54 protein-coding genes (2 of these 54 running past the window's edge) are annotated in these 56547 nt (G+C 66.6%); 33 read left to right on the plus strand and 21 right to left on the minus strand.

Translation table 11 applies throughout. The features are described from left to right. The 5 genes from rplJ to yidD form a co-directional block, all read left to right on the plus strand. A protein-coding gene (gene rplJ, locus AC6IW9_RS12640) for a 50S ribosomal protein L10 (RefSeq protein ID WP_497764068.1) crosses the window boundary here: on the plus strand, positions 1–429 show its 3' portion. The gene continues 93 nt to the left of window position 1, outside the view; the window shows 429 of its 522 coding nt (coding positions 94–522); the start codon falls outside the window, past its left edge; the stop codon is at positions 427–429. Between the two features lie 49 nt (positions 430–478). After that, entirely contained in the window at positions 479–859 is a 381-nt protein-coding gene (rplL, locus tag AC6IW9_RS12645) for a 50S ribosomal protein L7/L12 (RefSeq protein WP_497764069.1), read from the plus strand. Between the two features lie 155 nt (positions 860–1014). After that, complete coding sequence (gene rpoB / locus AC6IW9_RS12650) at positions 1015–5160, plus strand: DNA-directed RNA polymerase subunit beta (protein ID WP_497764070.1); 4146 nt, start codon at positions 1015–1017, stop codon at positions 5158–5160. A gap of 214 nt (positions 5161–5374) precedes the next feature. After that, positions 5375–9562 (plus strand): DNA-directed RNA polymerase subunit beta', encoded by a 4188-nt coding sequence (gene rpoC / locus AC6IW9_RS12655; RefSeq protein WP_497764071.1) that lies wholly within the window; start codon positions 5375–5377, stop codon positions 9560–9562. 91 nt (positions 9563–9653) lie between these two features. After that, the gene (yidD, locus tag AC6IW9_RS12660; RefSeq protein ID WP_497764072.1) at positions 9654–10031 is read left to right on the plus strand and encodes a membrane protein insertion efficiency factor YidD; all 378 of its coding nucleotides are present in this window, start codon (positions 9654–9656) and stop codon (positions 10029–10031) included. Here the strand turns inward: yidD and AC6IW9_RS12665 are convergent. Next, positions 9947–10759 (minus strand): hypothetical protein, encoded by an 813-nt coding sequence (locus AC6IW9_RS12665; protein ID WP_497764073.1) that lies wholly within the window; start codon positions 10757–10759, stop codon positions 9947–9949. The genes yidD and AC6IW9_RS12665 overlap by 85 nt on opposite strands. Before the next feature lie 104 nt (positions 10760–10863). After that, on the minus strand, positions 10864–11214 hold the full coding sequence (locus AC6IW9_RS12670; RefSeq protein WP_497764074.1) for a hypothetical protein: 351 nt from the start codon (positions 11212–11214) through the stop codon (positions 10864–10866). A 135-nt stretch (positions 11215–11349) separates the two neighbouring features. Here AC6IW9_RS12670 and AC6IW9_RS12675 point away from each other — a divergent pair, with 135 nt between their 5' ends. Both AC6IW9_RS12675 and AC6IW9_RS12680 read left to right on the plus strand, forming a co-directional pair. Next, complete coding sequence (locus AC6IW9_RS12675) at positions 11350–11721, plus strand: helix-turn-helix domain-containing protein (protein WP_497764075.1); 372 nt, start codon at positions 11350–11352, stop codon at positions 11719–11721. Continuing rightward, entirely contained in the window at positions 11718–12563 is an 846-nt protein-coding gene (locus AC6IW9_RS12680; RefSeq protein WP_497764076.1) for a DUF6456 domain-containing protein, read from the plus strand. Before AC6IW9_RS12675 ends, AC6IW9_RS12680 begins: the two co-directional genes overlap by 4 nt. Positions 12564–12590: 27 nt before the next feature. On the opposite strand, the gene AC6IW9_RS12685 is transcribed toward AC6IW9_RS12680, so the two are convergent. From AC6IW9_RS12685 to AC6IW9_RS12695, 3 genes are read right to left on the minus strand one after another with little or no spacing between them, the layout of a single operon-like run. Continuing rightward, the gene (locus tag AC6IW9_RS12685) at positions 12591–13334 is read right to left on the minus strand and encodes a TadE/TadG family type IV pilus assembly protein (protein WP_497764077.1); all 744 of its coding nucleotides are present in this window, start codon (positions 13332–13334) and stop codon (positions 12591–12593) included. Between the two features lie 2 nt (positions 13335–13336). Continuing rightward, a complete protein-coding gene (locus AC6IW9_RS12690; protein WP_497764078.1) occupies positions 13337–13954 on the minus strand; it encodes a TadE/TadG family type IV pilus assembly protein in 618 nt (205 codons plus the stop codon). A 12-nt stretch (positions 13955–13966) separates the two neighbouring features. Next, entirely contained in the window at positions 13967–14434 is a 468-nt protein-coding gene (locus AC6IW9_RS12695) for a pilus assembly protein N-terminal domain-containing protein (RefSeq protein ID WP_497764079.1), read from the minus strand. Between the two features lie 228 nt (positions 14435–14662). On the opposite strand from AC6IW9_RS12695, the gene AC6IW9_RS12700 reads away from it, so the two are divergent. The 11 genes from AC6IW9_RS12700 to AC6IW9_RS12750 all read left to right on the plus strand — a co-directional run bounded on the left by AC6IW9_RS12700 (position 14663) and on the right by AC6IW9_RS12750 (position 25617). Then, complete coding sequence (locus AC6IW9_RS12700) at positions 14663–14827, plus strand: Flp family type IVb pilin (protein WP_497764080.1); 165 nt, start codon at positions 14663–14665, stop codon at positions 14825–14827. Positions 14828–14978: 151 nt separating this feature from the next. Then, positions 14979–15143: a Flp family type IVb pilin gene (locus tag AC6IW9_RS12705; protein WP_497764081.1), complete on the plus strand. Its 165-nt coding sequence runs from the start codon at positions 14979–14981 to the stop codon at positions 15141–15143. 178 nt (positions 15144–15321) lie between these two features. After that, complete coding sequence (locus tag AC6IW9_RS12710; protein WP_497764082.1) at positions 15322–15825, plus strand: A24 family peptidase; 504 nt, start codon at positions 15322–15324, stop codon at positions 15823–15825. Then, a complete protein-coding gene (locus AC6IW9_RS12715; protein WP_497764083.1) occupies positions 15822–17774 on the plus strand; it encodes a hypothetical protein in 1953 nt (650 codons plus the stop codon). Before AC6IW9_RS12710 ends, AC6IW9_RS12715 begins: the two co-directional genes overlap by 4 nt. A gap of 71 nt (positions 17775–17845) precedes the next feature. Continuing rightward, a complete protein-coding gene (gene cpaB, locus AC6IW9_RS12720; RefSeq protein WP_497764084.1) occupies positions 17846–18637 on the plus strand; it encodes a Flp pilus assembly protein CpaB in 792 nt (263 codons plus the stop codon). A gap of 58 nt (positions 18638–18695) precedes the next feature. Then, positions 18696–20144 (plus strand): type II and III secretion system protein family protein, encoded by a 1449-nt coding sequence (locus AC6IW9_RS12725; RefSeq protein ID WP_497764085.1) that lies wholly within the window; start codon positions 18696–18698, stop codon positions 20142–20144. A 23-nt stretch (positions 20145–20167) separates the two neighbouring features. Further along, positions 20168–20908, plus strand: a complete 741-nt coding sequence (locus AC6IW9_RS12730; RefSeq protein WP_497764086.1) for a CpaD family pilus assembly protein — start codon at positions 20168–20170, stop codon at positions 20906–20908. Beyond that, on the plus strand, positions 20908–22161 hold the full coding sequence (locus tag AC6IW9_RS12735; RefSeq protein WP_497764087.1) for a CpaE/TadZ family protein: 1254 nt from the start codon (positions 20908–20910) through the stop codon (positions 22159–22161). The genes AC6IW9_RS12730 and AC6IW9_RS12735 overlap by 1 nt, the downstream gene beginning before the upstream one ends. Positions 22162–22185: 24 nt before the next feature. Next, on the plus strand, positions 22186–23607 hold the full coding sequence (locus AC6IW9_RS12740) for a TadA family conjugal transfer-associated ATPase (protein WP_497764088.1): 1422 nt from the start codon (positions 22186–22188) through the stop codon (positions 23605–23607). Positions 23608–23621: 14 nt separating this feature from the next. After that, positions 23622–24593 carry a type II secretion system F family protein gene (locus AC6IW9_RS12745; RefSeq protein ID WP_497764089.1) on the plus strand — a complete coding sequence of 324 codons (972 nt, stop codon included), beginning with the start codon at positions 23622–23624 and terminating at the stop codon, positions 24591–24593. A gap of 34 nt (positions 24594–24627) precedes the next feature. Next, positions 24628–25617 carry a type II secretion system F family protein gene (locus AC6IW9_RS12750; protein ID WP_497764090.1) on the plus strand — a complete coding sequence of 330 codons (990 nt, stop codon included), beginning with the start codon at positions 24628–24630 and terminating at the stop codon, positions 25615–25617. Here the strand turns inward: AC6IW9_RS12750 and AC6IW9_RS12755 are convergent. From AC6IW9_RS12755 to mgtA, 3 genes are all read right to left on the minus strand, one after another. Next, positions 25605–26441, minus strand: coding sequence for a tetratricopeptide repeat protein (locus tag AC6IW9_RS12755; RefSeq protein ID WP_497764091.1), 837 nt, complete (start codon positions 26439–26441; stop codon positions 25605–25607). The two genes, AC6IW9_RS12750 and AC6IW9_RS12755, sit on opposite strands and share 13 nt — an antisense overlap. Positions 26442–26510: 69 nt before the next feature. Continuing rightward, entirely contained in the window at positions 26511–27608 is a 1098-nt protein-coding gene (locus AC6IW9_RS12760) for an FUSC family protein (protein WP_497764092.1), read from the minus strand. Positions 27609–27670: 62 nt separating this feature from the next. Beyond that, positions 27671–30280 carry a magnesium-translocating P-type ATPase gene (mgtA, locus tag AC6IW9_RS12765; RefSeq protein ID WP_497764093.1) on the minus strand — a complete coding sequence of 870 codons (2610 nt, stop codon included), beginning with the start codon at positions 30278–30280 and terminating at the stop codon, positions 27671–27673. 174 nt (positions 30281–30454) lie between these two features. Here mgtA and AC6IW9_RS12770 point away from each other — a divergent pair, with 174 nt between their 5' ends. After that, positions 30455–31723, plus strand: a complete 1269-nt coding sequence (locus AC6IW9_RS12770) for an O-antigen ligase family protein (protein ID WP_497764094.1) — start codon at positions 30455–30457, stop codon at positions 31721–31723. Between the two features lie 69 nt (positions 31724–31792). After that, positions 31793–32977, plus strand: coding sequence for an acyltransferase family protein (locus tag AC6IW9_RS12775; protein WP_497764095.1), 1185 nt, complete (start codon positions 31793–31795; stop codon positions 32975–32977). A gap of 151 nt (positions 32978–33128) precedes the next feature. Here the strand turns inward: AC6IW9_RS12775 and AC6IW9_RS12780 are convergent, their stop codons facing one another. Both AC6IW9_RS12780 and AC6IW9_RS12785 read right to left on the minus strand, forming a co-directional pair. After that, positions 33129–34817 carry an outer membrane beta-barrel protein gene (locus tag AC6IW9_RS12780; protein ID WP_497764096.1) on the minus strand — a complete coding sequence of 563 codons (1689 nt, stop codon included), beginning with the start codon at positions 34815–34817 and terminating at the stop codon, positions 33129–33131. A gap of 88 nt (positions 34818–34905) precedes the next feature. Further along, the gene (locus AC6IW9_RS12785; RefSeq protein WP_497764097.1) at positions 34906–35145 is read right to left on the minus strand and encodes a DUF2312 domain-containing protein; all 240 of its coding nucleotides are present in this window, start codon (positions 35143–35145) and stop codon (positions 34906–34908) included. A 230-nt stretch (positions 35146–35375) separates the two neighbouring features. On the opposite strand from AC6IW9_RS12785, the gene AC6IW9_RS12790 reads away from it, so the two are divergent. Both AC6IW9_RS12790 and AC6IW9_RS12795 read left to right on the plus strand, forming a co-directional pair. After that, positions 35376–35837 carry an RDD family protein gene (locus AC6IW9_RS12790; protein ID WP_497764098.1) on the plus strand — a complete coding sequence of 154 codons (462 nt, stop codon included), beginning with the start codon at positions 35376–35378 and terminating at the stop codon, positions 35835–35837. Positions 35838–35970: 133 nt separating this feature from the next. Continuing rightward, entirely contained in the window at positions 35971–36702 is a 732-nt protein-coding gene (locus tag AC6IW9_RS12795; RefSeq protein ID WP_497764099.1) for an arginyltransferase, read from the plus strand. 20 nt (positions 36703–36722) lie between these two features. On the opposite strand, the gene AC6IW9_RS12800 is transcribed toward AC6IW9_RS12795, so the two are convergent. Continuing rightward, entirely contained in the window at positions 36723–37112 is a 390-nt protein-coding gene (locus tag AC6IW9_RS12800) for a type II toxin-antitoxin system VapC family toxin (protein ID WP_497764100.1), read from the minus strand. 18 nt (positions 37113–37130) lie between these two features. Beyond that, positions 37131–37394 (minus strand): type II toxin-antitoxin system Phd/YefM family antitoxin, encoded by a 264-nt coding sequence (locus AC6IW9_RS12805; RefSeq protein WP_497764101.1) that lies wholly within the window; start codon positions 37392–37394, stop codon positions 37131–37133. 178 nt (positions 37395–37572) lie between these two features. On the opposite strand from AC6IW9_RS12805, the gene AC6IW9_RS12810 reads away from it, so the two are divergent. Beyond that, on the plus strand, positions 37573–38925 hold the full coding sequence (locus AC6IW9_RS12810) for a L,D-transpeptidase family protein (RefSeq protein WP_497764102.1): 1353 nt from the start codon (positions 37573–37575) through the stop codon (positions 38923–38925). A 247-nt stretch (positions 38926–39172) separates the two neighbouring features. Here AC6IW9_RS12810 and AC6IW9_RS12815 read toward each other — a convergent pair whose 3' ends face one another. After that, a complete protein-coding gene (locus AC6IW9_RS12815) occupies positions 39173–39604 on the minus strand; it encodes a hypothetical protein (protein WP_497764103.1) in 432 nt (143 codons plus the stop codon). After that, positions 39601–41484, minus strand: coding sequence for a methylmalonyl-CoA mutase family protein (locus AC6IW9_RS12820; RefSeq protein ID WP_497764104.1), 1884 nt, complete (start codon positions 41482–41484; stop codon positions 39601–39603). The genes AC6IW9_RS12815 and AC6IW9_RS12820 overlap by 4 nt, the downstream gene beginning before the upstream one ends. A gap of 191 nt (positions 41485–41675) precedes the next feature. On the opposite strand from AC6IW9_RS12820, the gene AC6IW9_RS12825 reads away from it, so the two are divergent. The 8 genes from AC6IW9_RS12825 to AC6IW9_RS12860 all read left to right on the plus strand — a co-directional run bounded on the left by AC6IW9_RS12825 (position 41676) and on the right by AC6IW9_RS12860 (position 48113). Continuing rightward, positions 41676–41951, plus strand: a complete 276-nt coding sequence (locus AC6IW9_RS12825; protein ID WP_497764105.1) for an acyl carrier protein — start codon at positions 41676–41678, stop codon at positions 41949–41951. Further along, entirely contained in the window at positions 41952–43205 is a 1254-nt protein-coding gene (locus AC6IW9_RS12830; protein WP_497764106.1) for a beta-ketoacyl-[acyl-carrier-protein] synthase family protein, read from the plus strand. Beyond that, positions 43195–43611 (plus strand): hypothetical protein, encoded by a 417-nt coding sequence (locus AC6IW9_RS12835; protein WP_497764107.1) that lies wholly within the window; start codon positions 43195–43197, stop codon positions 43609–43611. The genes AC6IW9_RS12830 and AC6IW9_RS12835 overlap by 11 nt, the downstream gene beginning before the upstream one ends. Continuing rightward, the gene (locus tag AC6IW9_RS12840) at positions 43608–44030 is read left to right on the plus strand and encodes a MaoC family dehydratase (protein WP_497764108.1); all 423 of its coding nucleotides are present in this window, start codon (positions 43608–43610) and stop codon (positions 44028–44030) included. Before AC6IW9_RS12835 ends, AC6IW9_RS12840 begins: the two co-directional genes overlap by 4 nt. Next, complete coding sequence (locus AC6IW9_RS12845; RefSeq protein ID WP_497764109.1) at positions 44027–44818, plus strand: SDR family NAD(P)-dependent oxidoreductase; 792 nt, start codon at positions 44027–44029, stop codon at positions 44816–44818. Before AC6IW9_RS12840 ends, AC6IW9_RS12845 begins: the two co-directional genes overlap by 4 nt. Further along, complete coding sequence (locus AC6IW9_RS12850) at positions 44815–45999, plus strand: glycosyltransferase (RefSeq protein WP_497764110.1); 1185 nt, start codon at positions 44815–44817, stop codon at positions 45997–45999. The genes AC6IW9_RS12845 and AC6IW9_RS12850 overlap by 4 nt, the downstream gene beginning before the upstream one ends. Before the next feature lie 5 nt (positions 46000–46004). Further along, positions 46005–47306, plus strand: a complete 1302-nt coding sequence (locus tag AC6IW9_RS12855; RefSeq protein WP_497764111.1) for a glycosyltransferase family 2 protein — start codon at positions 46005–46007, stop codon at positions 47304–47306. Positions 47307–47465: 159 nt separating this feature from the next. Beyond that, complete coding sequence (locus AC6IW9_RS12860; RefSeq protein ID WP_497764112.1) at positions 47466–48113, plus strand: class I SAM-dependent methyltransferase; 648 nt, start codon at positions 47466–47468, stop codon at positions 48111–48113. Positions 48114–48173: 60 nt separating this feature from the next. Here AC6IW9_RS12860 and AC6IW9_RS12865 read toward each other — a convergent pair whose 3' ends face one another. Genes AC6IW9_RS12865 through AC6IW9_RS12875 form a run of 3 tightly spaced genes read right to left on the minus strand, consistent with a single transcriptional unit; the run spans position 48174 to position 50757 of the window. After that, the gene (locus AC6IW9_RS12865) at positions 48174–48959 is read right to left on the minus strand and encodes an ABC transporter permease (protein ID WP_497764113.1); all 786 of its coding nucleotides are present in this window, start codon (positions 48957–48959) and stop codon (positions 48174–48176) included. Then, positions 48956–49735: an ABC transporter ATP-binding protein gene (locus AC6IW9_RS12870; RefSeq protein WP_497764114.1), complete on the minus strand. Its 780-nt coding sequence runs from the start codon at positions 49733–49735 to the stop codon at positions 48956–48958. The genes AC6IW9_RS12865 and AC6IW9_RS12870 overlap by 4 nt, the downstream gene beginning before the upstream one ends. Then, positions 49732–50757 carry an ABC transporter substrate-binding protein gene (locus tag AC6IW9_RS12875; RefSeq protein ID WP_497764115.1) on the minus strand — a complete coding sequence of 342 codons (1026 nt, stop codon included), beginning with the start codon at positions 50755–50757 and terminating at the stop codon, positions 49732–49734. The genes AC6IW9_RS12870 and AC6IW9_RS12875 overlap by 4 nt, the downstream gene beginning before the upstream one ends. 655 nt (positions 50758–51412) lie before the next feature. Between AC6IW9_RS12875 and hemC the strand changes: the two genes are divergently transcribed. Continuing rightward, positions 51413–52336, plus strand: a complete 924-nt coding sequence (gene hemC, locus AC6IW9_RS12880) for a hydroxymethylbilane synthase (protein ID WP_497764116.1) — start codon at positions 51413–51415, stop codon at positions 52334–52336. Next, on the plus strand, positions 52333–53082 hold the full coding sequence (locus AC6IW9_RS12885; protein WP_497764117.1) for a uroporphyrinogen-III synthase: 750 nt from the start codon (positions 52333–52335) through the stop codon (positions 53080–53082). The genes hemC and AC6IW9_RS12885 overlap by 4 nt, the downstream gene beginning before the upstream one ends. Positions 53083–53469: 387 nt before the next feature. Here the strand turns inward: AC6IW9_RS12885 and tnpC are convergent, their stop codons facing one another. From tnpC to AC6IW9_RS12905, 4 genes are all read right to left on the minus strand, one after another. After that, on the minus strand, positions 53470–55107 hold the full coding sequence (gene tnpC, locus AC6IW9_RS12890; protein ID WP_497763766.1) for an IS66 family transposase: 1638 nt from the start codon (positions 55105–55107) through the stop codon (positions 53470–53472). 49 nt (positions 55108–55156) lie between these two features. After that, positions 55157–55510, minus strand: coding sequence for an IS66 family insertion sequence element accessory protein TnpB (gene tnpB, locus AC6IW9_RS12895; protein ID WP_497763765.1), 354 nt, complete (start codon positions 55508–55510; stop codon positions 55157–55159). After that, positions 55507–55914: an IS66-like element accessory protein TnpA gene (gene tnpA / locus AC6IW9_RS12900; protein WP_497763764.1), complete on the minus strand. Its 408-nt coding sequence runs from the start codon at positions 55912–55914 to the stop codon at positions 55507–55509. Before tnpA ends, tnpB begins: the two co-directional genes overlap by 4 nt. A gap of 109 nt (positions 55915–56023) precedes the next feature. Next, positions 56024–56547, minus strand: the final stretch of a protein-coding gene (locus AC6IW9_RS12905) for a TonB-dependent siderophore receptor (RefSeq protein WP_497764118.1). The gene runs 1630 nt beyond the window's last position; the window shows 524 of its 2154 coding nt (coding positions 1631–2154); its start codon lies off the right edge, out of view; the stop codon is at positions 56024–56026.

The following is a 56547-nucleotide window of genomic DNA, read 5'->3' on the forward strand; positions in this document are numbered from 1 at the left end:
ACCGTCGCCCAGATGCAGAAGCTGCGCAGGCAAGCGCGCGAAGCCGGGGCCGGCGTTCAGGTCGCCAAGAACCGCCTCGCCAAAATCGCTCTCGACGGCACGAGCGTCGCCTCCATCGGCTCCCTTCTGAAGGGACCGACCCTGATCGCCTATTCGGACGATCCGGTGGCGGCGCCCAAGGTCGCCGCGGCCTTCGCCAAGGATCACGACAAATTCGTCATCCTCGGCGGCGCGCTCGGCGCCACCGCGCTCGACGTGGACGGTGTGAAGTCGCTCGCGACTCTTCCGTCGCTCGACGAGCTGCGCGGCAAGCTCGTGGGCCTCATCCAGGCGCCCGCGACGAAGCTCGCCCAGCTCACGACGGCTCCGGCCGGAAAGCTCGCGCGCGTGGTCCAGGCCTATGCCGACAGAGACGCGAATGCGGCCTGACAGGCGGACCGCATCAACCATCCAACCAAATTCGAAGGACTGAACGCCAATGGCCAATCTGGAAAAGATCGTCGAGGAGCTGTCGGCTCTGACCGTGCTCGAGGCCGCCGAGCTCGCGAAGCTGCTCGAGGAGAAGTGGGGCGTCTCCGCCGCTGCGGCGGTCGCCGTCGCCGCGGCTCCGGGCGCGGGAGCCGCGGCCGCGGCTCCCGTCGAGGAGAAGACCGAGTTCAATGTCATCCTCGCCGCCGCCGGCGACAAGAAGATCGAGGTCATCAAGGAGGTCCGCGCGATCACCGGCCTCGGCCTCAAGGAGGCCAAGGACTTGGTCGAGGGCGCGCCCAAGCCGGTCAAGGAAGGCGTCTCCAAGGAGGAGGCCGAGAAGATCAAGGCCACCCTCGAGAAGGTCGGCGCCAAGGTCGAGCTCAAGTAAGACGAGACGCGCCCTCTTCCGCATGCCGCGGGAGAGGGCTTTCGAGACGGTTGATCAGGAGCGGAGGGCGAATGGCGAATAGCGAATAGGAGAGTCCCTCTATTCGCTATTCGCAACTCGCTGTTCGCTTTCACCAGAGAGGATCGAGAGGCGACATGGCTCAGACGTCGGCGCACATATTCTCCGGTCGCAAGCGTGTCCGCAAATTCTTCGGGCACATCCGCGAAGCCGCGGAGATGCCCAATCTGATCGAAGTTCAAAAAGCCTCCTATGACCAGTTCCTCCTCGTCGACGAGCCGCCGGGCGGGCGCCCGGACGAGGGGCTGCAGTCGGTGTTCAAATCCGTCTTCCCGATCTCCGACTTCTCGCAAGTGTCGCTGCTCGAATTCGTGCGCTACGAATTCGAGCCGCCGAAATACGACGTCGACGAATGCCGCCAGCGCGGCATGACCTTCGCCGCGCCGCTGAAGGTGACGCTGCGCCTCATCGTGTTCGACGTCGACCCCGACACGCAGGCGAAGTCGGTCAAGGACATCAAGGAGCAGGACGTTTATATGGGCGACATGCCCTTCATGACGGCGAACGGCACCTTCATCGTCAACGGCACCGAGCGCGTCATCGTCTCGCAGATGCACCGCTCGCCGGGCGTGTTCTTCGACCACGACAAGGGCAAGAGCCATTCCTCCGGCAAGCTCCTGTTCGCGGCGCGCATCATTCCCTATCGCGGCTCCTGGCTCGACATCGAGTTCGACGCCAAGGACATCGTCTATGCGCGCATCGACCGCCGCCGCAAGATTCCGGTGACGTCGCTGCTCTTCGCGCTCGGCATGGACGGCGAGGAGATTCTGTCGACCTTCTACAAGACCGTCGCCTACAAGGCCGCGGGCGACAGCTGGCGCCAGCCCTTCGATCCGGAGCGCCTGAAGGGCGTGAAGGCGGTCAACGACATCGTCGACGCCGATACGGGCGAAGTGCTGGTCGAGGCCGGCAAGAAGCTCACCGTGCGCGCCGCGCGCCAGCTCGCCGAGAAGGGCGTGAAGGCGATCAAGGTCCAGTCCGAGGATCTCTACGGCCAATATCTGGCCCAGGATCTCTATGATCCGTCGACGGGCGAGATCTTCGCCGAGGCCGGCGACGAGATCACGGTGAAGACGCTGCCCATGCTGATCGAGAAGGGCTTCGACGAGTTGCCCGTGCTCGATATCGACCACATCAACATCGGCCCCTATATCCGCAACACGCTGGCGATCGACAAGAACTCGTCGCGCGAGGACGCGCTCTTCGACATCTACCGCGTGATGCGTCCGGGCGAGCCGCCGACCATGGATACGGCGGAGGCGATGTTCTTTTCGCTGTTCTTCGACGCCGAACGCTATGATCTCTCGGCGGTCGGCCGCGTGAAGATGAACATGCGCCTCGATCTCGACGCGCCCGACACGATGCGCGTGCTGCGCAAGGACGATATCGTCGCAGTGGTGCGCGCGCTCGTCGATCTGCGCGACGGCCGCGGCGAGATCGACGACATCGATCATCTCGGCAACCGCCGCGTGCGCAGCGTCGGCGAGCTGATGGAGAATCAGTATCGTCTCGGCCTGCTGCGCATGGAGCGCGCGATCAAGGAGCGCATGTCCTCGGTCGATATCGACACGGTGATGCCGCAGGATTTGATCAACGCCAAGCCGGCGGCGGCGGCGGTGCGCGAGTTCTTCGGCTCGTCGCAGCTGTCGCAGTTCATGGACCAGACCAATCCGCTGTCGGAGATCACCCACAAGCGCCGTCTCTCGGCGCTGGGGCCGGGCGGCCTGACGCGCGAGCGCGCGGGCTTCGAGGTGCGCGACGTGCATCCGACGCATTACGGCCGCATCTGCCCGATCGAGACGCCGGAAGGTCCGAACATCGGCCTCATCAACTCGCTCGCGACTTTTGCGCGCGTGAACAAATATGGCTTCATCGAGGGGCCCTATCGCCGCGTGCGCGACGGCAAGGTGACCGACGAGGTCGCTTATCTCTCGGCGATGGAAGAGCAGAAATACCACGTCGCGCAGGCCAATGCGCCGATCGACGCGGAAGGCAATCTCACCGAAGATCTGGTGCTCTGCCGTCACGCCGGCGATGTCGTGCTCGTTCCGCGCGAGCGCGTCGATGCGATGGACGTGTCGCCCAAGCAGCTCGTCTCGGTCGCCGCGGCGCTCATTCCGTTTCTCGAGAACGACGACGCCAACCGCGCGCTGATGGGCTCCAACATGCAGCGTCAGGCCGTGCCGCTGGTGAAGGCCGACGCGCCTTTCGTCGGCACCGGCATGGAGCCGATCGTCGCCGCCGACTCGGGCGCGGCCATAGCGGCGCGCCGCACCGGAATCGTCGATCAGATCGACGCGACCCGTATCGTCATCCGGGCGACCGAGGAGCAAGACCCGGCGAAGCCCGGCGTCGACATCTACCGGCTGATGAAGTTCCAGCGGTCGAACCAGTCGACGTGCATCAATCAGAAGCCGCTGGTGAAGGTCGGAGATCATGTGAGGAAGGGCGACATCATCGCCGACGGTCCGTCGACCGATATGGGCGATCTCGCGCTCGGCCGCAATGTGCTCGTCGCCTTCATGCCCTGGAACGGCTACAACTTCGAGGATTCGATCCTCTTGAACGAGCGCATCGTGAAGGAGGACGTGTTCACCTCCATTCACATCGACGAATTCGAGGTGATGGCGCGCGACACCAAGCTCGGCCCGGAAGAGATCACCCGCGATATTCCGAATGTCTCGGAAGAAACGCTGAAGAACCTCGACGAGGCGGGCATCGTCTACATCGGCGCGGAAGTGCAGGCGGGCGATATTCTCGTCGGCAAGATCACGCCCAAGGGCGAGAGCCCGATGACGCCGGAGGAGAAGCTCCTGCGCGCCATCTTCGGCGAGAAGGCGTCCGACGTGCGCGACACCTCGCTGCGCGTGCCGCCGGGCGTGCAGGGCACCATCGTCGAGGTGCGCGTGTTCAACCGCCACGGCGTCGAGAAGGACGAGCGCGCCCAGGCGATCGAGCGCGAGGAGATCGAGCGTCTCGCCAAGGACCGCGACGACGAGCTCGCCATTCTCGACCGCAACGTCTACGCTCGTCTTCAGGAGATGCTGTTCGGCAAGGTCGCAATCGCCGGGCCGAAGAGCTTCAAGAAGGGCGAGACGCTGACGCAGTCGATCCTCGACGAATATCCGCGCTCGCAATGGTGGACCTTCGTCGTCGAGGACGACAATCTGATGGCCGGCATCGAGGCCGTGCGCAAGCAATACGACGAGTCGAAGAAGGGTCTCGAGAATCGCTTCCTCGACAAGGTCGAGAAGCTGCAGCGCGGCGACGAGCTGCCGCCCGGCGTGATGAAGATGGTCAAGGTCTTCGTCGCGGTGAAGCGCAAGATCCAGCCCGGCGACAAAATGGCCGGCCGCCACGGCAACAAGGGCGTGGTCTCGCGCATCGTGCCGCAGGAGGACATGCCCTTCCTCGAGGACGGAACGCCGGTCGACATCGTGCTGAACCCGCTCGGCGTGCCGAGCCGCATGAATGTCGGCCAGATTCTCGAGACGCATCTCGGCTGGGCCTGCGCCGGCCTCGGCAAGCAGGTCAGCGCCGCGGTCGACGCCTATCTACGCAGCAGGAATCCGGCGCCGCTGAAGGAAAAGCTCGTCGAGATCTATGGCCCGAACGAGTCGCTCGAACGGCTCGACGAGCCGACGCTGCTCGAAGTCGGCAAGAATCTGCGCCGCGGCGTGCCGATCGCGACGCCTGTCTTCGACGGCGCGCGAGAGAAGGACATTTGCGACATGCTCACGCGGGCGGGACTCTCGCCCACGGGACAAGTGACGCTCTATGACGGACGCACGGGCGAGCCCTTCGACCGCAAGGTCACGGTCGGCTACATCTATATGCTGAAGCTGCATCATCTCGTCGACGACAAGATCCACGCCCGCTCGATCGGCCCCTATTCGCTGGTCACGCAGCAGCCGCTCGGCGGCAAGGCGCAGTTCGGCGGGCAGCGTTTCGGCGAGATGGAAGTGTGGGCGCTCGAGGCCTATGGCGCGGCGTACACGCTGCAGGAGATGTTGACCGTGAAGTCGGACGACGTCGCCGGCCGCACCAAGGTCTATGAATCGATCGTGCGCGGCGACGACACGTTCGAGTCGGGCATTCCGGAAAGCTTCAACGTGCTCATCAAGGAGATGCGTTCGCTCGCGCTCAATGTCGAGCTCACCACGGCCGTCGAGGGCGGCGAGGAGCAGCCGCCGACGACCGAGACGGCCGAAGCGGCGGAATAATTCCACGGCTCTCCCTTTTCCCGCTTTGCGGGAGAAGGCGGCCCTCGCATGGTGAGGGTCAAATGAGGGCCGGCGCCGCGCATGAGCCCGAGGGGCCCTCACCCGGCCCGGCTTCGCCGGGCCACTCTCTCCCGCAAGCGGGAGAGGGGACGCGCACCGAGAATCCAGACGCGACGGAAAGGCGAGCTCCGTCCTGCGTCTCCAGGAGAAGACCATGAATCAGCAAGAGGTCATGAATCTCTTCAATCCGGTCGTCCAGCCGCAGGCGTTCGATCAGATTCAGATTTCGATCGCGAGCCCCGAAAAGATCCTTTCCTGGTCGTTCGGCGAGATCAAGAAGCCGGAGACGATCAACTACCGCACCTTCAAGCCGGAACGCGACGGCCTGTTCTGCGCGCGCATCTTCGGGCCCATCAAGGATTACGAGTGCTTGTGCGGCAAGTACAAGCGCATGAAATACAAGGGCGTCATCTGCGAGAAATGCGGCGTCGAGGTCACGCTCGCGCGCGTGCGCCGCGACCGCATGGGCCATATCTCGCTCGCCGCGCCCGTCGCGCATATCTGGTTCCTGAAGTCGCTGCCCTCGCGCATCGGCCTTCTGCTCGACATGACGCTGAAGGACTTGGAGCGCATCCTCTATTTCGAGTCCTATATCGTCATCGATCCGGGCCTCACGCCTCTGAAGGAGCGCCAGCTCCTCACCGAGGACGAATATCTGCGCGCCCAGGACGAATATGGGCAAGACAATTTCACCGCCATGATCGGCGCGGAAGCGATCCGCAAGCTGCTCGAATCGATGGATCTCGAAGGGATCGCCGCGCGTCTGCGCCAGGAGATCGCCGAGGCGACGACCGAGCTGAAGCCGAAGAAACTCGCCAAGCGCCTCAAGATCATCGAGGCCTTCATCCAGTCGGGCAATCGTCCGGAATGGATGATCCTGAAGGAAATCCCGGTCATTCCGCCGGATCTGCGTCCGCTGGTGCCGCTCGACGGCGGCCGCTTCGCGACCTCGGATCTGAACGACCTCTACCGCCGCGTCATCAACCGCAACAATCGTCTGAAGCGGCTGATCGAGCTGCGCGCGCCGGACATCATCATCCGCAACGAGAAGCGCATGCTGCAGGAGGCCGTCGACGCTCTGTTCGACAACGGCCGCCGCGGCCGCGTCATCACCGGCGCCAACAAGCGGCCGTTGAAATCCCTCGCCGACATGCTGAAGGGCAAGCAGGGCCGCTTCCGCCAGAACCTGCTCGGCAAGCGCGTCGATTATTCCGGCCGCTCGGTCATCGTCGTCGGCCCGGAGCTCAAGCTCCATCAATGCGGCCTGCCAAAGAAGATGGCGCTCGAGCTGTTCAAGCCCTTCATCTATTCGCGCCTCGACGCGAAGGGCCATTCGGCGACGGTGAAGCAGGCCAAGAAGCTGGTCGAGAAGGAGAAGCCGGAGGTCTGGGACATCCTCGACGAGGTGATCCGCGAGCATCCGGTTCTCCTGAACCGCGCGCCGACGCTTCACCGACTAGGCATTCAGGCCTTCGAGCCGGTGCTGATCGAGGGCAAGGCGATTCAGCTGCATCCGCTCGTCTGCGCGGCCTTCAACGCCGATTTCGACGGCGACCAGATGGCCGTGCACGTGCCCTTGTCGCTCGAGGCGCAGCTCGAGGCGCGCGTCTTGATGATGTCCACGAACAACATCCTGCATCCGGCCAATGGCCAGCCGATCATCGTGCCGTCGCAGGATATCGTTCTCGGTCTCTATTACCTCACGCTGGAGCGCGACGGCGAGCCGGGCCAGGGCATGGCCTTCGCCGATCATGGCGAGATCGAGCATGCGCTCGCCGCCAAGGCGATCACGCTGCATACGAAGATCAAGGGCCGGGCCTGGACCTATGACGAGAACGGCAGGCGCGTGTCGAAGATCTTCGACACGACGCCGGGGCGTCTCATGCTCGGCCAGCTCCTGCCGAAGAACCGCAAGATCCCCTTCGACGCGGCCAACAAGCTGATGACGAAGAAAGAGATCTCCAACATGATCGACACCGTCTACCGCAACTGCGGTCAGAAGGAGACGGTGATCTTCTGCGACCGCATCATGTCGCTCGGCTTCCGCGAGGCGTTCAAGGCGGGGATCTCCTTCGGCAAGGACGATATGGTCGTGCCGGAGACGAAGGAGCGCATCGTCGCCGAGACGCGCGCCGCGACCAAGGAATACGAGCAGCAATACAACGACGGCCTGATCACCCAGGGCGAGAAATACAACAAGGTCGTCGACGCCTGGGCGAAATGCACGGACAAGCTCGCCGAGGAGATGATGCAGCGCATCTCCGCGGTGCGTAAGGACGAGCACGGCCGCGACATGCCGATCAATTCGATCTACATGATGTCGCATTCGGGCGCGCGCGGCTCGCCGGCGCAGATGAAGCAGCTCGCGGCGATGCGCGGACTGATGGCGAAGCCCTCGGGCGAGATCATCGAGAGCCCGATCATCTCGAACTTCAAAGAGGGCCTCACCGTTCTCGAATATTTCAACTCGACGCACGGCTCCCGCAAGGGCCTGTCGGACACCGCGTTGAAGACCGCGAACTCGGGCTATCTGACGCGCCGTCTCGTCGACGTCGCGCAGGATTCGATCATCACCACGACCGACTGCGGCACCGACAAGGGCATCCGCATGCGGGCGATCATCGACGCCGGCCAGGTCGTCGCGACGCTCGCTTCGCGCATTCTCGGCCGCACCACGGCGGAAGAGCTGCGCGACCAGGACGGCAATGTGATCGTGCCGATCGGCGAGATGATCCAGGAGTGGCACATCGAGCGCATCAACGCCGCCGGCATTCAGGAGGTGAAGATCCGTTCGGTGCTGACCTGCGAGGCCAAGAACGGCGTCTGCGCCAAATGCTACGGACGCGATCTCGCGCGCGGCACGCCGGTCAATATGGGGGAGGCGGTCGGCGTCATCGCGGCGCAGTCGATCGGCGAGCCGGGCACGCAGCTCACCATGCGCACCTTCCATATCGGCGGCGCGGCGACGATCGCGGACCAGTCCTTCATGGAGTCGAACTTCGAGGGCACGGTCCATATCCGCAACCGCCATGTGGCGCGCAACTCGGACGGCGATCTGATCGTCATGGCGCGCAACGTCGCAGTGGTGATCATCGGTCCGGACGGGGTCGAGCGCGCGGTGAACCGTATTCAGTACGGCGCGCGGCTCAAGGTGGACGAAGGCGACAAGATCAAGCGCGGCCAGCGCATCGCGGAGTGGGACCCCTATACGCGTCCCATCGTCAGCGAGGTCGACGGCGCGATCGGCTTCGAGGATCTCGTCGAGGGCCAGTCGGTGTCGGAGACGGCCGACGAGTCGACGGGCATCACCAAGCGCGTCGTGATGGACTGGCGTCTCAACGCCCGCTCGGCGAGCCTCAAGCCCGCGATCGTCATCAAGACGGCCGACGGCAAGATCACCAAGCTGCAGCGCGGCGGCGACGCCCGCTATACTCTACCGGTCGACTCGATCATCGCGGTCGAGCCGGGCTCGCAGATCAAGGCGGGCGACATTGTGGCGCGTATCTCGGTCGAGAGCGCCAAGACGCGCGACATCACCGGCGGTCTGCCGCGCGTCGCCGAGCTGTTCGAGGCGCGCCGTCCGAAGGATCATGCGATCATCGCCGAGATCTCGGGAACGGTGCAATTCGGCCGCGACTACAAGAACAAGCAGCGCGTCAGCATCGTCCCGCACGAGGAGGGCGCGGAGCCGGTCGAATATCTGATCCCGAAGGGCAAGCACGTCCATCTGCAGGACGGCGACATCGTCGAGAAGGGCGACTACATCGTCGACGGCAATCCGGCGCCGCACGACATTCTGGCCATCAAGGGCGTCGAGGAGCTCGCTGCTTATCTCGTCAACGAGATCCAGGAGGTCTACCGGCTCCAGGGCGTCAACATCAACGACAAGCACATCGAAGTGATCGTGCGCCAGATGCTGCAGAAGGTCGATATCGTCGATGCGGGCGACACCGGCTTCCTCGACGGCGAGCAGGTGGACCACGCCGAGCTCGAGGAGGCGAACGCCAGGGCGCTGGAGGAAGGCAAGAAGCCCGCGACCGGCACGCCGGTGCTGCTCGGCATCACCAAGGCCTCGCTGCAGACGCGCTCCTTCTTCTCGGCGGCGTCCTTCCAGGAGACGACGCGCGTGCTGACCGAGGCCGCGGTCAACGGCAAGGTCGATCCGCTGGTCGGCCTGAAGGAGAATGTGATCGTCGGCCGGCTGATCCCGGCCGGGACGGGCGCGGCGATGGCGAAGTTCCGCTCCATCGCCTCGGGCCGCGACGATCTCATCATCACCCAGCGCCAGGCGGAAGCCGAAGCGCGCCCGACGCCGCAGCTGCCGCCCGCCGCGGCGGAGTGAGGCCGGAAATAGGTCGACTCTCGACGTGCGCTTCCCTTCTCCCGCAAGCGAGAGAAGGGCCGCGAGCCGTCCGAGAGTCGGGGGAGCCTCGATGGCCACTCTCGCCCGCGCCCTCATCCTCCTCTATCGCCTGACCCTTTCGGCCTTCATCGGCCGCGAGTGCCGCTACCTGCCGACATGCTCCGAATATGCGGACGAGGCGATCCGCCGGCATGGCCTCTGGGCGGGCGGGTGGATGGGGCTCGCGCGCGTCTGCCGTTGCCGGCCCGGCGGCGGCGACGGCTATGATCCCGTTCCCGAGACGGCGCCCGCCGACGCGTCGCCGCTCGCGCCCTGGCGCTATGGGGCTCGGCGGCGTCCCGCCGTCTGCGAGGCGGTCGAAAATCAGGACCGCGCCATCAGCTCCACCGCGAGTCCCCAGATGCGCAGCCGGATCGGCTCGGGCAGGCCGCGCAGCGCCTCGAGATAGGTCTGGCCCATCGCGCAGGTCCTGTCGTCGTCGAAGGGAGGATCTGGGGTCTTGCCGTCGAGCAGCGAATCGATCTCCGCCTTGCCGAGCCCACGCTCCACTAGAGCCTTTTCCAGCGCGCGAAAATCCTCGTCGCTCGGCGCCGCGCGCGCCTCGTTGCGTGTGCGGCCGCTGGCTATGGCCTCGAGGCCGACCGCCGCCATCTCGCCCACCAGGGCGCGCCGCCGCGCGGCGAAATTATGAAAGTCCTGATCGACTCCGCCATAGAGGAAGGCGGCGCAGAGCTTCTTGTCTTCACCGGCGAGGGCGCGCAGCACGGCGAGATTGAGGTCGAACACGCGCGCGAGCACGGTGGGCTCGGCGCGCGCCGCGAGAACGCCGCGCGCCTGCCGCAGCCGGCGGACCGCCTCGGCGAGGTAGAAATCGATGGCGCCGGCGCCGGCGCCGCCGGCCGCGAAGGCGTCGAGCGTCGCATCGTAATCCGCCGGGAAGGTCTGGCGCAGCCGATCGAAGAATTTGCGATACTCCGGCGCTTCGGCGATCGAAAGTTCGATCCGCGCGCGCGCCGCCGCGCGGTCGGCGGCGGGCGCGACGGCCGTCGAGAGCGCGCGCGGCTCGACGGCGTCCTTTCGGCCCGGGCCGAGCGCCATCATCACGAGGCCGACGCCGAGGCAGATCGCGACGACCGCGCCGGTCGCGAGAGCGAGCAATCTTTCGATCAACATCATCGGTCTTCGATACGCCCTCGCGATGAACGAAAGGGATCAGACGGCGCGTCTTTGCGGTCCGCCGCTATGTAGACCATTCCCGCGGCGTCACAAAGAGCGGCGCGCTACGCGCTCGGCCGGCGCGCGCGGCGCGCGATGCGTTTCGCGCGCGCCTGCTCGGCGCGATAGGCGACGACGAGACCGATATGACGGTCGAGATCATAGGTCCAATGTCCGGCGCGGGCGCGCTCGCCGCGCAGCGCCCGCTCGATCTCGCGCAACACGGCGCGAGACGCCTCTGGCGTCTCGGCAGCGATGGTTTCCCCGGACAAGCGATAGAAAGATCGAAGAAAATCGCTGCGGCGATAGGCGGCGACGGCCGCGTCGAGCGTCGACCCGAGCGCGGCGCGCGCGCACTCGTGCAGGCGACGGTCGGTCGAGGGATGGGACGAAAACGGGTTGGGCGAATGCGGCATGGGGCGGGTCTCCGGATGCGTCAGCATCGCCGAGGCGGAGCGCCCGGGGATAAGTTTTTTTTCTCTTGAATAGGATTATAATCTGAAATATCGTCGACGTCCTTCGGCCGAGCGCCCTTTTCGTCGATGATCCGCATGTATGACGACACGATATCTCGACGCGATGGCTCCACACTGTGTGTCGCCGCCTCGGCGGCCGCCCGCGGCGTCGACCCCGCCGCGATCACATCCCCCAGACGCGGGAGGGCGTCCGTCGCCGAGGCGCGGCAGCTCGCCCTCTATCTGCATCATGTCGTCTATGGCGCGAGCCTTTCGGCCTGCGCACGCGCGTTTCATCGCGATCGCGCCAGCGTGCGTCACGCCTGCGCCGCGATCGAGGACCGGCGCGACGATCCGTCTTTCGACCGCGCCGTCGCCGCCCTCGAGGCCGGCCTCGCCGCACAGCGCTCGCTACTCTCGCTCTTTCACGCTTCCCCGGCCATTCCAGCGATCGGAGACGATTCATGACCAAGCGACAGCGCTCTGCTTCCGAAGCCCTCGACCGCGCGGCTCGCCGCCTGCTCGAAGCGCTGGACGAGCCCGGCGCGCGCGCCCTGCGCGGCCAGATCGACGAGAGCGCCATCGTCGTCGTCGCGCCGCGCAATGGCGTGACCGTCGTGCGCGCCAGCCTGCCGATGGGCGCCGCCGAACTCGCGATAGCGCAGGGGCTCGCGCGATGGGAGGGGGAGGGACAGGCGCGCCGCCTCCTGCCGACGCAGGAGGGACGCGCCGCTCTGCGCCGCAGCGCCTCGCCGGCAACGGCCGATCCCTTCCGCGCCCAGCATTCGCCGCTCGCGCGGATGCGCGTCGAGGAGGGCGCGGCGCCGGCGCTGGTCAATGAGGGCGAAAGCCCGCTCGCCTGGCTCGCGCGGCGCAAGGATCGCGACGGCCGGCCCTTTCTGGCGCCGCAGCAGGTGGAGGCGGGCGAGCGCTTCCGCCGCGATGTGACGCAGGCGCAGCTTCTCCAGCGCGTGACCGCGGACTGGGAGGCGCCCGCGGGTCGGACGGGCGGCGTGGGCGGCGCGCCGGCAGCGGAGGTCGCCATCGACGCGCGCCGCCGCCTCGCGCGCGCCTTCGACGCGGTCGGGCCCGATCTCGCGGGCCTGCTCACCGATGTCTGCGGCTATCTCAAAGGTCTCGAACTCGTCGAGAGCGAGCGCGGCTGGCCGCATCGCTCGGCCAAAGTGGTCCTCGGAATTGCGCTCGAGCGGCTGGCGCTGCACTATGGCCTCTCGGGCGAGGCGCGCGGCCCGCAGCAGGCGCGGCGCCTGCTGCATTGGGGCGCGGAGGATTATCGTCCGGAGATTTGATCCGCGGCGGTGGCGCCCGGCCGCATATCACGGGGACGCCGAGCAATTCGTCCCCGTGGTCATGTAATATTGTATGTGGTTGGGGCTATATGTGTTGCGCACGGGCGAATAGCTCGTGCGCGCCATGGTGATCGTGGCCGGCAGCCAGTCGAAGCGCGAGAAGCCGCGCCCCGGCGCATAGGGATAGACTACATCGGCGACGATGATCGAGCCGATGGTGGGCGCGACCGACACATTGGTCGTCGAGCCGTTGGAGTTGGTCAGCGTGACCGTCTTGGCGGCGGTGTAGCTCGTCGGCATGGAGTTGGGGTCGACCGGCCGCGTGTCGGCGGCGTTGAGCTTGGCGACGCCGCCGATCTTGCACGGGCGAAGCGCGCCGGAGTTCTTCGTGATGCTCCAGTTCACGCTCGCCTTGTAGCCGCTCGCCTGCGACGAATCCGCGGTGATGGTCACCTCGGAAATCGTCATCCTCAGGCCGGTCGCGGAATAGGGCGCAATCAGCGTCGTCGCCGCCGAAAAGATGCCTTGGATCGTCGTCTCGTTCATTCCGGCTTGGCCGGTCGCCGAACCGCCGGTCAATTGCTGCGCCGTCAGATCCGACAAAGAATGTGCGACGAGGTCGAGCTTCTGCGACGCGCGCTGTCCGAGCGCCAACTGGACGAGCCCGAGATAGAGCAGCAACGCGATCGGCAGGATGAGAGCGAATTCGACCGCCGATATCGCGGCCTCGTCGGCGAGAAAGGGCGCGCGAGCCGTTCCACGTCGGTTCATGACTACGGCTCCACGCGGAAGGATGCGACGCCGAGCAGCATATGGCACCAGACGCCATTGTAGGAAGTGAGCCAGCCATTCGCCGTCTTTCCATTGCCGAGCGTCATGCCTTTCAGAATTCCACCCGTCAGTATCGCAGTCACCATCGGCATCGGATAGACGATGCGCACGATGGCGATGCTGCCCGCGGCCGGCATGGCGATCGTCGCGCCGAGCGCATTGGGCGTCGTATAGAAGCGGTTGGACGTGTCGGCGCTGGACCAGTTCGATGGGCTGCTCACATCGACGAGGAGGCGCGAGCAGTCGAACGACCTGTCCAGAGTGCCCGGCGCGACGGTTCCAGCGCTCTGCCACGTGCAGACGTAATTATTGATGAAGTTCTGATAGGTCATATTGCCGACGCTATGCGTGAGCACGGCGCGACTGGCGTTCTGCGTGGCGTTCTGGAGCTGCTCGCTCTTCAGGAAGACGAGGCCGACCTCGAAGATCGCGCCGATGAGTCCGAGCAGCGGCACGGAGACCATGGCGAATTCGACGGACATGGTCGCCCGGCGATCCGCGCGGAAGCGCCGCGCTACGCGTCGGCCGCCGGGCGAGAGAGTGAAGCTCGGAGTCTTCATCGTCCCTCTCGCTCAGCGCTTGCCGGGCGCCGCGGAGCTCTCGTGCAGCTTGATCGCATCGACGACCTGCGACGTATAGTCCTTGTCGTCCGCGAGATCGACCGCCGGGGCGCAATCGGGCGAGCAGGCGTAGGATTCGCGCCGCATTCCGCGCAGGACCACCAGCTTGTCGGCCGGCGGCGTGACGGTGATCGTCTGCTCGACGACTTCCCCGCCGGTCTCGTCGAGCAGGATGAGATTGGTGGTTCCGAAGCTCTTTCCCGTCACGACCAGCAGCCGGTTGGCTTTGAGCATGGTCACGTCGGCGACGAGCGGATTGCCGATGATGATCGTCTGCGCTCCGTCCGGCATGCGCACGACGCGCGCGCGGTCCACATCGACATAGAGCGTGCGCGATTCCGCAAGGCTCCGCGACGTTGCGCCTGCGGCGGCGACGACGGCAATAGGAAACAAGAGTCGAAAGACCCGCCGCCAGCTCATCACTCACCTCATTACCGCAGGAAACACGTTTTGCGCATCGTCGTCGATTCGCGCGAGCCATCGCACCACGCAATCATGAATCCTTGCTGAAGAAGACCGCATACAGGCGATGATTCGGTTCACAACCCGATTAACGTGATTGCAAGAAGTTCTACCTAGTGTCTTCCCCGATCCGGCGAGCGGGGCTCGACAAGCGGATCACGTATTGTGGTGTCAGGAGCAACTGCCATGAAATCCATGATCGCCCGCTTCGTCGGGAACGAGTCCGGCGCGACGGCCATCGAATATGGCCTGATCGGCGCGCTGATCTCGGTCGTCATCATCGTCGCCGTGAAGTTGGTCGGAACGAATCTGTCCAACACCTTCGACAAGATCGCCCAGAACCTCACCTGAGCGCGGCGGCGCCATCGAGCGCCGGCTTCGCTCGGATCGCGACGCCATAGAGACCACCCGGCCGCGGTCGAAAATCCGTGGGTCGGCCATTGCGGGGCGGCGGATCGATTTCTCGTTCCGCACCTTTTTCGCCACAGGAGAAAAGCACGCCATGAAGAATATCCTCGCTTCCTTCATCAAGAACGAGTCCGGCGCGACGGCCATCGAGTATGGCCTGATCGGAGCGCTGATCTCGGTCGTCATCATCGTCGCCGTGAAGCTGGTCGGAACGAATCTGTCCAACACCTTCGACAAGATCGCTCAGAACCTGACCTGATCGCCGGTCGCAGGCGTCGTGTTCGGCCATCGAAGGAGCGGCTCTCGGGTCGCTCCTTTCGCTTGGCCAAACGCGAACGCGGCGTTAACGCTCCGTAAACCTTCATGCTCGAGTTTCAGTCCCACCATCCGGCGCGCCGTTCCGGCGGAGGAAGGCGCAGCGAGCAGGAACGACACTCATGATCGAAACCGTCGCGCTCGTCCTGTTTCCGACTCTCATGGTGTTCGCCGCTTTCACCGATCTGCTCACCATGACGATTCCCAATCGCGTGTCGGTCGCGCTCGTCGTCGCTTTCGCCGCGCTCGCCGCCTATACGCATATGCCGGTCGCGAGCGCGCTCTCGCATGTCACATGCGGGCTCACCATGCTCGTCGCCACTTTCGCGATGTTTCACCTGGGCTGGATCGGCGGCGGCGACGCCAAGCTCGCCTCGGCCACTGCCTTGTGGCTCGGCTGGGATCTTCTTCTCGATTACGGATTGACGGCCTCGCTCGTCGGCGGCGCGCTGACCCTCGCCATTCTCGAGCTGCGTCGGCGCGAGCCGCGCGCCGTGGCGAGCTCCCCGCGCTTTGCGCATCTTTGCGACAAGATGGCCGGTGTTCCCTATGGCATTGCGCTCGCCATCGGCGGGTTGCTGGTCTATCCGCAGTCCCCGGTCTGGACTCTGCTCGTCGGCGCGTGAGCAAATCCTTGCTCGCGCCGGCGCAATCATCGTTCCCGAGCGCTGCCGCGGCGCGATTTCCCTGGCGCGCGCCGGCTGCCTTCGCTGCGCTCGTCGCCTGCGTCGTTGCGCTGCGGCCATACACCGGAATCGTCGGCGATTCGGTGCTCTACATGGGCGGAGCGCTGGCCGCTCTCGATCCGCAGGGGATCGGACAGGATCCCATGTGGCGGCTCGACGGCCAGATGCGGTTCAGCCTGTTCCCGGCGCTGCTGCGCCCGCTGGTCGGTCTGCTCGGCGCCGAGCGCGCCGCGTTCGCCGTCGCCGTGTCTGGAATCCTTCTCTGGTCCGCCGCGCTCGTCACGCTGGCGCGCGCGCTCACGGGGCGGGAGAAGGCCGTCGCCGTCGTGCTCGCCTGCGCGAGCTTCTCGGCGGCCTATAATTCGCACGCCACCGTTTATTTCGGCGAGCCTGTCGCGACGCCGCGCGTCTTCGCCGAGGCCGCCGTGCTCGCCGCATTCGCCGCGACGCTCTCGGGCCGCGCCGCGCTCGCCGCGGCGTTCGCGGTCCTTGCCGCACTGCTGCATCCGGTGATGGCGCTCGCCGGCGTCGGAACGCTGTTCGTCTTCCACGGCGCCGCCGACCGGCGCTGGCTGTTCGCCGGCCTCGCGGGCGCCGTCCTCTGCATCGGCGCGGCCCTGCTCGGCGCGCCTGTCCTCGAGCGGCTGACGACGCCGATCGATCCGCAATGGCTCGCCATGCTGCGCGGGCCCGACGATTATCTGTTCCCGACCACCTGGCCGGACCGAGTCTGGTGGCTGATGGCGCAGCGCGGCGCGACGGTCGCTCTCGCCGCCGCCGTCACGCGAGGGACGATACGGCGCCTGTTCGTTTCGATTCTCGTCGTCACCGTGGCGTCGATGGCGCTCACTCTCGTCTTCGGCGATCTCTATCCGCTGCTGCTCGTCGTGCAGGCGCAGCCCTGGCGGGCGGGATGGCTGCTGGCGCTCGCGGCCGCCGCCGGATTTGCGCTCTGCGGCCTTGCGCTGTGGCGCGAAGGGCCGGGCTCGCGAATCGTTCTCGCGCTGCTCGCTCTTTCCTGGCTCATCGATTCGAGCGCCGTGGGCGCGCTCGTCGCGGCTCTCGCTCTCGCGCTGCGCTGCTCGCGCGTCGATCTCTCCCGTTTCGCCGACGGAGCGGCCGGCCGCTGGCTGTGGATCGGCGTCGGCCTGCTCTCCCTCTTCGAGATCGTGGTGAATTATCGACTCGCCGCGGCTTTCACCGCCGCGGCGCCGGCGGGCGCGCGGCCGCCGCCCTATTGGCTGATGCTCGACGGACATGTGTTCGCCGTGCCGATCGCATTGTTCGGCGTCTATCTCGCCTCGCGTCCGCCGTTGCGCGTCGCTCCGCGCCTTCTCGCTGCGGCGAGCGCGGCCTTCTGCCTCGTCGTCGCGGCGAACTGGCGGCAGGAATGGGACAGCTTTCGCAGGTCGCTGGTTCGCTCCGGCCGTCAGAACGACCTCGTCGAGATTCTGTCCGCGCGGCCCGGGCCGATCCTGTGGCTCGGAGGCAATCAGGAGGCCTGGTATTGGGCGGGTCGGCCGAATTGGGCGGCGGGCGTGCAGGGTATGGCCATCATCTTCTCGCGCGAGCTGACGCTCGCCTGGTTCGAGCGCATGCGCGCGCTGATCGATCAGGGCTGGATCGCCGACGGCGGCACGATCTCGCGCAGGCTCTCCAAGCCCGATCCCGTCTATCCCGACGTCTCTCCGGAAAAGCGCGCGCGATTTTGCGCGCGGGCCGACGCGCCGGCCTGGATCATCGCGCCCATCGCGTCCGAAAACGCGGCGGCCGGCGTGACGGTGTGGCGGGCGCCGGGACGGCGCTTCGCCTTCGATCCGAACGAGAGGCCGATGATCGGCGTCGAGCTCTTCGCCGTCCATCCCTGCGCGGACGTAACGCGGGATTAACCATAATTTGACGTTTGTCCGCTTCAATCTCCATCGCTCCGTTCTAGCCGGAGCGATGGGAACTCGCGCAGATGAACAAAGCCCAGATCGCTGTCCTCGGCGTCGCCATTCTCGCGGGCGGAGGCGCTTTCGTCATGCTGAACACCGAATCGGCGCCGCAGCAGCCGATGCAACTGGTCGCGCCGGCGCCGCCGCGCACCGACCAGGTGCTCGTCGCCGCCCGCGATCTTCCCTATGGCGCGGCGCTGGCCGAGGCGGATACGAATTGGATCGAATGGCCGATCAACGCCGTTCCTCAAGGCGTGTTGCGCAAGAGCGAAGCGCCGGAGATCAAGAAAGATATCCAGGGCGCCTTCGTGCGCAGCCCGATCGCCAATGGCGAGCCGATTCGCCGCGAGCGCTTGGTCAAGGGTCAGACGCCCGGGCTCATGTCGACCATGCTCTCCGCGGGCCGACGCGCCGTCGCGATCGACGTCTCGCCCAATACGACGGCGGGCGGATTCATTCTACCCAATGATCATGTCGACGTGGTTCGCCTGTTTCGCGATCCAGAGCAGGGCGGACAGATCGGCTCCGACATGAACTCCGAAGTGATCTTGAGGAACGTTCGCGTCCTCGCAATGGGTCCGGTGTTCGAGACCAAGAACGGCGAAGCCGTCGTCACCGGCGCGACCGCCACTCTCGACCTCGAGCCGCATCAGGCGGAGCACGTCATTCTCGCGCAGCGCTCGGGGCAGCTCGCTCTGATGCTGCGGCCGATCGCCGATGCGCTCGCGGACGAGAAGCCGCAGATGGCGCCGGCCGGCGAGGACCCGCTGACGATCGTGCGCTTCGGCGTGCCGACCACAATGCGCGCGCGGTGACGCGCGCCGCACCGAAGAAAGAGACGATGCAATGGACATTCGGCGAGGAACGGCGCGCATGACCTGCTCGAGACGTCACTTGGTTCCTGTCCTCGCCGCCGCGGCTCTGGCCCTCGTCGGCGCGGGGCGGCTTCCCGCTCGCGCGGCCCCGCAGAACTGGGGCATCGAATCGGACGCCGACGCAATCATGTCGCGGCGCGTCGCAATGGGCGTCGGCAAGTCGATCATCGTCGACCTGCCGGCCGACGCGGCGGAGATCGTCGTCGGCAATCCCAAGGTCGCCAACGCCGTCGTGCGCTCGACCCGCAAGCTCTACATCATGGGCGTCGAGACCGGCCAGACGACGATCTTCGCGCTCGACCGCAACGGCCGTCAGATCGCCAATCTCGAGATCAGCATCGGCCGCGACGTCGGCGAGCTCGGCCCGCTGCTGCACGCCGCTCTGCCCAATTCGAACATCTCCGCCCGCACCGTCAATGACGCGATCATTCTGACGGGCACGGTCGACTCCGCTTCGGAGGCGCAGCGCGCCGTCGACATCGCCAAGGGATTCGCCGCGCGCTCGGCCTCGGTGCAGGGCTCCGGCGCCTCCGGCGACGGCCTCGTCGTCAATGCGCTGGTCATCCGCACGCAGGATCAGGTGATGCTGAAGGTCACCGTGGCCGAAGTGGAGCGGCGCGTATTGAAGCAGCTCGGCGTTTCCGCGCAGACCGGCGGCGAGACGATGCTGAAAGGCGGCTGGGGTCAGCTCGTTCAGCAAAATCCCTTCGCCATCAACTCGCCGCTGACCGCGAGCGCCCTGACCATCAACGGCAACAACAACACCACGACGACGCTGAAGGCCTATGAGCGCTACGGCGTGTCGCGCGTGCTGGCGGAGCCGACGGTCACCGCCATCTCGGGCGAGTCCGCGAAATTCACCGTCGGCGGCGAGGTCGCGGTTCCCGGCAACACGAGCTGCATCGCCGGCGTGTCCTATTGCGCGCCGAGCATCGTGTTCAAATCCTATGGCGTGTCGCTCAACTTCACGCCGGTGGTGCTCGCGCAGGGGCGCATTCTGCTGCATCTCGCGACCGAGGTGACGGAGCTCGACTATCAGTCCGCGCAGAGCTATGGCGGCATCACCGTGCCGGGCTTCAAGACGAGAAAGAACGAGACCAGCGTGGAGCTGCCGTCCGGCGGCTCGATCGCGACGGCCGGCCTTCTGACGCAGAAGTCGGATCAGGCGATCAACGGCCTGCCGGGCCTCATCAATCTCCCCATTCTCGGCGCGCTGTTCCGCTCGCGCGATTATCAGCGCAACGAGACGGAGCTGCTCATCGTCGTCACGCCCTATATCGCCCGCGCGCTGGCCGCGCGCGACGTCACGCGGCCCGACGACGGCTTCGCCGACGCGAGCGATCCGCAGGCGTGGCTGCTCGGACGCGTCAATCGGCTCTACGCCAATCCCCAACATCCGCAGGCGGCTCCTCAGCTCAAGGGTCGCATCGGCTTCATTCAGGACTGAGCGCGAAGCGAGGAGCGGCTCCCATGTCTATGCGATCCACGAGAGCGACGATCGCGGCGCGTTTGGCCGCGCTCGGCGCGCGCGCGGGCTGCGCCGCGGCGCTGGCGGCGCCGCTCGCCGGCTGCGGCGTCAACAAGGTGCTGCCGCCGCCTTCCGTCGTTCACGATTATCGCGATCGCCATCCGGTCGTTCTCGCCGACGCGACCACCGCCATCGACATCTTTCCGGCGCAGCGGCTCGATCAAGCGACGGTCGACCGGATCCAGTCCTTCGTGCACCGTTATCGGCGAATTGGCCATGGACAGATCACGCTGCTCGCGCCGACCGGCGCGCGCGATCCGGCGGCCGCGCGGGCGGGCGTCGACGCCGTGCGGCGGCAGCTCGCCGACAATGGCGTCGCCGAAGCGGTGTATGTCGGCTCTTATCCGGTGAGCGATTCCGACCTCGCCGCGCCCGTGCGGCTGTCGTTTCAGGGGATCAAGGCCAAGGTCGCGGATCGTTGCGGCGAATGGCCCGAAGATCTCGCCTCGGCGAGCTCGCTCAAGGGCTGGAACAACGACACGCACTGGAATTTCGGCTGCGCCAGTCAGGCGACGTTCGCCGCTCAGGTCGACGATCCGCGCGATCTCGCCGCGCCGCGCGGCGAGACGCCGGCCGACATCGAATCGCGCATGCGCGCGCTGAACAAGGTGCGCACGGGCGTCGATCCGTCGACGAAGTGGACCGTCAAGGGCACGAATATCAGCTCGGTGGGAGGTGATTGATGAAAAGCGACGCCGGCGCGGCGAGCGGCGGAACGGCGCCGCAGATCGCCCCATTGCCGCGTATTTCCGTGCAGGCCTTCTGCGAGACGCAGGATTTCGTGGCGGTTGTGAATGCGGCGGCCCTCGACCGCCGCATGGACAAGACCCATGTGAAGGTTCATATGGGCGGCGTCGCCGCGGCCATCGAGGCGTTTCGCGGCGCGCCGACGCCCAATCTGATCATTCTGGAGACGCTCGGCGACCGGCGTCAGCTGATCGCCCAGCTCGATACGCTCGCCGAGTCCTGCGATCCGGGGACCAAGGTCGTCGTGGTCGGGCACGAGAACGACATTGCGCTCTATCGCGATCTGATTTCTCGCGGCGTCAGCGATTATATCGTCGCTCCGCTCGACACTCTGGGCTTCATCGCGCGGCTCTCCGAGCTCTATACGGTCGCGGCGGAATCCCTCGGCCGGATCATTGCGATCGTCGGCGCCAAGGGCGGCGTCGGCGCGTCCTGCATCGCCCATAACCTCGCCTGGTCGATCGCGCGCGGCCTGCAGATGCAGACGGTGATCGCCGATCTCGATCTTCCCTTCGGCACCGCGGGCCTCGACTTCAACCAGGACCCGCCGCAAGGCGTCGCGGAGGCGGTGTTCGCGCCCGATCGCGTCGACTCCAATCTCGTCGACCGCCTGCTGTCGAAATGCAGCGATCAGCTCAGCCTTCTCGCCGCGCCGGCGACGATCGATCGGCTCTACGATCTGCCGGAGTCGGCCTTCGACGCGATCATCGATGTGCTGCGCTCCACTTCCCCCTGCACGGTGCTCGACGTTCCCCATCAATGGTCCGCCTGGACGAAGCGCGTGCTGATCGGAGCCGATCAGGTGGCGATCGTCGCGGCTCCGGATCTCGCGAGCCTGCGCAATACGAAGACTCTTCTCGACGCCTTGCGCCAGGCGCGGCGCAATGACGCGGCGCCGAAAGTCGTTCTCAACACGGTCGGCGTTCAGCGCCGGCCGGAGATCGCGCCGGCCGACTTCGCCAAGGCCATAGAGATCGAGCTCGCGGCGGTGATTCCGTTCGAGCCGAAGCTGTTCGGCTCCGCGGCCAATAACGGGCAAATGATCGCCGAGGTCGAACCGGGCTCGAAGATCGTCGAATCCTTCGACGCGCTCGGCCGCGATTTGATGGGCCGTACGGGACTGCGAAAGGCGAAAGCCGGTCTGCTCGCGCCGCTCTTCGAGCGGCTTGCGCGCAAGCGCGCCGGCTGACGCGCGGCGACAGGAGAGCGGGGAATGTTCGGAAAGCGTACCAATGTCGGCGCGGAGCAGCCGCGCGCACGGGCTCCCGAGCCGGCCGCCCCTGCGCCGAAGCCCGCGGCCGCCGCGCCCGCGCCCGCGCCGCCGCCCCCGGTCGAGCAGCGCAAGTCCGATCAATATTACGCGACCAAGAGCATGATCTTCGCGGCGCTGATCGAGGCGATCGATCTCGCTCAGCTCTCCAAGCTCGAGCCCGACAACGCCCGCGAGGAAATCCGCGACATCGTCCATGAGATCGTCGCCATCAAGAGTGTGGTGATGTCGATCTCCGAGCAGGAGGATCTGCTCGAGGACATCTGCAACGACGTGCTCGGCTACGGCCCGCTGGAGCCGCTCCTGATGCGCGACGACATCGCCGACATCATGGTCAATGGCTCGTCCAGGACCTATATCGAAGTCGGCGGAAAGATTCAGCTGACCGGCATAAGGTTCCGCGACAATGCGCAATTGATGAACATTTGCCAGCGCATCGTCAGCCAGGTCGGCCGCCGTGTCGACGAATCCTCGCCGATCTGCGACGCGCGCCTCCTGGACGGCTCGCGCGTCAACGTCATCGGCCCGCCGCTCGCCATCGACGGGCCCGCGCTGACGATCCGCAAGTTCCGCAAGGACAAGCTCACTCTCGATCAGCTGATCCGCTACGCCAGCATTTCGCCCGAAGGCGGAGAGGTGCTGAAGATCATCGGCCGTGTGCGCTGCAATGTGCTGATTTCCGGCGGCACGGGCTCGGGCAAGACCACTCTGCTCAACTGCCTCACCAATTACATCGACGCGGACGAGCGCGTGATCACCTGCGAGGACGCGGCCGAGCTGCAATTGCAGCAGCCGCATGTCGTGCGTCTGGAGACGCGCCCGCCCAATCTCGAAGGGCAGGGCGCCGTGACGATGCGCGATCTCGTCAAGAACTGTCTGCGTATGCGTCCCGAGCGCATCATCGTCGGCGAGGTGCGCGGACCCGAGGCGTTCGATCTGCTGCAGGCGATGAACACCGGCCACGACGGCTCGATGGGCACGCTGCACGCCAACTCCCCGCGCGAGGCGCTGGCGCGTCTCGAATCGATGATCACCATGGGCGGGTTCTCGCTTCCGGCCAAGACCATCCGCGACATGATCGTCTCGTCGATCGACATCATCGTGCAGGCGGCGCGTCTGCGCGACGGTTCGCGCCGCATCACCCATATCACCGAGGTGCTGGGGCAGGAGGGCGACGTGGTCACGTTGCAGGATCTGTTCATCTACGAGATTCTCGGCGAGGATTCGAACGGCCGCATCATCGGGCGTCACCGCTCGACCGGCATCGGGCGCCCGCGCTTCTGGGAGCGCGCCCGCTATTACGGCGAAGAGAATCGTCTCGCGGCGGCGCTCGACGCGGCGTCGGTCGACGAAGCGGCCGATTAGGGAAAGGGCATCGCGTGGATCGGCAATCTCTCATCGGCGCTGCGCTCGTCACGCTCGCGGTCGGCGGCGTCATGTATGCGGTCGTCTACCCTTATCTCTCGGGCGACATCAAGGCGCAGAAGCGCACGGCGGCGCTGATGGCGACCGGCGAGCGGCGCCGCGAGGGCCGCAGCGCGGATCCGGCCAAGCGCCGCAAATTGATTCAGGACAGCCTCAAGGACATAGAGACCAAGGCCGCCAAGAAGCTCACGCTGGAGCAGCGCATCGCGCAGGCGGGCCTCGGCGTGTCCCGTATGATCTTCATTGTCGCCGCCGGCCTCGTCGGCTTCGTCGCGGCATTCCTCTCCTTCGTCACGAATCACGATCTCCTGCTCGCGCTCGGCGTCGGGGTCGTCGTCGGCGTCGGCTTTCCGCATTGGATGCTGGGCTTTCTGGCGAGGCGGCGCGTCGCGAAATTCATCGAGGCGTTTCCCGGCGCCGTGGACATCATCATTCGCGGCATCAAGGCGGGCCTTCCGGTCGGCGACTGTTTCCGCATGATCGCCGCCGAGGCCGAGGAGCCGGTACGAAGCGAATTTCGCCAGATCATCGAATCGCAGACGATCGGCCTCTCGATCGGCGAGGCGACAGAGCGCTTCGCCGAGCGCATGCCCGTCGCCGAAGCCTCCTTCTTCTCGATCGTCATCAGCCTGCAGGAAAAGTCCGGCGGCAATCTGTCCGAGGCGCTGAGCAATCTCGCCGGCGTGCTGCGCGAGCGCAAGAAGATGAAGGCGAAAGTCAGAGCCATGTCGGCGGAGGCCAAGGCCTCGGCCGGCATCATCGGCAGCCTCCCCTTCCTCGTCGGACTCGCGGTCTGGTTCACCAACAAGCCCTATATGGCGGTGCTGTTCAACACGACCGTCGGCAATGTGATCATCGCCGGAAGCCTGCTGTGGATGGCCGTCGGCGTCTTCATCATGAAGAACATGATCGATTTCGAGATCTGAAGCGAAGAGCGCCGCAGCGTGGCAGGGCGAAGACATGTTCGACACATTCGTCAAATATGCGTTCAACGGGCGGTTGATGTTCAGCCTGATGGTCGCCATGGCCATCATCGCCACGGTAGTCTCCATCGGCCTCACCTTCTCGGGCGGCGACCGGCTGGCGAAGCGTATGAAGAGCGTCGCCAGCGAACGCGAGCGCATCAGAGCGCGCGAGCGCGCCGCCGCCCACGCCAAGGCCGAGAGCAATGGCGCGAAGGGACTGCGTCAGCAGCCCAAGGTCTATATGAAGCAGGTCGTCGACCGCTTCTCCTTGTCGACGTGGCTCGCCACAGAGGACGCCAAGATGCGGCTCGCCTCGGCCGGCTATCGCGGGCCGCAGGCCGAGGTCGCCTTCCTGTTCTTTCGTCTCGTCGCGCCGATCGCCTTCGTGCTGTTCGCGATCTTCTATCTCACCGTGCTCGACGACTCGGACTGGTCCTTCCTCGTCAAGACGGGCATCGTGATCTTCGTGGCCTATCTCGGCGTCAAGACGCCGGAGCTCTTTCTCTCCAATGCGATCGCCAAGCGCCAGCAGAGCATGCGCATCGCCTTTCCCGACGCGCTCGACCTGATGCTGATCTGCGTCGAATCGGGCATGTCGATCGAGCACGCCTTCCGCAAGGTGGGCAAGGAGATCGGCGTGCGCTCGATGCCGCTCGCGGAAGAGTTCGCGCTGGCGACGGCCGAGCTCGCCTATCTGCCCGACCGGCGGCAGGCCTTTCACAATCTCGCGACGCGCACGGGCCTCGATTGCGTCAAGCAGATCTGCACGGTTCTCATTCAGGCGGAGAAATACGGCACGCCGCTCGGTCGCGCGCTGCGCGTGACGGCGCAGGAGAGCCGCGACATGCGCATGGCCGAGGCGGAGCGCAAGGCGGCGGCGCTGCCTCCCAAGCTCACCGTGCCGATGATCGTGTTCTTCCTGCCGGTGCTGATGGTGGTGGTGATGGCGCCGGCCATCATCCAGGTGATGTCTCAGAGCTGGTGAGGCGGCGCGCCCGGCGCGGGCGTCTTGCCGGCGCGCGCGCCGTAATTCTGAATTTCGCGCCAGCTGTTCGACTGCGCGATCATCTGGCGGATCGACGCCACATTGGCGGCCGCGTCGATCGGCGAGAGATCGTGACGCGACCAGCGCTCGGCCTCGTCGAACTTGCCTTGCAGAGCGAGCACAAGCGCGAGATTCTGGCGCACGCGCATATCGGCCGCAGGCTGCGCGGCGGCGGTCAGCAATGTCTCTTCCGCCACCGGAAGCTGCTTCGACAGGGCGTAGGAGAGGCCGAGGTTGGACAGCACGTTCGGCTCGTCGGGCCTGATCTTCAGCGCGGCCTGATAATAATCGCGCGCCTCCTCGTGATGGCCGAGCTGATCGGCGATCGAGCCTTGCGCGGACAGCACCGACCAATCGGGACGTTCGGGCGTATGAGCGCGGCCCAGCACTTCGGCGGCCTCTTGCAGACGTCCGGCGTCGGCCAGCGCTTTGCCATAGGCGGAGAGCACGTCCATCGAGTCGGGATAGCCGATGGCGAGACCCTGCAGCACGGCGACGGCCTGCGCATGGCGGTCGAGCTTCGTCAGCGCGCGCGCGTATGTGAGGGCGACCGCCTTGTTCTTCGGGGCCGCGTCATAGCGGCGCCCCCACTCTTCGGCGAACCGCCTCAGCTCGCCTTCGTCGCGCGGAAGCTCGGCGCGCCGCTGCGGGCCGATCGAGCCGGTGACGTCCGCGATCTTGCCGCAGCCGCCGAGCGCGAGGAGGGCGCAGACGGCGAGCGCCTTCGCCGCCGGCCGCGCGGCGTCGAGTTTCGAAAGGGACATGGGGTCCGTGCTCCTCTTGGCGCGAAAACCGTCGAGGTCCAGCAATAATTCGTTAACCCTAACGCTTTCTTAACGCGCGCCATCGGCGATGCGGCGGATGAGCTCGGCGAAATCCTCGCGCCATTGTTCGAAGGCAAAGCCGAGCGCGAATATATGCTCCATCTCCTCGACCGAGAAGCTGCGTAGACGGCCCGCGGCGCGAAGCGACGCAATCTCCCGCGCATAGCCGTCGAAAGCGGCGTCGAGTTCGACGTTCGCCTGCGGCGCGCGGGTGTCGCGCAGCGCGCCTGCGCAGTCGCGCGCCTGCGCTCCGGCGCGCGTCGAGATCTGATCGAGCGCGGGCGCGAGCCGTGCAGCGAGGTCGGGCGGCAGCGGCGTGAGCGCGGCGCGCCCGATCATCACGAGATCATGGCGCATGCGCAGCAGCGCCTGCAGCAGCGGCGCGAGGTCGGGCTCGGCGCCGGGCGCCGCGATGCGTTCGTGCCGCGCCTCCTGCTCTATCCGGTCGAGCCGCGCGAAGGCGGCGCCGACGCCGCGCTGCAGAGCGTGGATGGTCTCGGGGTCTTGTCCCTCGGCGAAGCCGGCGAACAGCGGCGGCAGCGCCTCGGCGATCGTCTCGAGCATTTCGGCGGCGGCCTGACGCGCCAGCACGCGCGCCCGCGCCGGAAAAACGACATGCGAGACGACGAGCGCGACGGCGCCGCCGAGCGCGACTTCGAGCACGCGGTCATAGGCCGAGTGAAACGGCGTCGCATGGGTGAGCGTCGGGGCCAGCACGACGATGACGCCGGTCGAGGGCGCGACCGAGAAGCGCGGAGTGAAGGCGGCGAGCGTCGCCAGCGGCGCGATGGCCAGCGCGAGCGAGCCGACGAGCGCCGCTTCGCCGGCAGGGGGGAGCAGAGCGGAGACGAGGCCCGCATAGATCGCGCCGCCGACCGTGCCGAGCGCATAATCGATCGTCGCCTTGACGGAGCGGCCGACGCTCATCTGCGTCAGAATGACCGCGGTGAGCACCGCCCACAGCACCATCGGCGTGCCGATGAGATGCCCGACGACCAGCGTCGAGACCGCGGCGACGGTGATGCGCGAGCCGAGCGCCCATTGCATGCGGCGGCGGCCCGAGGCGGCGCGGCGCCAGATGCGGCGCAGGATGGCGAGGGCGCCCATGAATCATCCTCGATTTCTGGTCGAAGCGTCGAGAGTGAAGCGACGCGGCGACCCGTCCATATCTACATTCCCCACCTGTGCACGAACCAGCTCTTGGCGAGATGGGCGAGCAGGGCGTAGCCGAAGAGGAAAGCCGCGATCGCCGGCCAATAGAGAAGCGGCAGCGGCGTGAAGCCGAATACTCCGGCGAACGGCGAAAAGGGAAGCGCCGCGCCGACGAGGCAGACGACGAGGCTCGTCAGCAGCAGCGCATTGCTCGCCCGGCTCTGCACGAAGGGAATGCGCGAGGTGCGGATGATGTGGATGACGAGGGTCTGCGTGAGCAGGGATTCGACGAACCATCCTGTCTGAAACAGCGGTGGATTCGTCCAGGCGTCGAAGGTGAAGATCATCAGCGCATAGGTTGCATAGTCGAAGATCGAGCTGATCGGCCCGACGAAGAGCACGAATTTGGCGATATTGTCGATGTCCCAGCGGCGCGGGGTCGCGAGATATTCCTCGTCGACATTGTCCGTCGGGATCGCCGTCTGCGAAAAGTCGTAGAGCAGACTATTGGTGAGAACCTGGATCGGCGTCATCGGCAGGAAAGGCAGGAATGCGCTCGCGCCGAGCACGCTGAACATGTTGCCGAAATTGGAGCTCGCGCCCATCTTGATATATTTGACGATGTTGGCGAAGACTTTGCGGCCCTCGAGCACGCTGTCGCCGAGCACGGCGAGACTTTTTTCGAGCAGGATGATGTCGGCCGATTCCTTGGCGATGTCGACCGCCGTGTCGACGGAAATGCCGACATCGGAGGCCTTCAGCGCCGGCCCGTCATTGATGCCGTCGCCGAGATAGCCGACGACATGGCCGCTCCGATGCAGCGCGTCGATCACGCGCGCCTTCTGCGGCGGCGACAGCTTGGCGAACACGACCGTCTTCGCGGCGAGCGCGGCGAGTTCGGCGTCGCTCGCCTCGTCGATCTCGGCGCCGAGCGCGACGCGGTCGACGGCGAGGCCCACGTCCTTGCAGACCTTGCGCGTGACGATGTCGTTGTCCCCGGTCAGGATCTTCACGGCGACTCCGGCTTTCGCCAGAGCGGCGATGGCGCCGGCGGCGCTGTCCTTGGGCGGATCGAGAAAGGCGATATAGCCGACGAGGATCAGATCGCGCTCGTCCGCGGTGGAGAAGGTCGCCTGTTCCTGCGGCAGCTCCTTATAGGCGACGGCGACGACGCGGAATCCGTCGCCGTTCAGCTCCTCGGTCTCGCGCCGCGCGGCGTCGAGATGCGCCGGATCGAGCGGTCCGCATCCGTCCGCCGCCTCATAGCGGTTCGAGACGGCGAACAGCTCCTCGACGGCGCCCTTGCAGATGAGGAGATGCGGCCCGTCGTCGCGCCGCACCACGACGGAGAGCCGGCGACGCTCGAAATCGAAGGGGATCTCGTCGATTTTTTCGAATTCGTGGTCGGGCCGCAGCGCGTGAACGAGCTCGTGATGCTCGAGCACGGCGCGGTCGAGCAGATTCTTCAGCCCCGATTGGAAATGGCTGTTGAGAAAAGCGAGCTCCAGCACGCGGGCGGACTCCTCGCCGAAAATGTCGAGGCAGCGCTTCAAAATAATGCGATCCTGCGTCAAAGTCCCGGTCTTGTCGGTGCACAGCACGTCCATGGCGCCGAAGTTCTGAATGGAGTTCAGCCGCTTCACGATCACCTTCTTGCGCGAGATGGCGATCGCGCCCTTGGCGAGATTGACGGTGACGATCATCGGCAGCATCTCCGGCGTCAGGCCGACGGCGACCGAGACGGCGAACAGCAGCGCCTGCAGCCAGTCGCCCTTGGTCACGCCATTGATGACGAAGACGGCCGGCGCCATCACCGTCATGAAGGCGATCATCAGCAAAGTGAAGCGCGTGACGCCGCGGTCGAAGCTCGTCTCGACGCGCGGGCCGGAGATCTCGTCGGCCATGGCGCCGAAGCAGGTGCGCCGGCCGGTCTCGACGACGACCGCCGTCGCATAGCCGCTGACGACATTCGCGCCCATGAGCGCGAGATTTTTCGCCTCGAACGGATCACGCGCCGGCGCCGCCTGCGCGCTCTTCTCCACCGGCATGGATTCGCCGGTCAGCGCCGATTGATTGACGAACAGGTCCTTGGCCTCGATGAGCCGCAGATCGGCGGGAATCATGTCGCCGGCCGAGAGCCGCAGAATGTCGCCCGGCGCGAGCCGCTCGACCGGCTCCTCGACGAAGCCGTCCGCCGTATGCGCGCCCGGCCGGCGCACCGAGGCGTGCGTGCGCACCATGGCCTGCAGCTTCGCGGCGGCCTGATTGGAGCGATGCTCCTGCACGAAGGCGAGGCCGACGCTGAGCACGACCATGGCGGCGATGACGATCGCCGCGCGCAGATCGCCGAGCGCATAGGACGCGACGGCGAGGGAGAGCAGCAGAGCGTTGAGCGGATTCTTCGCGCGGCCGGCGAGTTCCCTCAGGACGTTCGGATGACGTTCGCGGGCGATGCGGTTGAGGCCGACATGGCGCAGCCGCCGCGCCGCTTCGCGTGGGGCAAGGCCGTTGCGCGTCGCGCCGAGCCGCGTCAGCAGCTCGTCGCTCTGCGCTTCGGCGGCGCGCAGAAGCGCGTCGTCGCGCCGTCGTTCGATCGGGGGACGCATCGCGGCGACTTGCCGATTCATGAGAGCGGCTCCAGTGTGAAGAGGCCCGTTCCGCCGAGCCGAGATCACGCTTTCTTAACTATAGCGAGGCTAGCAAACTCGACTATAGCGAGGCTAGCAAATCGCCGAGACGCCGTCTTCATCGTTCATCCTCGTCACGCGCCCGGAGCGCGCGGCGCCACAGCGGAATCCGATATGGCGCAAACGGTGACAGACGCCGCGGCGCCGCGGTCCGGTCCGACGCTGAACTACGCCCGGCTGCTCGAGGCGCTGTTCTGGATCACGTCCGTCTCGGGCTCGGTGGTGTTCATCGAGCCGTCTCCATATGATTTTCTCATCCTTCTGACGATGGTCGTGTGGTTTCTCGGCGGCTTCACCGTGCATCGCGGCGTGCTGCCCGGCGCTCTGCTGCTCATCCTGTGGACGCTCGGCGGCTATGTCTCGCTCATCCCCTATTGGAACGAGCACGACCCGGTGGAGTTCATGACGCATACGCTGTTCATCTCGATGACCGGCGTTTTCTATATGCTGTTCTTCTCGCAGGATTCCGCGCGGCGCTTCGAGCTGTGCATGAGCGGCTATGCGGCGAGCTGCGTGCTGGCGGCGGTGATCGCTGTCGGCTCCTGGGCGCAATTGTTCGGCGATCATCGATCGATGACGCTCGACGGCCGCGCCATGGCTCCGTTCAAGGACCCCAATGTGCTCGGCTCCTATATGGTGCCCGGCGTCCTGTTCTTCGTGCAGCGTCTGCTGCTCGGCCGCATGCGCTTCTGGCCGGTGACCCTTCTCGGCCTTTTTCTGTCGGGCGCGGCGCTGTTCGCCTCCTTCTCGCGCGGCTCCTGGGGCGCCGGGATCGTTTCCGTCTTCGTGCTCGCTCTTCTGTCGATGATCACCGCCGATTCGCGGCGCATGCGGCTGCGCATCGGCGCGGCGGCCGCGACAGTGACGCTCATCGTCTCGCTCGGCGTCGCCGGCGTGCTCGCCACCGACGCTTCGGTGCGCGAGTTCTTCTTCAAGCGCGCGGCGGCGACACAGGAGTATGACGAGGGCCCGACGGGCCGCTTCGGCAATCAGCTGCGCTCGCTGCCGATGCTGGTCGAACGCCCGAACGGCATGGGCCCGTTGCGTTTTCGTCTGACCTTCGGCATCGAGCCGCACAACAGTTATGTGAACGCCTTCGCCTCCAACGGCTGGCTCGGCGGCTTCGCCTTCTTCGGCCTCGCGACGCTCACTCTCGCCGTTCTGTTCCGCGCGAGCCTGCAACGCACGCCTTTCCAGAGGCCGGCGCAGCTCGTCGCCGCGGCGGCGCTGGTGTTCTTCCTGCAAGGCTTGCAGATCGACATCGACCATTGGCGCTTCTTCTGGATCTTCGTCGGCGCGGCCTGGGGGCTCGAGGCCGCGCGCGTCCGCTGGATCATGCGTAAACCGCCCGCCTCCGCAGGCGGCTTAAGCGCTTCTTTATGAGTGGCGAGGAAGATCGCCCGGCTGCCGTCGCCCTTTGGCAGGCTCGTCGCGCAGCGGAGACGAAAGACGATGAATCTCGACGCCGCGCTGCGGGAGAATGACGGCAAGGGCCCCGGCTTCCATTTCGTCCGCCACGCTCTGTCCGTCGTCATCCTGCTGCATCACGCCTCCGTGCTCACCGTCGGCGCGGAGCGCGCGCCCGCCGCGACCAAGGGCGACGCGGTCGCGAGCCTCTCCATGCTGCTGCAGGGCGGCGACCTTGTGTTCCTGCGCCAGTCGGTCATCGAGCTGTTGCGGCCCTTCCTGTTCTCGCTCGTCGGCGCCTTTTTCGTGCTCAGCGGCTTCCTCGTCGCCGGCAGCGCCCTTCGCACCCGCGACACGCGGCAGTTCTTGACCTTCCGCGCCTTGCGGATCGCGCCGGCGCTCGCCTCCGAGGTGCTGCTCTCCGCGCTCGTGCTCGGCCCGCTCGTCACGACCAGCGCGCTCGGCGCTTATTTCGTCGATCCGCAATTCTATCGCTATTTCGGCAATATCTTCGGCTTCGTCACTTATGAGCTGCCGGGCGTCTTCACCGACAATCCCGTGCCCGCCCTCGTCAACGGCAATCTGTGGACGCTGCCGCCGGAATTCTATTGCTATCTCGTGCTGAGCGCGCTGATGGCGAGCGGGCTGTTGTTCACGCGCAGAGGCTTTCTCGTCGTCCTCGTGGCCGTCTCGGCAGGCGTGGCGCTGACGGCGACCTTCGGCTTCTTCGCGCCGACGCGCCTCGACACGACGCGCTTCGCCGGGTGGTTCCTCGTCTATCTCTTCCTCGTCGGCGTCGCCCTCTGGGTCTATGCAGAGCATGTGCGGCTCGACCGTCGTCTGTTCGTTCTGTGCGGCGGGCTCTATGTGCTGCTGATGGCGGCCAAGGCGAGCGATTTCCTCGCCGGCCTCTGCCTCGCTTATTGCGTCGTCTATATGGGAATGATGCGCTTCCCGCTGTTCGATCGCCTGATGAAGGCCGATCTGTCCTACGGCCTCTATCTCTATGGCTATCCGATCACCCAGGCGCTGGTCTTCTTCCTGCTGCCCTGTCTCGACGGGGCGCCGAAGGGCGTAAAGCTCGCGACGATCATGAGCCTCGCGCTCGCGGGCGCGCTGATCTTCGCCGCGGCCTCCTGGACTTTCATCGAGAAGCCGGCGCTGAAGCTGAAGCGCTTCGTGCTCCCGCCCCGCCGCGGCGCCGCGCCTGTGCTCGCGCCGGCGGAGTGATCGCGAGCAACAGACCTCACACCCTTTTGCGTTCCGCAAAAGGCGCCCCAGAACGAGGGGGCGGTTTCGCGCCAATTTTCCAAAACCCCTCGCCCTGAGGAGCTCGCGGAGCGGGCGTCTCGAAGGGCGCTCCAGCGCGCGTCGCCCGATGTCACGGCTCGAAGCGCAGGCCCGCCATGATGACATTGGCGGTGAAGCTGGCGTTCTGCCCCGCCGTGCTCGCGAGCCGCTGATAGAAATAGCTCGCCTTGATCGCGACCGAGCGCATGATCTTGTATTCGAGCTTCACGCCGGCGGTGACCACGCGCTCCAGCGTGTCGCCGCCCTGGTAATCATTGGTCTGGAAGCTGCCGGTCCCGGTGATGGTGAAATTGCGCCGCAGCGCATGGACGACGTCGAGCGTGACATTGCGCGAGAGAATGCCGGCGGCGCCGGCGAGCGTCGTCTCGGACAGAGTCGTGCCGGCGCGCAGCGTGAAGGTGGTCAGCGGCGTCGCCGAATAGATGAGCGCCGCGTCGATGATCGGTCCGCGCAGGCGCGGCAGGCGCGCATCGGCATAGTCGCGCTGCGCATAGCCGCCCGACGCCTCTCCGCGCAGGAGATCGGTGATCTTGAAGGTGGAGCCGACGCGCGCCAGGGCGCCCGTGCTGTCGCGCGCATAGCCGTAAGGGTCGAGCCAGGAATCATGCACGCGGCGGTCGATCGTCGCCTCGGCGTAGGGCCTGACGCTCGGCGTCAGCTCATAGGCGATGCGCGGGTTGATCCCGAAGCCGTTGTAGCTGGTGGCGGCGAGGTCGAGCGCCGAGCCGTCGTTGTAATAGGCGTTCTGATAGAGCCAGCGCTCGTAGGAGCCGCGCAGCGTGGCGTCGAGGCGCCCGAAGCTCTGCGTGACGCCGATGGCGGTTCCGAGCGAGACGATCAGCGGGCGGTTGACGACGACGACATTGGGCAGGCTGGTCGCGAGGCCGGGCGCGCCGGGACGCTGCGTGTCCAGCGTGAAGCGCCCTTCGAATTTCACTCTCGTGTCGCGCGCGACGTCGTAGCGGTAGAAGAAATCGCCGACGCCGTCCGGCCGGTCGGCGTTCTCCACGCTGAAATAATCGATATAGCCGAGGCGGAGATTGGCCTGCACGTCGTCGCGCGTCCAGTCCGAGCGCAGCCGCAGCCCGACATCGACGCGGGCGAATTTGGAGCCCTGCACCTCCTGCGCGAGGCGATTGGGGTTCGAATCATAGCCGAAGGTCGGCTCGGCGTAGGCGAAGAGCCGCAGCGAGCCGACGCCGAAGCCGAGCGGGCCATAGGGATCGGGCTCGAGCAGAGGCTTCGCCCGCGGCGGGACGAAGTCCGGGACCGCCACTGTCGGCGGCGGCGGCCGTTCGGGCAGCTCGAGCGCGCCGCGCAGGCCGAGCCGCAGGGCGCGGGAGCGTCGGCGCGAGGCCTCCTTGGCCTCGACCGAGGTCCGATAGGGCTGCAGCCGGGGCAGGGGATGCGTCGGCGAGAAGGGCGGCGGCTTCGGCGGCTGCGGCGGCGGATAGGGCTTGGGCAGTTGCACGCGCGGGCGCGGCAGGCCGTAGTTCGGCGCGCCGGGCGTCGGCGGCGGCTCGGCTCCGCGCCTGAGGCTCGGCGCGAGCGCCTGCTGCGCCTGCGCGGGCGTCGGGGCGTCGGCGCCGGGAATGGGCGGGACGGTCGGCAGGTCGCGCAGCGGCGCAATGTCGAGCGAGAAGGGCGACAAGGACTGGCCGAGCGCGGAACGCGAGGGCCCGACCGCCGCGGGCGCCGCCAGCGACAGGACGATCAGCGTCGTTGCCGCGGCGCGGCTCTCGAACCTTGCGGAAGACACCCGAATCCTCGCGCGGACGCCCGGCAGGGCGCGCCGAATTCGAGCGTTAAGGAGTTATGGTTAACGGAGGCTTACCGGTTCGTTCCGGTCACTCGCCGAGCGCGGCGAGGTAGAGATCGAGGATCTCCTCCTCCTCCCGCCGCTTGTGCTTGTCCTGGCGACGCAGCGAGACGATCTTGCGCATGATCTTGGGGTCGAAGCCCGTGCCCTTGGCCTCGCCATACACGTCCTTGATGTCGTCGGCGATGGCGCGTTTTTCTTCCTCGAGCTTCTCGATGCGTTCGATGAAGGCGCGCAGAGGGCCGCCGTCGACCGTATTGCTGGACATGAGACCTCGTCTTCCCATTCTGTCGGCGGAGGGCGGGCGTTCGATCCGTCTCGAGGGGCGAGCCTCGGAGGCTCGCTTTCCGCCGGTCTGGCGCGAGCCATGCTACGGCGGCGCCGGCGCCGTCAAGCGCGGGGACGACTAATCCCCGCTTTCCCCGCGCGCCGCTTGAATATTCGTCGCGCGGGTCCGACATTCGGGCTCGATCGTGGCGCTCGGAAGGATAGACTCCCATGTTCGACGTCGGCGGCGAAGGCCGCTTCTATTCTCATCCGCATCCTCTCGTCCCGCGCGAGGCGCTCGGCGGCGTGCGCGTCCGCCGGATCGCCGCCCTCTGCCTCGACCTCGTGCTGGTGACTTTTCTCACCGCCATCCTGTGGATGGCGCTGCTCGTGCTCAGCTTCGGCCTGTCGGTGTTTCTGCTGCCGCCGCTCTTTCCGCTCGTCGCCTTTTTCTACAACGGCTCGACCGTTTCCGGCTGGCGCATGGCGACGCCCGGCCAGCGCGCCATGGATCTCGAGGTGCGGCTGATGAGCGGCGAGCCCGCGCCTTTTCTGAACGCCGCCGTCCATGGCGTGCTGTTCTACGTGACTTGGCTGTTCCCGCCGCTGCTGCTCGTCACTTTTGTCACCTCGGACAAGCGCTGCCTTCACGACATCCTCGCGGATGTGATCGTGCTGCGCCGGTCCGTTTAGGGGCGCGCCGCTCGCAAAATGCTTGGCGCGGCGCGGCGCTCGATTCTAATATGCCTCGATGTGTCCCGGCGGCCAGCGCTGGCCGGCGTCGGAGGAAGCGGTATATCGATTTCCGGCACGAGGACGAACGAGCGTGACGAGAGAGCCCCGCGACGCGCCGCAATTCTATCTGACCTCACCCGCGCCCTGTCCCTATCTGCCCGGGCGCGAGGAGCGCAAGGTCTTCACCCATCTGATCGGCCGCCGCGCGCCGGCGCTCAACGACACGCTCACCCAATCGGGCTTTCGCCGTTCGCAGACCATCGCCTATCGCCCCGCCTGCGAGACCTGCCGGGCCTGCGTGTCGGTGCGCGTTCGGGTGGACGAGTTCGACCTGTCGCGCAATCTGAAACGGGTGAAGAAGCGCAACGCCGACGTGTTCGCCGAGGCGCGCCGGCCCCATGCGGGCGCCGAGCAATATGCGCTGTTCCGCGCCTATGTGGGCGCGAGGCACAATGACGGCGGCATGGCCGACATGAGCATGATCGACTATCAGATGATGGTCGAGGACAGCCATGTCGAGACGCGGCTCGTCGAATACCGCCTGCCGCGGCCGGGCGGCGGGCCGGGGCATCTCGTCGCCTGCTGCCTCACCGACTATCTCGCCGACGGATTGTCGATGGTTTATTCCTTCTACGATCCGAATTGCGACGAGCGCTCGCTCGGCGCCTATATGATCATCGACCATGTGGAGCGGGTCCGCCGCGCCGGCCTGCCGCATCTCTATCTCGGCTATTGGGTCGAGGGCTCCCGCAAGATGGACTACAAAGCCCGTTTCCTGCCGCAGGAGCGGCTCGGCATGGACGGGTGGAAGCGGGTGGGGTGAAAGGTCTCCGCTGGGCCGCCTCAGTCGCGAGGCAGGGACAGAGGATGCGCCAGGAGCGCGCGATCGAGAGTGGCGAGCCGTAGATTTTCGATCTTGCATTGAGCGAGCAGCATTCGATCGAACGGGTCGCGCGTCGTCGGTTCGGGCTCCACGCCGACGACGGCGTGTCGACGATTGATCGGCAGAATGGAGAGTCCGATCGCCTCCATATAATCCGCGATATCTTCGAGCGGCATGCCGGGGTCGAGCTTGCCGAGGCGAGTCTTGATCGCGACTTCCCAAAGGCTCGCGACGCTGGCGTGAGCGTGCGTCGTCGGAGACGCCAAGCGCGCCGACAGTCGCAAATCGAACAGATGCAGCGTATCGCGCATCAAATGGAGCAGGACATGAGTGTCGAGGAGGAGCCTCATCCGAGACTTCGCTTCATGTCAGAGTATCGGCCGCAGCAGGATGTCTTCCGGGAGCGGCGCGTCGAAATCCTCCGCGATGAACGGCGCCGGCTCGGCTATGCCGCGAGCCTTCAACAAGCGTCGTCCGGCGTCGAGGTCGAGACCGCATGTCTCGCGGTGGGGAACGAGGTCGAAGACGGGCCTGCCGTCGCGCGTGACGACGACAGTCTCTCCCGCCTCCTCGACCCGTCGGGCGAGTTCGGCGAGCCTTTCCTGCGCGTCTTGGATCGTAACCGTCTCCATGCTTCGATCTTAGGGCGACAAGTCCGAGACGCAAGCTCTTTGCAGTCCCAATGTCACAAAAACGCCGGACTATTCGGCCCTTCTTAACCAAGCTGCCGTAAATCGACGATTGCGCGCCGCGCTTCGCCCGGCGCGGCGCTCGTCGGCTTCTCGGCCGTATCGGGAATTGGAGCTTCTGGTGCGTAGATTTTCACCCTCAGCGTTCACGCCGTCTCTTCGCGCATCCGTCTTCGCCGCGGCGACCGGCGCGTTCGCCTGCGCCGCTTCGCCCCATGCGTTCGCCGCCGGCGACAATTATGGCGGGCAGGCCGAGTGGGCCCAGCGCTATGACGCCGATCCTCGCCTCACCGTGTCGCGCTCGACGACGCCGATCCTGTCGCTGCAGACCGTCGCCGCGACCGAGGCGGCGATCGTGCAGATGCAGGACATCGTCGCGCGCGGCGGCTGGCCCATGGTCCCGGCCGGCCAGCAGCTGCGGCTCGGCTCCAACGGGCCGGCCGTCTCCATCCTGCGCCGGCGTCTCATGGTCTCCGGCGACATCGGGCAGGACGCCGGCGCGAGCACGGTGTTCGATTCTTACGTCGAGGCGGCCGTGCGCCGCTTCCAGGCCCGCCACGGCGTCAATGCGACGGGCGTCGTCGCGCAGCAGACTTTTACCGCGCTCAACGTGCCGGCCGAGGCGCGGCTGCGCCAGCTCGAGACCAATCTGATCCGGCTGCGCAGTTTCTCGCGCGATCTCGGCAATCGCTATGTGACCGCCAATATTCCCGCCGCTTCGGTGGAGACGGTGGAGAACGGCTATGTCGTCACCCATCACATCGCCGGCGTCGGCAAGATCGACCGCCAGTCGCCGGTGATGCAGACCAAGGCGATCCAGATCAATTTCAACCCGTTCTGGACCGTGCCGGCCTCGGTGATCCGCAAGGACCTCATCCCGAAGATGCAGGCCGATCCGAATTATCTCGCCGCCAATCACATCCGCGTCTACAACAAGGACGGGGTGGAACTCGCGCCCGAGCAGATCAACTGGAACTCGCTCGAGGCGCTGAACTACAAATTCCGCCAGGACGTGGGCGGTGATTTCAACTCGCTCGGCGTCGTGCGCATCGACATCGCCAATCCTTACGGCGTCTATATGCACGACACGCCGGCCAAGGGCATTTTCGGCGATGATTTCCGCTTCGTTTCCTCGGGCTGCATACGCCTGCAGAACGTGCGCGACTATGTCGCCTGGCTCCTCAAGGAGACGCCCGGCTGGGACCGCGATCATATCGACGAGGTGATCCGCTCGGGCGAGCGCGTCGATGTGAGGATCACGCCGGCGGTGCCGGTCTATTGGGTCTATGTGACCGCCTGGGCGGCGCCGGACGGCGTGATCCAGTTCCGCGACGATATTTATCAGCGCGACGGGCTCGGCCTCGCCTCGGCCGTCGCTCCGCCGCAGCCGACTGCTCCGGCGACGCCGATCCCGCAACGTCAGGCGGCGCGATCCTCACAGCCGGTCCCGATCTTCGGCGAAGAGGAGAATTGAGGCGAAGGCGAAAGGCGCCGGAACGCGGGAAAGCTCGCGAAAACGTGATGCCGCGCGCCCCTTCTCCCGCTTGCGGGAGAAGGTGGCCCGACGAAGTCGGGTCGGATGAGGGCGCTGCGGCTCCCCGTCCGCCAAAATAGCTACGAGACTTTCGTGAGGGTTCGAGCCCTCATCCGACCCCGCTTCGCGGGGCCGCCTTCTCCCACGAGTGAGAGAAGGAGCGCGAACCTGCCGAGATCGGCGAATCTCACCGCCCCGCGCGCTGGGCGCCGCCGCGCTGGGCGCGCCAGGTGCCGCCGCATTTGTCGGTCGAGGACGACCAGGCGCCCGAACCCGAATTGCCGCGCAGCTGGCCATGCGCGCGCGCCACGCGGCCGCCCTGCGAGGTGAAGCGCGTCATGATCGCGCCGTCGCTCTCCACATAGCCCCAATGCGCCATGCGGCCGGCCGCGAGGGCCGCCGCTCCCGCCTGCGTGCCGACCAGGAGGTCGTCGCGGATTTCGATCGAATCGGGCAGCAGCCCCGGGCAGGAGCCGACCGTGGCGCGAGCCTCGAATGTCCAGGCTCCGTCGTAGCGGCCGGCCTCCGGCGCGGCGCCCCCGCCGTCCCGCGCCGCCGCCGGGGCGCCGCCCGCAAAAATCATCGAACCCAGAACAGAAAGAACGATCCCCCGCATCATCCGGCCTCCTCGAACGCACGCTTCAGCGTGTCGAACATATCGCCGCCAGCGTAAATAAATTCTGCGACTCCCGCCGCGCGCAGCGCCTTTTCCAGTTCGCCGGGCCGCCCGGCGAGATAGACGCGCGCCCCTGCCGTGGAAAGCTCGCGCGCCGCCGCCTCCGCCCGCTCGGCGTAGAGCGCGTCGGAAGAGCAGATGCAAGCAAGCCTGGCGCCGCTCGCGCGAAACGTCGCCGCAAAATCTCCGCCGTCCTCGCCGAAGATCGCTTCGATCCCGCCGACCTCGAAGAAATTCTTGGCGAAATTCGCCCGCGCCGTATAAGCGGCGACCGTGCCGAGATTGGCGAGGAATACGCGCGGACGCGCGCCGGTCGCGGCGAGCGCCGCGTCGGAGCGGTCGCGCAGCGCTTCGAAGGGCTCCGCGAGACGGCGCAGCCGCAAGGGCGCCGAACGGATCGCTCCCTCCGGCGCGACGATTTCGAGGCGCGTGGCGTCGAAGGGCGCGAGGACTGCGACCGGCGCTTCGCCGATATCGGGAAATTCGTTGGAGCCGGTGATCTTGTCGCGCGAGCGCGCGACGTTCTGCGCCCTTTTGCCCGCCGTGTCGGCGACACGGCCTTGCAGCGCGCCCTTCTCCAGCGCCGCGGCGAGTCCGCCCTCGGCCTCGATCTTCTGGAATTCGCTCCAGCCGCGCTCGCACAGCGCCTCGGTCAGCGCCTCCATGCCGCCGGCGCCGGCGGCCGGATCGTCGACGACATGCACATGCGATTCGTCCTGCAGCACGAGCTGCGTGTCGCGCGCCAGCCGGCGGGCGAATTCGTCCGGCGTTCCGAGCGCCTGGGTGAAGGGCAGCACGGTCACGGCGTCCGCCCCGCCGATCGCCGCGCCGAAAGCGGCGAGCGTCGCGCGCAGCAGATTGGTCCAGGGATCGCGCCGCGTCGCCATGCGCCAGGCGGTCTCGGCATGGATGTAGATCGGCGCCGGCGCGAGGCCGCAGGCCTCCTCGACGCGCGCCCATAGGCGTCGGAGCGCCCGGAATTTGGCGATTGTCGTGAACTGGTCGGCGTCGGCGGCGAGGCGGAAGGCGATCAGCTCGCGGGCCGCCTCGAGCGGCGATCCATTCGCTTCCAGCGCCCGCAGATAGGCCAGCGCGGCGGCGAGCGCGAAGCCGAGCTCCTGCGCATCGGAGCCGCCGGCCGCATGAATGACGCGGGCGTCGGCAAAAGCCGCGCCGAAACGGAAGCCGGCCTCCGCGACGCTCCGGACGCTGCGGGCGAAGGCGCCCGAATGCTCGGCCCAGGGAGCCGGCAGGAAGCCGTGCAGCGCCGCGGCGCCCAGCGGATCGAAACCGAAGGCGACGCGGGTGATCGAGGGCTCGATATGGGCGCGGTCGAGCAGGCGGCGGATCGCGTCGACGGCGTTCGTCGCGCGCGGAGAGAATTCGATCAGCGCCGGAACGCCATATTCGAAGTGGAATGTTTCGAAGAGTTGGGCGACAGCTTCGTCGCCATCGTCGACAACGCCGCTTCCATAGGCGCCTTGCGCGCCGGCGAACACAATGTGCAATCCATCGGCGCCGCCTTCGAGGTCGTCCAGCGCGAGACGATTGGCCGCGGCCGGGTCGGCATGGTCGATGCGGGCGAGAACGGACCAGCGGCCGGGCGCAGCGCGCAGCGCGCGCGGGCCGGGCGCAGCGCGCAGCGCGCGCGGGCCGGGCGCCGCCGCGCGCGGATAGAGCGGGGCGATCTCGACGCCGTCGTAAGTCTTGGAAATCAGTTTCTCGAAAGGCGTTCCCTTGAGCGCGCGGTCGACGATCTTGCGCCAGTCCTCCTCTTTTCCCTGTGGAAAGACGCCGGCCAGCGGCGCGTCGTGCAAAGTCATGAGCGAGCCTCGAAGGGTGATCGGTGCGAGCCGTCTTCTTACATGAAGCGCGCCTTGCGGCGAGTCCTATCCCAGCGCTTCGTCCGGGCCGGGCTTTATTTTCCCGGCCGGGCGCCTTAACGAGGATCAAAGCGCCGCCTCCACGGTCCGGGGCGGCCGGCGCGGCTGAACGACCCTGAACGGAGGTGGACGTGGCAGATGATCCGCAGGAGAAGGCCAAGCTCGTCGAGGAGATCATCGAGGTCATTGCGGCGGAAGGGATGGTCGATCGCACCAAGGTGACGCCGGACGCGACCATCGAGAGCCTCGACCTCAAATCCGTCGACATCGTCATGATCCTCACCGCCCTCGAGGAAAAGTTCAACGTCTACATTCCGATGGACGGCTCGCTGCAGGACGCCAAGACGGTGGAGGCGCTGATCGACGCCATCGCCGAATATGTAATGAAAGAGCGAGAGAAGCAGTAAATGGCCGCTTCCGGGGGCGCCGGCGAGCGTCGCGTGGTGATTTCCGGCATGGGGGCGGTTTCGGCGGCCGGCGTCGGCGCCGGGGCGCTGTGGACGGCGGCGCGTGACGGGATCTCGCAGGTCCGGCCGCTGGTGACGCCGCATCCTTATGACGGGCGCGTGAAATTCGCCGCGCAAGTCCCCGATTTCGATCCGGCCGCCCATATCGACGCGAAGTTCCTGCCCTTCTGCGATCCGTTCACGCAATTCGCGCTGGTCTCCGCCGACGAGGCGGTGGCGCAGTCGGGCTTGACGCGCGACGACCTCGCCGGCCCCCGCACGGCCGTCATCATCGGCTCCGGCATCGGCGGGATGACGACGATCGACAACGGCCTCTACCGCTATTACACGCAGTCGATCCGTCCCGACATGCTGAGCGTTCCGCGCCTCATTCCGAGCGCCGCGCCGACGACGCTCGGCATGCGCTATTCCTGCAACGGTCCGACCTTTTCCATGGGCAGCGCCTGCTCCTCGGCGAGCCAGGCGGTGGGGCTCGGCGCGCAGATGATCCGTTTCGGCCTCGTCGACCGCGCCATCGTCGGCGGCGCCGAGGCTTGCGTCATCAACGGCACGATCCGCGCCTGGGAGGGGCTGCGCGTGCTGACGCCCGACCTCTGCCGGCCTTTCTCCAAGGGCCGCAACGGCATGCACCTCGGCGAGGGCGCCGCGGTCTTCCTGCTGGAGACGCTGCAGGCGGCCGAGAAGCGCGGCCATGAGCCGCTGTGCGAGGTCGCAGGCTTCGGCACGACCAGCGACGCCAAGGATTTCGTGCGCCCCGATCTCGACGGCGTCGCCAATTCGATCCTCGCGGCGCTCGACGACGCGGGCCTGTCCCCGGACGACATCGACTATGTGAATGCGCATGGCACGGCGACCCACGCCAACGACATTACGGAGGCGGCCGCGATCGTGAGGGTTTTCGGCGAGCGCGCGTCGCGGCTGCCGGTCTCATCGACCAAGCCGATCCACGGCCATGCGCTCGGCGCGAGCTCGGGGCTCGAGCTCGTCGCGACCGTCGCCGCGCTCCGCGAGGAGATCGCGCCGCCGACGATCAATTTCCTCGAATATGATCCGCGCTGCCCGATCGACGCCGTGCCCAACGAGGCGCGGCGGATGCGCATGCGCGTCGCCATGACCAATTCCTTCGCCTTCGGCGGCATCAATGTGGTGCTGATCGTGCGCGCGCTCGACAGCGGAGGCGCGCATGTCCGCTGAGACCATGGACGGCGACATCCGCCTCGGCCCGTTCCGCGTCGTCGCAGACGCGGAGCGCGTCGCCCGCTATCGGCGCGAGACCGGTTTTGGGGATGCGCTCGAGCAGATCGTGCCCGTCGCCTTTCCCGCCGTGTGGATGACGACCTCCGAAATCGGCGAGGCGATCCGCGCCGCGCTCGCCGGCGAGAATGCGCTTCCCGTCCACGAGTCGCAGAGTTTCCGCTATTTCGCGCCGCTCCGCGTCGGCGAAAGCTATGATCTCACCGTCTCGCTGCGGCGCGAGGCGAGCCCGTCGCGGCTCGCCGTGAACGCCCATGTCGCGACGCCCGGCGGCGAGGCGCGGCTCCACGCCGAGACGCTGCTGCGCATCGTGCCCCGCCCGGCGGGGCTGGAGGGCGCGCCGTGAGCGGCCTGCGCCTGCCGTCCGTCGGCGAGCGCCTGCCCGAATGGCGCATCGGTCCCTTCGACGCCACGGCGCTCGAAGCTTATGCGGCCGTCTCCGGCGACGACAATCCCATCCATCTCGACGATGCGCTGGCGCAAGCTATCGGCTTTCGCGCGCCGCCCGTTCATGGCATGAAGCTGCTGGCGGCTTTCGAGCCCATGCTCCTCGCATGGCGGCGAGATCTCTTTCTCGCGCGATTGTCCGGCAAATTCGTGCAGCCGGTGACGCGCGGCGAGACGGTGACGCTGACCGGCCGCGTGCTGCGGGCGTCCGAGCGGGAGGGGGTGTTCTTGCGGCTTCTGGCCAGCGGCGAGCAGCGCGCGCCGGCGATCGTCGGCGAGGCGCTGATGATGGCGCCGAAGCGGGCGGGCGGACGATGAAGACGCGGCGCGTCCTCATCACCGGCGCGTCGAGCGGCATCGGCCGCGCGGTGGCGCTCGGCTATGCGCGCGAGGGGCGCAGCCTCGCGCTCTATGGGCGCGACGCCGGACGGCTCGCCGAGACGGCGGCGGCTTGCCGCGCCGCCGGCGCCGATGTCGACACGACCATCGCCGATGTGCGCGACCGCCGCGCCATGGCGGATCGCATCGCGGAGTCCGATGCGCGTGCGCCGCTCGATCTCGTGATCGCCAACGCCGGCGTCTCGACCGGCCTCGCCTCGGGGCAGATCGCCGAAGATCCGGACGCCGTGCGCGGCCTGCTGGCGATCAATGTCCATGGCGTGTTCAACACGGTGGAGCCGGCCGTCGCCGCGATGACGGCGCGGCGGCGGGGCCAGATCGCCGTCGTCGGCTCCATGGCGGGCCTCCGCGGTCTTCCCTATTCGCCGGCCTATTGCGCGAGCAAGGCGGCCGTGCATCTTTATGCGGATTCGCTTCGCGGCGCGCTCGCGCCGCACGGCGTGCATGTCAGTCTCATCGTGCCGGGCTTCGTGACGACGCCGATGACGGCCAAGCTCGAGGCCTGGCAGCCGGGCCGAGTCGGCGACGCGAAGGCGGCGGAGATCATCATCCGCGGATTGGAGCGCCGCGCGGCGGTGATCGCCTTTCCGCTGTTTATTTATTATGCGATGAAATTGTTCGCGTGGCTGCCGCCGGGCGCGGTCGATTCGGTGATGCGCCGTTTCGACGTGACCGTGCCGCAAACCCATGAGCGGGAGGAGCCGTGATCGACAGATTCGCATTGCCGCTCGTTTTGTTCTGCGCGGTTTTCTGGGCGAGTTCCGTCGGTCTGCTCATCCTTTCCGTCATCGCGGCCATCATCCATCCCCGGGTGGTCGCACGGCGAGGAACCCGCGAGGATCAGCCGCCCGTCTCGATCGTCCTGCCGGTGAAGATGCTCGAGCAGGGCTTCGTGCGGGCGCAGGAATCGGCGCTGGCCCAGCGCTATCCGCAATTCGAGGCGATCGCCTCGGCGACAGAGGCCGCGTCGCCGGCCGTATCGGCGATGGGCGAGATTTTCGCGCGCTATCCGCATGTTCCGTCGCGCATCCTGCATTCGACGGCGCGATTTGCGGCGAGCCCCAAGGTCGACAATCTGTTCCGGCCGGTCGACGAAGCCGAGAACGACGTGATCCTGATGAAGGATTCCAACGTCGTCCTCGAGCCGGACGATCTCGCCGAGGCCATGCGCCATCTGAAACAGGGGATCGGCATGGTTTGCGCCATCCCCTATGCCGCCGCGCCGGCCAATTTCGCCGCTCATGTCGAGGCGGCAATCCTGAATGGGCCGCATCAGCGCATGCTGTTCGCCGCCTCGGTCGGCAGCCATGGCTTCGGCGTCGGCAAGATCATGCTGTTCCGCCGCAGCGATTTTCTGCGCGCCGGCGGCTTCGCGGCCATCGCGCATACGGTCGGCGAGGACAATGCGACGGCCAAAGCGCTGAGGCGGATCGGACTCAAGACCGTCTTTTCGCATCGTCTGGTGCGCCAGGAACTCGGGCTCCGTCGGTTCCGCGATGTGTATGAGCGCCAGCTGCGATGGAGCGTCGTGCGCCGCGACGACGAACTCCTGTCCTTCCTCGCGGAGCCGTTCTGCCAGGCGCTGCCCTCCTTTGCGGCGTCGCTGGTCGTCGCGCCGCTCGCCGGGCTCACGCCCCTCTACGGCCTCGCCGCGACATTCTCCCTGTGGCTGACCCTCGAGATGCTGCTTTCCATCGCCAAGGGCTGGCGGCTATCTTGGGCGGCGCCCGGCATATTTCTGGTTCGTGAGGCGACGATGCTCGCCGTGTGGCTCCACGCCTGGACCGCCACCAGGGTGGTCTGGGCGCAGGCGACGATCGACACGCGCTCCGCGGGCGGAGAGACGGCCGCGCCGGCCCGGCGTCCCGTGGCGAAAGAAGAAGGATAAGGCGCTTGATCATCGCACTTCTGCAGTTTCTCGCCGATAGCGTCTGCCTCGCGGCGGCGCTGGTCCTGATCCTGATCGGCGCGGGCTTCATCGCGATCATCGCCCGCTTTCTGTTCGATCAGCTGCGCGGCGTGAAGGACCGCCGAGCGGTCGCGCTCCCCGACGCCGAGCTGCCGCATGTGCTGCTGCAGATACCGGTGTTCAACGAGCCGGCGGTGACCGAGCAGGCGCTGCGCTGCGTCGCGCAGCTCGATTGGCCGCGCGACCGGCTGCATATCCAGCTGCTCGACGATTCCACCGACGAGACGCCCGAGCGCGCCGAAGCGGTGGCGCGCGAGCTGCGGGCCGAGGGCGCCGATATTCTTCATGTCCGCCGCGAGGACCGCTCCGGGTTCAAGGCGGGCGCCTGCGCGGCGGGTCTCGCTCTCTTTGACGCGCCCTATGTCGCCATGCTCGACGCCGATTTCCGGCCGCCGCCGGAGTGGCTGAAGCGCACCGTGCCGCTGCTGGTGACGGACGCCCGCGCCGGCTTCGTGCAGTCTCGCTGCGAATTCGCCAATTTCCGCAAGAATTGGCTGACTCGCGCGCAAGGCCTCGTGCAGGACGGCCATTTCCTCATCGAGCAGCGCACGCGCGCCCGCGCCGGCTGGCTGTTCCAGTTCAACGGCACGGGCGGGATCTGGCGCCGCGAGACGATCGAGACGGTCGGCGGCTGGTCGGATTATTCTTTGTGCGAGGATCTCGATCTCACCGTGCGGGCCGCGCTCGGCGGCTGGCATGGCATATTCGTCACCGAGCCGCCGATCCCCGGCCAGGTGCCGGAGGAGCTGCGCGACTTCCGCCGGCAGCAGCGGCGCTGGTCCAACGGCTTCGTGCAAGTGGCGCAGAAGACGCTGCTGCCGCTCTGGCGCGCGCCCTGGACGCTGACCGAGCGCGTCGCGGCGATCATGCTGATCGTGCATCAGATCTTCTTCCCGACGGCGGCGATCGGCCTCATCGCCTTCGTGCTCGGCGCTCTGATGCGCGGCTCGATCCTGCCCTATCTGCCGATACTGAAATTCATCGGGATCGAGACGGCGATCGTCGTCATCGGCTTTACTCTGCCGCCCTATCTCGCGCTGAAGCGCGGCTCGCTCGTCGACTATGTGAAAACGATGCTGTCGGTGCCGCCTTTGATGATCTATCTCGCCTTCTCCAATGGCGCGAAGATCCTGCAGACCATGCGCGGGCGCAAATCGACCTTCAAGCGCACGCCCAAGATCGAGCATGCGCCGGCCGCCCAGGCCCAGGTTCGCGAGGCGGAGTGAGCCTCTGCGTCGGGAGCGTCCCTCGTCGACGAAACATATTTTCGCAAAGCAAATTCTAATCGTCGAGCGCCCCGACGCCCCTTGATCCGGTCAGCGACATGGGTTAACGGTACGTAGGCGAACGGTATAATACGGGTCCTATGCTTGTGGAGGCGAGGCGTGTTAGAAAAGATTGGTCTTCCCAATTACCAGACGATTTCCAAGCCGGACCCAGTCGTTATTCGATATCTTTCCGAATCTAGAGATCGCGCGCCCGACAAGCATGACGTTGTTTTCTACGAGATCGGCGTCGGCATCGGCGCCACCACCCAGGCGGTGGCGAAAATCATGGACAACCTCGGTCAGATTTATCTCTTCAGCCGCGATAAGGACGTGAAGGAGCTGACGAGTGATCTCAACGGTCTCGGCTATACGAATGTGAACGGGGAATGGGGCTCGCCGCCCGGCGTGTTTTCGGGATATCATTTCCAGCTGGCGTTGGGTTTCGCGGAGAAAAAGCTGCCGGCTTTCGATCTGGCCTATGTGGACGGAGGCCATCTCTTTCATCTCGACGCCCCCGCCGCCTGCATTCTCAAGGAGCTGTGCAAGCCGGGCGGCTACCTGCTGTTCGACGACTGGTCCTGGTCGATGGCGAAGTCGCCGTCGCGAAACCCGGCTGTTCGTCCGCAGACGCTGAAAGAATACGACCCGATCCAGATCCAGGTCGCGCATGTGAAGCTCGTATGCAACACCATCATGGATTCCGACGCTCGGTTCCAGTTCCACGGCATCGAGAACGGAACGGCGATCTATCAGCGAAAGCTCTAGAAGGCTCGCGAGCCTGATGCGGGCGTCGGCGGTGGCGAACCGCCCGTGCGCGGTTTTCCCCTATTCGCCCTTTCCCCGCGCGCTCTCGTGCCAGCGGCGCAGGCTCAGATGCGTCAGCGCGGTCAGCGCCGCATAGATCACGACGCCCGCCGCCGAGACCAGCGCCAGCGCTGCGAACATGCGCGGAATGTCGAGCCGATAGCCCGCCTCCGAGATGCGGAAGGCGAGGCCGGCGCCTCGTCCCGCCGCGCCCGCGGCGAGCTCTGCGGCGATGGCGCCGATCAGCGACAGCCCACCGCCGATGCGCAGCCCCGTGAGAAATTGCGGCAGCGCCGCCGGCGCGCGCAAGAGGACCAGCTTTTGCCAGGGCGAGGCGCGATAGAGATCGAAGAGCTCGACCAGCGCGCGGTCGACCGAGGCGAGGCCGAGCGAGGCGTTGGCGAGAATGGGAAAGAAGGCGACGAGAAAAGCGCAGACCAGCACCGCGCGCGCCGGCTCGAGATAGACGAGCAGCAGCGGCGCGACGGCGATGATCGGCGTCACCTGCAGCACGATGGCGAAGGGCATGATCGCCCTCTCGAGCCAGCGCGAGCGCGAGATCAGCAGCGCCAGCGCGACGCCGCCGATGGTCGCGAGCGAGAGCGCTTCCAGCGCCGTCGTCAGCGTCACCAGCAGAGCCGAGAAGAGGATCTCGCGATCCTTCGCCAGCGTCTCGGCGACGAGGCTCGGCGCCGGCAGGACATAGGTCGGTATGGCGAAGGCGCGCACCGCCGCCTCCCAGGCCGCGAGCGCGCAGGCGAGCACAGCGAGCGGCAGCAGCGCGTCGCGGGCGTTCCCGTTCTTCACAGAAGCTCTCCCGAAGCGCTGCGCAGAGCCGCGGAGGCGCGCCGGCAGAGCTGCGCGAAGGGCGCGCTCGCGCGGAACTCCTCGTCGCGCTCGACGGATGCGTCGATCTCGATCTCGTCGACGACGGCGGCGCCGCGCACGGCGAGCGCGAGAATGCGCGTCGAGAGATAGACGCTCTCATAAACCGAATGGGTGACGAAGACGACCGTCGTCCCGAGCTCGCGCTTCAGCGCCAGCAGATCGTCGTTGAGCCTGAAGCGCGTCACCTCGTCGAGCGCGGCGAAGGGCTCGTCCATCAGCAACAGCTTCGGCCGCGTCACCAGCGCGCGGGCGATCGCCGTGCGCATCTTCATGCCGCCGGAGAGCTCGCGGGGCAGGGCGCTCTCGAAATCGCCGAGGCCGACTTGGCGCAGCGCCTCGCGCACGCGTAGGCGCGCCGCTTCGCGCGCGACGCCGGAAAGGCGCAGCGGCAGATAGACATTGGCGAAGACATCGGCCCAGGGCAGCAGCGTCGGCTCTTGAAAAACGAAGCCGATCGACCGCGCCTCCGTCGCGTCGCGCCAGACGATGCGCCCGCCGCTCGGCTCGGCGAGACCGGCGATGAGCCGCAGCGCCGTCGACTTGCCGCAACCGGACGGCCCGAGCAGCGTCAGAAACTCGCCCTCGCGCAGATCGAGATCGAAGTCTCGGAGCGCCGTGACGCCATTGGCGTAGGCCTTGCCGATCCCGCGCAGCGAGACGAGGGCCGCAGCCGGCGCCGCGACGCAAATCGTCACGGCGCGCTCGCCGCCCGGGCCGGCCGCAGCTCGAGACCGACTTTCTTGTTCACGAAGCGCGTCGTATAGCCTTTCGCAATGTCGAGATCGGCGGGGAACACGCCGGCCTTCGCCATCTTGTCGAAGAAGCTGCGCACGCGCGCGTCGGTCATCGCGCCGATTCCGAGGTCGAGCGAATCGCCGGAGTCGACGATGCCGCGCTCCTTCAGCTTGGCGAGAGAATAGGCGAGCTGGCCCTCGGACATTTCGGGATTGTCCTTGCGGATCGCGGCGTTCGCGGCGGAATTGTCACCGTAGAGATAATGATACCAGCCGATGATCGACGCGTCGACGAAGCGTTGAACGAGATCGGCCTTCGCGGCGATCGTCTCCGCGTGCGTCTCGATCGTCGTCGAATAGCTGTCGTAGCCGTAATCGGCGAGCAGGAAGACATTCGGCGCGAAGCCGCCCTGCCGCGCGATCTCGAAAGGCTCGGAGGTGAGATAGCCCTGCTGAATGGATTTCCTGTCGGCGAGGAACGGCGCCGAGTTGAATGTGTAGGGCTTGATCTTCTCTTCCTTGAAGCCGTGCGTCTGCTTCAGCCATTGGAAGACCGAGACCAGATTGTCGTTGCCGACGAAGGCGGTCGCCTGCGGCAGATCCTCGAAACGATCGAAGCCTTGGCCCGGATGCGACATGAAGATGATCGGGTCTTTCTGGAACATGCTGGCGACGGCGACGATCGGCGCTTTCTGTTGCACGGCGGAGAAGGTCTGGATGAGATTGGCGCCCATGCAGAAGTCGACGCGGCCGGCGGCGAGCAGCAGCCGCGCGTTGGACTGCGGGCCGCCCTGCACGATGGCGACGTCGAGCCCATATCTGGCGTAGGTGCCGTCGACGAGCGCCTGATAGAAGCCGCCGTGCTCGGCCTGCGCCCGCCAATTGGTGGCGAAGGACACTTTGTCGAGCGCCGCGGCGGGACGCATGGCGAAGACCAAGGCGGCGGCCAGAAATACGAAACGAGCGGCGACGCGGCTCGGCATGGATCGGAACTCCTCTGCTAGGCGCCTTTTGTCGCGAGTTCCGGGCGGCGGCGCAAGGGGAGGCGCCCGCGGGCGCGAGCGCGGCGGTTGTAAGCATAGCCGGCTATCTGCCGGGGGCTGCTTCAGCTACGACAAGGTTCGAGGGGCGGGTTATGGAACGATCAATGGTGCATGATTTTATAGGTGCGACCATGGAGCGATCACCTTTCTGCCCGTCGTGGCTCATACAAAAATAAATTGCTAGCCTGAACTAGCACAAACTATTGTCGGCCCGATAGGATGCTTTGACACTGAGCAGAAGGCGTCCAAATATGGCAACATACACGCAAATCACAGATTGGGTGCGATCCAAGCATGGGCGTACGCCCAAGCCATGCCATATCGCACATGTTAAGGCTGAGCACGGTCTAACCCGTGGCGTGGCTCATAATAGGCAGAATTCAGCACGGCGCGTGTGTCCATGCCCCGCTCCGATGTGGCCGCATATCGAATCTGCCCTCAAGCACTTCGGCATGATTTAAAGTTTAAATTTACCCGCTACCGGAAATCGACCGCGGGAGCCGAGGTCGATTTCCTTCTGGCTGTCGATTTCCTCCCGCCTTGTGGTGGGCGCGCTTTTCCCTATAGTCCGCCGCTCACGAAAGGCGAAGGCGAGATGACGGCGAGTTTACGCATCGGCACGCGCGGCAGTCCGCTCGCCCTGGCGCAGACGCACGAAGCGCGGCGGCTGCTGGCGGCGGCGCTCGGCGTCGCCGAGGAGACGTTGCCGATCGAGGTCATCCGCACCACCGGCGACATGATCCAGGACCGGGCCTTGGCCGAATCGGGCGGCAAGGGGCTCTTCACCAAGGAGCTGGACATTGCGCTCGCCGAAGGGCGGATCGACCTCGCCGTGCATTCGTCCAAGGATCTGCCGACCCATTTGCCGCCGGAGATCGCCATCGCCGGCTTCCTGCCGCGCGAGGATGTGCGCGACGCCTGGATCGGCCGCGGCGGCGCGAGCCTCGCCGATCTGCCGAAGGGCGCCGTGGTCGGCACCGCGTCGCTGCGGCGCGGCGCGCAGGTCAGGCGCCTGCGGCCGGACGTGTCGGTCACGCTGCTGCGCGGCAATGTTGAGACGCGGCTGCGCAAGGTGGAGAGCGGCGAGGTCGACGGCACGCTGCTGGCGCTCGCCGGGCTGAAGCGCCTCGGCCTCGAGGGTCGCGCCACCGACGTTCTGCCGATCGAGGATTTCCTGCCCGCCGCCGGCCAGGGCGCGATCGCCGTGACCAAGCGCGCCGGCGACGCCCGCGTGCGCGAGGCGCTGGCGCCGATCCTGGACGCCGCGACCGGAGCGGCGCTCGCGGCGGAGCGCGCCTTTCTCACCGTGCTCGACGGCTCCTGCCGCACGCCGATCGCCGCCCATGCCCGGCTCGACGGCGAGACGCTCGACTTCCACGGCCTCGTGCTACGCGCCGACGGTTCCGAGGTCTATGAGGCGCGCCGGCGCGGGCCCGCGATCGACGCGGCGCTCCTCGGCGACGACGCGGCGAATGAAATTCTGCTGCGCCTGCCGCATGGCGTCGCGGGCCTTTCGTGAGCCGCGTGCTCGTCACGCGCGCGCGGGACGACGCCGAACGCACGGCGGAAGAGCTGCGGCGCCTCGGCCATGAGCCGGTCGTCGCGCCGGCGACCGAGATCGTCGCGACCGGCGCGGCGATCCCGCGCGAAAAATTCGACGCCGCGCTGGCGACGAGCGCGCGGGCGCTTCGCCATGCGAGCGAGGACGTCGCGACTCTCGCCGACACGCCTTTCTTCGTGGTGGGTGCGAAAACCGCCGAGGCCGCGCGCGCGAGGGGCCTGGATGTGGAGGCGCGCGCGCCGGACGTCGCCGCGCTGATCGCGCTGCTGCGCGAGCGCTTCGCCTCGCCGCGGCGCTTCCTCTATCTCGCCGGCCGCGACCGCAAGGACGCGCTGGAGGATTTTTTGCGCGCGGGCGGGCATGAGGCGACGGTGGTCGAGACCTATCGCGCGCAAGCGGTCGAGGCTCTGCCGGAGGTGGCGCTCGCGGCGCTGTCGCGCGGCGACATCGACGTCGTGCTGCATTATTCGGCGCGCAGCGCGGCGCTCTTTCTGGCGCTGACGAAGGGGCGCGTCGAGCCGCGCCGCATCGTCGAGATCGCGCATCTCGTCTTGTCGGAAGATGTCGCGCGCGTGCTGCGGGAGGCGGGCTGCGCCGACCTGCGCGTGGCGCCGGCGCCGAGCGAACACGGCGTTCTTCGCGTCCTCGAGAAGGACTGCGGGACGAATGCGCGGGTCGTCGACGGAAGCGCCGGCCGCGGCTGACCTCGAATTCATCGACGAATTCGATGGACGCGCAGATCGGGAGGCGGCGTCTTTCCGACGCGGTCGCCTCGCCACGCAATCACGAGCCGTTCGGTTTTCGCAACGAAGCCGATCGATGGTCGGTCGCTGGTCTCCGGGAATCAGAAGCGCGGTTCCGAAGGAAGACTGCGCCAGAGAGGCGTCACGATGACGTGCGTGATCGGCTCCTCCGATTGCGTGTCCCGATCGCGTGGACGCGCGCCATTCGCCTGATCGATGAAGGGTAAGCGCCGTTGTCGTCCCATTGCCGCTGGAATGGAAGAATAGCTTGCAATTCGTTGCGACAAGGCATTGCAAGCCTTTGGCGCAAAGCTTTGTCAGCGATTGGTTCAGCGCAATGGTGAGCGATCAGGCGGCTGGCGTCGGCGACGAGGATTTGAAGGCCCAGGGCATCAGCTCGTCGATGCGCGACTGCGGATGGCCATCGGCGATCGCCTCGAGCGTCGCCTTCATCCAGGCATAGGGATCGACGCTGTTCAACTTGCATGTCGCAATGAGCGAAGCGAGACGTGACCAGGAACGTCCACCTTCATCGTGCCCCGCGAATAACGCATTCTTGCGCGTGAGAGTCAGCGGCCGAATCTGATTTTCGACGAGGTTGGTGTCCATCTCGACGCGTCCATCGTCGAGGAACAGGGTCAGCCCGGCCCAATGATTCAGAAGATAGGCGACCGCCTTGCCCATGTCGCTGCGGCCGGAGAGGCGAGCGGCCTGGGCGCGCAAAAACTCTTCGAGCTCGACGACAAGAGGCCGCGACCGCTCGGCGCGAACGCTCTGCCGGATCGGCGCCTCTTTGCCCCGGATGTCCGCCTCGATCGCATAGAGCGCGGCGATGCGCGCCAGGATCGCCTCGGCGATGGGCGAGCCCGCTTTCGGCGTGGCGGCGATGATCTCGCGCCTGCCATGGCTCCAACACCAGGCGAGCCGCAGTGGGGCGCCACCTTTGCGCTCGGCGCGCGCCAGACGATGATAGCCGCCATAGCCGTCGACCTGGAGAACGCCGTCGAATCCTTCGAGCATCCGCTCGGCGTGCTCGCCGCTGCGACCCGGCGCGTAATGATAGACCACGATCGGCGGATCGGCGCCGCCGTGCCCGCGGTCGTCGCGCAGAACCGCCCAGAGATAGCCAGTTTTCGTCCGGCCGCGGCCGGGATCGAGAACCGGCGCCCGAGTCTCGTCCATGAATAGACGGCCGGACAGCTTCATCAGCGCGCTCATGCGCTCGACGATCGGCGCGAGGTGGAAGGCCGTCGTTCCCATCCAATCGGCCAGAACGGCGCGGTCGAGCATGATCCTGTGGCGCGCGAAGACCTGCGATTGACGGTAGAGCGGCATGTGCTCGCTGAACTTGGCGACCGCCACTTGCGCCAGCAGCGCCTCGGTGGGAACGCCGCCCTCGATCAGATGCGCAGGAGCCGGCGCCTGGGCGACGCCCGCGCATCCTGTCGGACAGGCGTAGCGGGGCCGCACGGTCTCGATGACGCGATATTGCGCCGGCGTCACGTCGAGGCGGCTGGAGCGGTCCTCGCCGATCCGAACCATCAGGCCGCAGCCGCAGGGACAGGCGAGGCTTTCTGGCTCGATCACGCGCTCGACGCGCGGCAGATGAGCAGGAAAGGCGCGCGCGGCGCGGGCGGCGCGCTCCCTGGTCGCCGGGCGCCCCGAGCGGCGCGCGCGATCGTCTTCCCGCTCCTGGACTTCGGCAATGGCGATCTCGATATCTTCCAGAACGAGCTGTAACTGATCGGGATCGAGTTTCTCCGAACGCTTGCCGAAACGCGCGCGTTCATATTCCTTGACGAGCAATTGCAGACGTTCGACCGTCTCCTTCGACGCTGCGAGCTCGCTCTCGGTGTGAAGGCGCGCGGCGAGCTCATGATCGGCGCGGATGCGTTCGGCTTCGAGCATGGCGCGCTGAGCTTCGAACAATGCGCGTAGTTCGGCAGGCAGCTCTGCGAGTCTGGAGGGATCGAAGCTCGGCGTCACGTCGGCGAATCTATCGCAAGCGAGGCGCCGAATGAAGCCGAAGTTGCGATCAGTTCGCCGCGGTCGGCGTCGCCACGATCCGCTCGCCGACGCGCTTCCAGTTGAGCCCGTCGAATAGAGCTTCGAATTGCACCCGGCTCAATTGCAGGACGCCGTCGCTGATCTGCGGCCAAGAAAAGCGGCTATCGCCGAGACGCTTGTAGACGAGCACGAGTCCGGTTCCGTCCCACAGCAAAATCTTCAAGCGATCCATTCGCTTCGAGCGGAACACGACGATGAGCCCGGAATGCGGATCGAGTCCGAGCTTGTTTTGCACGAGAGCGGCCAGCGCGTCATGCCCGCAGCGGAAATCGACGGGACGCACGGCGAGCACGATCCGCAACCCTTGCGACGGAATGATCACGCGCCGCGCTCCAGCGCCGTCATGATCTCGGCGATGCGCGTCGACGCGGTGTCCTGATCCAGCCGTAACACGACCTTGCCGACGACGATCTCGATCTTCGCATCGCTCTCGTTACGAACGGAGGGCTGCTCGAGCTCGATCTCCACGAACTCCGCGGGACCGTCGGTCACCAGCGCGAGCCGCCCGGTGCGCGCCTGGCGGCGCCACTGCGTCAATTGCTGCGCGCATATCCGATATTTGCGGGCCACGTCGGCGACGCGCGCTCCAGGCGCGAGACTCTCTCGTACGATCCGGCCCTTCAGCTCCTTCGACCACAGCCGATTGCCCGAACGTGAACGACGAAAATCCACACGTCCGACAAATCCTGCGCCAAAAGCCGTTTCGATCGTCGCATTCTCGTTCATCTTCGGATCCTTCCAGAGACATGGCTGTCCCTCAGAAGAATCTCACATCCGAAAATCCTTCCGAACCCGAAGAATCAATGGGGTCGCAACGGCGCTTACGATGAAGGGCTCACCATGTCTTGCGCAACCCGCCCAGGAACTGTCGCTCTGTTCCGTATTGGCAGTAGAAGCCATATGTGCAGCTCGTGTAGTAATTCCTGTCGAACAGGTTCTTGATATCGAGGGTCGCGATCACGCCTTTCAGGAGCGGGTTCAGAGCTTCCAACTCGTAGCGCAAAGAGAGATCCACGACCTCATAGCCGTCCTTCAGCACCTTGTCGGCGTCCTCGGCATAGCTCGGTCCGACGAAGCGCAGGCCGCCGCCGGCCGTGAGGCCGCGCAGGGCGTCGCCGTCGAATTTGTAATTTGCCCAGATCGACGAAAAATATCCGGGCGCGGCCTGCGGACGCTTGCCGACAGCGGTCGGATCATTCGATTTCGTGACCTCCGTGTCGAGCAAGGCGAGCGCGGCGATCAGTTCGAGATCGCGCGTCATATTGCCCCGCGCCTCGAATTCGAGGCCCCGTGAGCCGATTTGGCCGGTCTGCACATTGAAGCCGGGAATGGGGCCGGGCGTCGGCACATTGTCCTGCC

It is taken from the genome of Methylosinus sp. shoA, from assembly GCF_059718125.1.

Excerpts from the sequence above, each read along its gene's own strand:
- AC6IW9_RS12695 (WP_497764079.1), bottom strand. The coding sequence starts at position 14,434 with ATGAGCTGGCGGCGGGTCTTTCGACTCTTGTTTCCTATTGCCGTCGTC.
- AC6IW9_RS12830 (WP_497764106.1), top strand. The coding sequence starts at position 41,952 with ATGGCCGCTTCCGGGGGCGCCGGCGAGCGTCGCGTGGTGATTTCCGGC.
- cpaB (WP_497764084.1), top strand. The coding sequence starts at position 17,846 with ATGAACAAAGCCCAGATCGCTGTCCTCGGCGTCGCCATTCTCGCGGGC.
- hemC (WP_497764116.1), top strand. The coding sequence starts at position 51,413 with ATGACGGCGAGTTTACGCATCGGCACGCGCGGCAGTCCGCTCGCCCTG.
- AC6IW9_RS12690 (WP_497764078.1), bottom strand. The coding sequence starts at position 13,954 with ATGAAGACTCCGAGCTTCACTCTCTCGCCCGGCGGCCGACGCGTAGCG.
- AC6IW9_RS12665 (WP_497764073.1), bottom strand. The coding sequence starts at position 10,759 with ATGATGTTGATCGAAAGATTGCTCGCTCTCGCGACCGGCGCGGTCGTC.
- AC6IW9_RS12760 (WP_497764092.1), bottom strand. The coding sequence starts at position 27,608 with ATGGGCGCCCTCGCCATCCTGCGCCGCATCTGGCGCCGCGCCGCCTCG.
- mgtA (WP_497764093.1), bottom strand. The coding sequence starts at position 30,280 with ATGAATCGGCAAGTCGCCGCGATGCGTCCCCCGATCGAACGACGGCGC.
- rplL (WP_497764069.1), top strand. The coding sequence starts at position 479 with ATGGCCAATCTGGAAAAGATCGTCGAGGAGCTGTCGGCTCTGACCGTG.
- rpoB (WP_497764070.1), top strand. The coding sequence starts at position 1,015 with ATGGCTCAGACGTCGGCGCACATATTCTCCGGTCGCAAGCGTGTCCGC.
- AC6IW9_RS12785 (WP_497764097.1), bottom strand. The coding sequence starts at position 35,145 with ATGTCCAGCAATACGGTCGACGGCGGCCCTCTGCGCGCCTTCATCGAA.
- AC6IW9_RS12845 (WP_497764109.1), top strand. The coding sequence starts at position 44,027 with ATGAAGACGCGGCGCGTCCTCATCACCGGCGCGTCGAGCGGCATCGGC.
- AC6IW9_RS12815 (WP_497764103.1), bottom strand. The coding sequence starts at position 39,604 with ATGATGCGGGGGATCGTTCTTTCTGTTCTGGGTTCGATGATTTTTGCG.
- AC6IW9_RS12670 (WP_497764074.1), bottom strand. The coding sequence starts at position 11,214 with ATGCCGCATTCGCCCAACCCGTTTTCGTCCCATCCCTCGACCGACCGT.
- rpoC (WP_497764071.1), top strand. The coding sequence starts at position 5,375 with ATGAATCAGCAAGAGGTCATGAATCTCTTCAATCCGGTCGTCCAGCCG.
- yidD (WP_497764072.1), top strand. The coding sequence starts at position 9,654 with ATGGCCACTCTCGCCCGCGCCCTCATCCTCCTCTATCGCCTGACCCTT.
- AC6IW9_RS12770 (WP_497764094.1), top strand. The coding sequence starts at position 30,455 with ATGGCGCAAACGGTGACAGACGCCGCGGCGCCGCGGTCCGGTCCGACG.
- AC6IW9_RS12700 (WP_497764080.1), top strand. The coding sequence starts at position 14,663 with ATGAAATCCATGATCGCCCGCTTCGTCGGGAACGAGTCCGGCGCGACG.
- AC6IW9_RS12680 (WP_497764076.1), top strand. The coding sequence starts at position 11,718 with ATGACCAAGCGACAGCGCTCTGCTTCCGAAGCCCTCGACCGCGCGGCT.
- AC6IW9_RS12790 (WP_497764098.1), top strand. The coding sequence starts at position 35,376 with ATGTTCGACGTCGGCGGCGAAGGCCGCTTCTATTCTCATCCGCATCCT.
- AC6IW9_RS12735 (WP_497764087.1), top strand. The coding sequence starts at position 20,908 with ATGAAAAGCGACGCCGGCGCGGCGAGCGGCGGAACGGCGCCGCAGATC.
- AC6IW9_RS12755 (WP_497764091.1), bottom strand. The coding sequence starts at position 26,441 with ATGTCCCTTTCGAAACTCGACGCCGCGCGGCCGGCGGCGAAGGCGCTC.
- AC6IW9_RS12800 (WP_497764100.1), bottom strand. The coding sequence starts at position 37,112 with ATGAGGCTCCTCCTCGACACTCATGTCCTGCTCCATTTGATGCGCGAT.
- AC6IW9_RS12835 (WP_497764107.1), top strand. The coding sequence starts at position 43,195 with ATGTCCGCTGAGACCATGGACGGCGACATCCGCCTCGGCCCGTTCCGC.
- AC6IW9_RS12725 (WP_497764085.1), top strand. The coding sequence starts at position 18,696 with ATGACCTGCTCGAGACGTCACTTGGTTCCTGTCCTCGCCGCCGCGGCT.
- AC6IW9_RS12750 (WP_497764090.1), top strand. The coding sequence starts at position 24,628 with ATGTTCGACACATTCGTCAAATATGCGTTCAACGGGCGGTTGATGTTC.
- AC6IW9_RS12775 (WP_497764095.1), top strand. The coding sequence starts at position 31,793 with ATGAATCTCGACGCCGCGCTGCGGGAGAATGACGGCAAGGGCCCCGGC.
- tnpA (WP_497763764.1), bottom strand. The coding sequence starts at position 55,914 with ATGAACGAGAATGCGACGATCGAAACGGCTTTTGGCGCAGGATTTGTC.
- AC6IW9_RS12685 (WP_497764077.1), bottom strand. The coding sequence starts at position 13,334 with ATGAACCGACGTGGAACGGCTCGCGCGCCCTTTCTCGCCGACGAGGCC.
- AC6IW9_RS12805 (WP_497764101.1), bottom strand. The coding sequence starts at position 37,394 with ATGGAGACGGTTACGATCCAAGACGCGCAGGAAAGGCTCGCCGAACTC.
- AC6IW9_RS12820 (WP_497764104.1), bottom strand. The coding sequence starts at position 41,484 with ATGACTTTGCACGACGCGCCGCTGGCCGGCGTCTTTCCACAGGGAAAA.
- AC6IW9_RS12740 (WP_497764088.1), top strand. The coding sequence starts at position 22,186 with ATGTTCGGAAAGCGTACCAATGTCGGCGCGGAGCAGCCGCGCGCACGG.
- AC6IW9_RS12875 (WP_497764115.1), bottom strand. The coding sequence starts at position 50,757 with ATGCCGAGCCGCGTCGCCGCTCGTTTCGTATTTCTGGCCGCCGCCTTG.
- AC6IW9_RS12675 (WP_497764075.1), top strand. The coding sequence starts at position 11,350 with ATGTATGACGACACGATATCTCGACGCGATGGCTCCACACTGTGTGTC.
- AC6IW9_RS12710 (WP_497764082.1), top strand. The coding sequence starts at position 15,322 with ATGATCGAAACCGTCGCGCTCGTCCTGTTTCCGACTCTCATGGTGTTC.
- AC6IW9_RS12705 (WP_497764081.1), top strand. The coding sequence starts at position 14,979 with ATGAAGAATATCCTCGCTTCCTTCATCAAGAACGAGTCCGGCGCGACG.
- AC6IW9_RS12730 (WP_497764086.1), top strand. The coding sequence starts at position 20,168 with ATGTCTATGCGATCCACGAGAGCGACGATCGCGGCGCGTTTGGCCGCG.